At 53.7% G+C, this 57,671-nt stretch carries 39 protein-coding genes and 1 pseudogene (1 of these 40 only partly in view); 14 read left to right on the top strand and 26 right to left on the bottom strand.

The features are described 5' to 3' along the window. The 3 genes from LA756_RS21365 to LA756_RS21355 form a co-directional block, all read right to left on the bottom strand. On the bottom strand, positions 1–1,255 hold the 5' portion of the coding sequence (locus tag LA756_RS21365) for an HlyD family efflux transporter periplasmic adaptor subunit (protein ID WP_224436754.1). Its footprint begins 524 nt before the window's first position; only the first 1,255 of its 1,779 coding nucleotides appear in the window; its start codon is at positions 1,253–1,255; its stop codon lies beyond the left edge, outside the window. Between the two features lie 433 nt (positions 1,256–1,688). After that, positions 1,689–4,469 carry a TolC family protein gene (locus LA756_RS21360; RefSeq protein ID WP_224436753.1) on the bottom strand — a complete coding sequence of 927 codons (2,781 nt, stop codon included), beginning with the start codon at positions 4,467–4,469 and terminating at the stop codon, positions 1,689–1,691. A gap of 14 nt (positions 4,470–4,483) precedes the next feature. Beyond that, positions 4,484–4,993: a MarR family transcriptional regulator gene (locus LA756_RS21355; protein ID WP_224436752.1), complete on the bottom strand. Its 510-nt coding sequence runs from the start codon at positions 4,991–4,993 to the stop codon at positions 4,484–4,486. Positions 4,994–5,460: 467 nt separating this feature from the next. Here LA756_RS21355 and LA756_RS21350 point away from each other — a divergent pair, with 467 nt between their 5' ends. The 3 genes from LA756_RS21350 to LA756_RS21340 all read left to right on the top strand — a co-directional run bounded on the left by LA756_RS21350 (position 5,461) and on the right by LA756_RS21340 (position 9,042). Then, a complete protein-coding gene (locus tag LA756_RS21350; protein ID WP_224436751.1) occupies positions 5,461–6,951 on the top strand; it encodes a hypothetical protein in 1,491 nt (496 codons plus the stop codon). Positions 6,952–7,236: 285 nt separating this feature from the next. Continuing rightward, positions 7,237–8,070, top strand: coding sequence for a rhomboid family intramembrane serine protease (locus LA756_RS21345; protein ID WP_224436750.1), 834 nt, complete (start codon positions 7,237–7,239; stop codon positions 8,068–8,070). A 30-nt stretch (positions 8,071–8,100) separates the two neighbouring features. Then, positions 8,101–9,042, top strand: coding sequence for a formylglycine-generating enzyme family protein (locus LA756_RS21340; RefSeq protein WP_224436749.1), 942 nt, complete (start codon positions 8,101–8,103; stop codon positions 9,040–9,042). Here LA756_RS21340 and LA756_RS21335 read toward each other — a convergent pair. Beyond that, positions 9,039–9,812: an aldo/keto reductase gene (locus LA756_RS21335; protein ID WP_224436748.1), complete on the bottom strand. Its 774-nt coding sequence runs from the start codon at positions 9,810–9,812 to the stop codon at positions 9,039–9,041. The genes LA756_RS21340 and LA756_RS21335 overlap by 4 nt on opposite strands. A gap of 10 nt (positions 9,813–9,822) precedes the next feature. Continuing rightward, positions 9,823–11,046, bottom strand: a complete 1,224-nt coding sequence (locus LA756_RS21330) for an FAD-dependent oxidoreductase (protein ID WP_224436747.1) — start codon at positions 11,044–11,046, stop codon at positions 9,823–9,825. A gap of 346 nt (positions 11,047–11,392) precedes the next feature. On the opposite strand from LA756_RS21330, the gene LA756_RS21325 reads away from it, so the two are divergent. Then, positions 11,393–15,628, top strand: a complete 4,236-nt coding sequence (locus LA756_RS21325; RefSeq protein WP_224436746.1) for a c-type cytochrome — start codon at positions 11,393–11,395, stop codon at positions 15,626–15,628. A gap of 11 nt (positions 15,629–15,639) precedes the next feature. On the opposite strand, the gene speA is transcribed toward LA756_RS21325, so the two are convergent. After that, a complete protein-coding gene (gene speA / locus LA756_RS21320) occupies positions 15,640–17,544 on the bottom strand; it encodes a biosynthetic arginine decarboxylase (RefSeq protein ID WP_224436745.1) in 1,905 nt (634 codons plus the stop codon). 147 nt (positions 17,545–17,691) lie between these two features. Between speA and LA756_RS21315 the strand changes: the two genes are divergently transcribed. Continuing rightward, positions 17,692–18,579 carry a hypothetical protein gene (locus LA756_RS21315; RefSeq protein WP_224436744.1) on the top strand — a complete coding sequence of 296 codons (888 nt, stop codon included), beginning with the start codon at positions 17,692–17,694 and terminating at the stop codon, positions 18,577–18,579. On the opposite strand, the gene LA756_RS21310 is transcribed toward LA756_RS21315, so the two are convergent. Then, positions 18,580–19,035, bottom strand: coding sequence for a hypothetical protein (locus LA756_RS21310; protein WP_224436743.1), 456 nt, complete (start codon positions 19,033–19,035; stop codon positions 18,580–18,582). Between the two features lie 199 nt (positions 19,036–19,234). Beyond that, on the bottom strand, positions 19,235–19,669 hold the full coding sequence (locus tag LA756_RS21305) for a secondary thiamine-phosphate synthase enzyme YjbQ (RefSeq protein WP_224436742.1): 435 nt from the start codon (positions 19,667–19,669) through the stop codon (positions 19,235–19,237). Between the two features lie 251 nt (positions 19,670–19,920). On the opposite strand from LA756_RS21305, the gene LA756_RS21300 reads away from it, so the two are divergent. Continuing rightward, complete coding sequence (locus LA756_RS21300) at positions 19,921–20,694, top strand: recombinase family protein (protein ID WP_224436741.1); 774 nt, start codon at positions 19,921–19,923, stop codon at positions 20,692–20,694. Positions 20,695–20,826: 132 nt separating this feature from the next. Here the strand turns inward: LA756_RS21300 and LA756_RS21295 are convergent, their stop codons facing one another. From LA756_RS21295 to LA756_RS21260, 8 genes are all read right to left on the bottom strand, one after another. Then, positions 20,827–22,566, bottom strand: coding sequence for an RNA-directed DNA polymerase (locus LA756_RS21295; protein ID WP_224436740.1), 1,740 nt, complete (start codon positions 22,564–22,566; stop codon positions 20,827–20,829). Continuing rightward, on the bottom strand, positions 22,556–23,464 hold the full coding sequence (locus tag LA756_RS21290; protein ID WP_224436739.1) for a hypothetical protein: 909 nt from the start codon (positions 23,462–23,464) through the stop codon (positions 22,556–22,558). The genes LA756_RS21295 and LA756_RS21290 overlap by 11 nt, the downstream gene beginning before the upstream one ends. 35 nt (positions 23,465–23,499) lie before the next feature. Beyond that, positions 23,500–24,990, bottom strand: a complete 1,491-nt coding sequence (locus LA756_RS21285; RefSeq protein ID WP_224436738.1) for a class I SAM-dependent DNA methyltransferase — start codon at positions 24,988–24,990, stop codon at positions 23,500–23,502. 58 nt (positions 24,991–25,048) lie between these two features. After that, complete coding sequence (locus LA756_RS21280) at positions 25,049–25,732, bottom strand: hypothetical protein (protein ID WP_224436737.1); 684 nt, start codon at positions 25,730–25,732, stop codon at positions 25,049–25,051. Between the two features lie 8 nt (positions 25,733–25,740). Next, on the bottom strand, positions 25,741–26,166 hold the full coding sequence (locus LA756_RS21275; RefSeq protein ID WP_224436736.1) for a hypothetical protein: 426 nt from the start codon (positions 26,164–26,166) through the stop codon (positions 25,741–25,743). Between the two features lie 488 nt (positions 26,167–26,654). Continuing rightward, positions 26,655–28,406 (bottom strand): restriction endonuclease subunit S, encoded by a 1,752-nt coding sequence (locus tag LA756_RS21270; protein ID WP_224436735.1) that lies wholly within the window; start codon positions 28,404–28,406, stop codon positions 26,655–26,657. Between the two features lie 434 nt (positions 28,407–28,840). Next, positions 28,841–31,603, bottom strand: coding sequence for a type I restriction-modification enzyme R subunit C-terminal domain-containing protein (locus LA756_RS21265; protein ID WP_224436734.1), 2,763 nt, complete (start codon positions 31,601–31,603; stop codon positions 28,841–28,843). 4 nt (positions 31,604–31,607) lie between these two features. Then, positions 31,608–32,489 (bottom strand): GIY-YIG nuclease family protein, encoded by an 882-nt coding sequence (locus LA756_RS21260; protein WP_224436733.1) that lies wholly within the window; start codon positions 32,487–32,489, stop codon positions 31,608–31,610. A gap of 1,162 nt (positions 32,490–33,651) precedes the next feature. Here LA756_RS21260 and LA756_RS21255 point away from each other — a divergent pair. The 3 genes and pseudogenes from LA756_RS21255 (at position 33,652) to LA756_RS21245 (ending at position 35,946) form a co-directional block, all read left to right on the top strand. Continuing rightward, positions 33,652–34,245, top strand: coding sequence for a recombinase family protein (locus LA756_RS21255; RefSeq protein ID WP_224436732.1), 594 nt, complete (start codon positions 33,652–33,654; stop codon positions 34,243–34,245). A gap of 36 nt (positions 34,246–34,281) precedes the next feature. Next, positions 34,282–34,650: pseudogene (locus LA756_RS27360) on the top strand (recombinase family protein); the annotation flags it as partial. A gap of 99 nt (positions 34,651–34,749) precedes the next feature. After that, positions 34,750–35,946: a recombinase zinc beta ribbon domain-containing protein gene (locus LA756_RS21245; RefSeq protein ID WP_224440478.1), complete on the top strand. Its 1,197-nt coding sequence runs from the start codon at positions 34,750–34,752 to the stop codon at positions 35,944–35,946. Between the two features lie 220 nt (positions 35,947–36,166). Here the strand turns inward: LA756_RS21245 and LA756_RS21240 are convergent, their stop codons facing one another. From LA756_RS21240 to LA756_RS21230, 3 genes are all read right to left on the bottom strand, one after another. After that, positions 36,167–36,961, bottom strand: coding sequence for an endonuclease/exonuclease/phosphatase family protein (locus tag LA756_RS21240; protein WP_224436731.1), 795 nt, complete (start codon positions 36,959–36,961; stop codon positions 36,167–36,169). A 30-nt stretch (positions 36,962–36,991) separates the two neighbouring features. Further along, positions 36,992–39,016, bottom strand: a complete 2,025-nt coding sequence (locus tag LA756_RS21235; RefSeq protein WP_224436730.1) for an FAD-dependent oxidoreductase — start codon at positions 39,014–39,016, stop codon at positions 36,992–36,994. A gap of 300 nt (positions 39,017–39,316) precedes the next feature. Further along, positions 39,317–40,234: a glycosyltransferase family 2 protein gene (locus tag LA756_RS21230; protein ID WP_224436729.1), complete on the bottom strand. Its 918-nt coding sequence runs from the start codon at positions 40,232–40,234 to the stop codon at positions 39,317–39,319. 186 nt (positions 40,235–40,420) lie between these two features. Between LA756_RS21230 and LA756_RS21225 the strand changes: the two genes are divergently transcribed. Continuing rightward, positions 40,421–40,681 (top strand): GlsB/YeaQ/YmgE family stress response membrane protein, encoded by a 261-nt coding sequence (locus LA756_RS21225; RefSeq protein WP_224436728.1) that lies wholly within the window; start codon positions 40,421–40,423, stop codon positions 40,679–40,681. Between the two features lie 70 nt (positions 40,682–40,751). Here the strand turns inward: LA756_RS21225 and LA756_RS21220 are convergent, their stop codons facing one another. The 3 genes from LA756_RS21220 to LA756_RS21210 all read right to left on the bottom strand — a co-directional run bounded on the left by LA756_RS21220 (position 40,752) and on the right by LA756_RS21210 (position 42,148). Further along, positions 40,752–41,216, bottom strand: coding sequence for an ArsI/CadI family heavy metal resistance metalloenzyme (locus tag LA756_RS21220; RefSeq protein WP_224436727.1), 465 nt, complete (start codon positions 41,214–41,216; stop codon positions 40,752–40,754). Beyond that, on the bottom strand, positions 41,200–41,628 hold the full coding sequence (locus LA756_RS21215; RefSeq protein WP_224436726.1) for an arsenate reductase ArsC: 429 nt from the start codon (positions 41,626–41,628) through the stop codon (positions 41,200–41,202). Before LA756_RS21215 ends, LA756_RS21220 begins: the two co-directional genes overlap by 17 nt. A gap of 163 nt (positions 41,629–41,791) precedes the next feature. Beyond that, complete coding sequence (locus tag LA756_RS21210) at positions 41,792–42,148, bottom strand: helix-turn-helix transcriptional regulator (RefSeq protein ID WP_224436725.1); 357 nt, start codon at positions 42,146–42,148, stop codon at positions 41,792–41,794. Positions 42,149–42,494: 346 nt separating this feature from the next. Here LA756_RS21210 and LA756_RS21205 point away from each other — a divergent pair, with 346 nt between their 5' ends. The 4 genes from LA756_RS21205 (at position 42,495) to LA756_RS21190 (ending at position 46,043) form a co-directional block, all read left to right on the top strand. After that, positions 42,495–43,403, top strand: coding sequence for a FliM/FliN family flagellar motor C-terminal domain-containing protein (locus tag LA756_RS21205; RefSeq protein WP_224436724.1), 909 nt, complete (start codon positions 42,495–42,497; stop codon positions 43,401–43,403). A gap of 193 nt (positions 43,404–43,596) precedes the next feature. After that, entirely contained in the window at positions 43,597–45,141 is a 1,545-nt protein-coding gene (locus LA756_RS21200) for a hypothetical protein (protein WP_224436723.1), read from the top strand. Positions 45,142–45,262: 121 nt separating this feature from the next. Beyond that, positions 45,263–45,589, top strand: a complete 327-nt coding sequence (gene cutA, locus LA756_RS21195; protein WP_224436722.1) for a divalent-cation tolerance protein CutA — start codon at positions 45,263–45,265, stop codon at positions 45,587–45,589. Beyond that, positions 45,576–46,043, top strand: coding sequence for a hypothetical protein (locus LA756_RS21190; RefSeq protein ID WP_224436721.1), 468 nt, complete (start codon positions 45,576–45,578; stop codon positions 46,041–46,043). The genes cutA and LA756_RS21190 overlap by 14 nt, the downstream gene beginning before the upstream one ends. A gap of 13 nt (positions 46,044–46,056) precedes the next feature. Here the strand turns inward: LA756_RS21190 and LA756_RS21185 are convergent, their stop codons facing one another. The 4 genes from LA756_RS21185 to LA756_RS21170 all read right to left on the bottom strand — a co-directional run bounded on the left by LA756_RS21185 (position 46,057) and on the right by LA756_RS21170 (position 57,666). Further along, complete coding sequence (locus tag LA756_RS21185; RefSeq protein ID WP_224436720.1) at positions 46,057–49,566, bottom strand: hypothetical protein; 3,510 nt, start codon at positions 49,564–49,566, stop codon at positions 46,057–46,059. Positions 49,567–49,680: 114 nt separating this feature from the next. Continuing rightward, entirely contained in the window at positions 49,681–53,559 is a 3,879-nt protein-coding gene (locus LA756_RS21180) for a mechanosensitive ion channel domain-containing protein (RefSeq protein WP_224436719.1), read from the bottom strand. 242 nt (positions 53,560–53,801) lie between these two features. Continuing rightward, positions 53,802–55,676 carry a redoxin domain-containing protein gene (locus LA756_RS21175; RefSeq protein ID WP_224436718.1) on the bottom strand — a complete coding sequence of 625 codons (1,875 nt, stop codon included), beginning with the start codon at positions 55,674–55,676 and terminating at the stop codon, positions 53,802–53,804. Positions 55,677–56,226: 550 nt separating this feature from the next. Further along, entirely contained in the window at positions 56,227–57,666 is a 1,440-nt protein-coding gene (locus tag LA756_RS21170; protein WP_224436717.1) for a sulfatase-like hydrolase/transferase, read from the bottom strand. Between the last annotated feature and the right edge of the window lie 5 nt (positions 57,667–57,671).

Raw genomic sequence — 57,671 nt, 5'->3', positions numbered from 1 at the left:
GAACAGGTACCATCAATACGTTGTCTTGCTTTTCAACATGAATGGCCACGTTTGCCGTCAAACCTGGCTTGATCTGCCGTGGCGTTCCGTCGATGGTCACCACTGCAGCGTAACGCTTGACCTGAGCTCCGAAACGACTGATCGGTTCCGGGTATTCGTTCACCTTAGTGACCGTACCGGCAAGCGACACGCCATCGAAAGCATCAAGCGTGATGGTCGCCTTCATGCCGGCGTCGACCAGTGCGACACGCGATTCGTTGATCAGAACGTGAACCTGCATCGCGCTGTAGTCCGGCAGTCGAATAATCGTTTGGCGTTCACGAACCGAAGAACCTGGCTCGACAATGAACTCCGATGCTTCACGGTTACCACGTTCGTTGGCGTAAACAACTTGGCCTGACGCTGGAGCAGTGATCGTGCAGTTCTTGATTTGTTCAAGGAAAAAGTCGAGTCGTTTCTGCTCGATCGAGTTTCGTTCTTTGGCCGATTCGAGATCCGCCTTGGCGACACCGATCGCGCTTTCCAGCTCTTTGATCTTCTTTTCCTTGGTCTGCTCGATGAGAACTTGCAACTTCAGCTTGGCATTATCGCGTTCGAGTTCGGCCTTACGAACGGCAAACTTATCACCTTCCAACTGCAGCGAAGTCACGAAGCCTTTCGCAGCGAGACGCGAACTGTAAGCGTAGTATTCTTCAGCACGGCGGAGCGTTTCCTCGGCGAAGGTGATTTCCGCTTCCAGCTCTTGCTTCTCTTGGACAAACAGCCCATCGACGTATTCCTTCATCGCAATCTGAGCGGCTTCCAACTCGTTCTGGGCTTTGGACAAACCAGCCACCGAGCCACTAAGATCGAGACGCTGCAGCTTGGCTTCTTCTTCAAGTGCCGCAGAATCGAGACGAACCAGCACGTCGCCTGGCTCGACCATTTTGCCTTCTTCGATCACCCACAAGATTTCAAAGCTGTTGAGATCACGATAGCCTCGAACGACCGACATCACGTCGACGTTTCGGGCGCTCTCGACTTCACCCTTCTCAACGACATCGTGGACAAAGTTTCCCAGCGAAGCCTGATGGAACATTTCGTCTTCGATGACAGGGGCTTTTTTGCCGCTGGAATAGAAGTAGTATCCTGCGGCCCCAGCAATCACGAGACATACAACGGCCGCCTTCGCAAAATAGCCACGCCGGGCGCGACGATTGCGAGAAGTGGCGAAACCTCGAGATAAACAAAGCGAACTAGACGTATTGCTAGCCATGGACATTTCTCAACGAAGGTAGGATGCATGGACCTAACCATGGATTTCCATGCACAAAATCAATAGAAGGATGGGAGTGCGCCAGGTGGGCACATTTCATTCTATCAAACAACGGACAAATGATCACCTCTAAAATTCGGCAATTCTGCACGAACCCCCACCCCTAAACCATTGTCTAGAAGTGAGTTACCGAAATTCAAAGCGACGGATCACCGCCTCGTGGTTATTGATCGACTCCCGAAGTACTTCACCGAGATATAACCCCGCGAAGTGACAAAAGATTCTCTCACCTTCGAAAAGATTGTTAAAACGGCTATCAGTTTATTAACTAACGTGAGCAATAGCCATCATTTAGGTACAACGGTCGGCTCTCATTAAACCAGGAGGCATACGCCAAATAGGTAACCAGGGTAGCCGCCGCTTTCGGAGCGAACTACTTCGGTGGCTCTAAATTTGGCATCAAAGGTTGGGCTTCTGCTGGTTGAAGCCCTTCCGCCGGAGGTGGCAACTCGACTGGGGGTGCTCCCTCCATTTCGAGTGGCCCAAGCTCTTGGGGCGTGTTGATATCTTCCGGAACGCCTGAGTCGAGATCCGACATTTCCGACAGCTCGGGAATCTCATGATCAAGCTGCATTTCCTGTAGCTTATCTTCCCAGTAAGAACCTTCGATCGGGCCTGGATCGACCCAGATGCCCCGCTCATCCAGCTGAACGGTCCCCATATCGATGTCGAGACCACGTCGTAAGACTTCGTAATTCACGCCGACCGAAAGGAAGTCGTTCTGGGCGGAAAGCAAACTATCCAACGCATTCAACAAGTCACGAGCTGTACTCGAGTCGAACTGCTGATTGTTTTGATTCGGCTTCGCTGGTTCCTGCAGGCGAAGCTGTGTTCGTTCGACCTGAGCGATAGCCACTTGCACCGCAGCACGACGCAGTTCGAAGTTGATTCGGTTCAGATCAAGCGTTCGGATCGTGTCGCGAAGCCCCTGGCTGATAAAGTCACGGAATTGATAGTAATCGCGACGCGTCCGCTGATATTGAATCTGAGCTCGTCGATAGTTATTCCGCTCAACCAATCGCGTCAGAGGAGCATCCCATTCGAGACCTGCTCGTAGGCGGCCATTGTCGCTGTTGAACTTTACAGGGTTGTCACCGATGTTGCCTAGTTCGCCGGTGAAGACGATGTCGAGATCACTCATCAAGTCGTTAGCGACGACCTGAATATTTCGCCAGGAATCGACATACGCGGCTTGAGCATTCATCCAATCAAGCCGGTAAACCCGGGCAACATCCAAGGCCGTTTCCGAGGAGATATCAACAGGGACCAACGTAACCGTTTCGGCTCGAGCTCGGGCCTGAACGAGCGACAATCCAAGCACATCGGAAATGAGTGTTGTGATTTCGTCTGGCACCGGATCGAATACCGCAAGACGTGCTTCTTCATATAACTGTTTCGACGGAAGCGAAGGGCCATTTTGAATCAGCTGTCCGACGTTTTGATTGATTTGATCGAGAATCGTGTTGTGCTGAGCAAACCGAACCTTCAAGTCGGACAAAACGTCGCGCAACTGGGGCGGCAATTCCTCCAAACGCTTGGTACTCAACACGCCGCCTGAGACGGTTTCGTCCTGAACGTTTTCGCTATAGCCGGCCAACTTGTCGGTAATCTCTCCCAGGTCCTCGATTCGACTCGGCAACGCAGCCTCCAATCGATCAACATCTTGCTCGACCAAGGGAAAGAAGTCTTCCTCAACCAATTGCAGGATGACCTTCAACTGCTGAGTAAGCGTTTGCACAGCCTTCAAACGAGCTTCGACTTGTTCGTCCCAAACCAAAACCGGCTCAGGCTGATTCGGATCGAGCTGCTCAGGGTCAGGCAAGACTTCGATAATCGAGTTACCTACGGTGATTTGAATATCGTTCAGCTTATTAGTTACCGGGGTAAACGCCGGATCGATCAAGTTGAACTGGTCAAAGAATGGATCACGTTCCAGCTGAATGTTTAACTCCGGCGGAAGCCCCATGTCGATTTTGAATTGATCGAGCGAGTTCGCCAGCGTTGTTTTGTTCGAGAGCAACGAACTTTGCGTTTGGAACAGCGACTGACGTGTCAGCTCGACTTGGAACGAGTCGATTCGCCCCGCTTCAAACAATGCTTCCAGCTGAGCCAGGCTGCTGCGTAGCGAGGCGATGTTGCTTTCCTGGTTACGAATCGTTTGTTGACGCTGCAGCAATCCATAGTAGCCGCCGGCTCCGAACGAACCAGTCGGTCCGGTCGATGGAACGCCACCACTAAACGGAGGCCCGGATGTTAAACCACGACCGGCAACGATATCGAGATAGAACGCCTGATTGAATCGCTCCATGTCACGCACCGAAGCCAAGAGATCACGTTCCTGTTGGGTTAGATTTTCGAGAACCACCTTGCGTCCGCCCCCACGCAAAAGTGGTTGAACAAGCGAAAAGTCGATCAGGCTATTCACCGAATCGGTATTCGGCCCTGAGAACTCCCACATCATGCTGTTCGCAAAACCAACGACCAATTGGCCACCCGTCGCAAACAGTTTTTCCATCTGAATGCTGCGTGTATTGGCTTCCAGAAGACTTGACGAGTCACCGCCGCCGCGGACAGGACCGTCGGCCGTATAGAAGACTTCATAACCACCGAAGAACTGAGCATCAAACCGGAAACGCTCGAAGCTCACATCCAATGCGGAAAGGTACAGATCTTCCAATTCCCGTTGATAGGTAGGCGAATTGACCCTGGCGATCTCGACAGCGCGATCGACATTCAAGACCAAGTCTCCTTCTTCACTGAGCGGCAAATAAGCCATCCAGTTGGGGTTGGCGACTTCGTCAGTCACGCCATCTTTTTCCCAGCCCCAGTAGGCATCTTTGTGATCGACCACGTGCATGTACTGATTCGAGGCCGGATCGTCCAGTGGCATCGGCGGACAATCAGGATTGAACGGATCGAACATCCGAGATTCAGGACTTGGCTCGATCGTGATCCGATCGAGATGCCACCGTGGGTCTTGGTTTTTCTCGGTGACCAGCATGTAGGCTTCGTCATCTGCTTGAATGCGATAGAAGCCCGGGGAGTGGCAGCCCACAACAAACAACGCACTCATTAAAAGCATCAAGGCGATCCAGCACGAAGGCTGAGCCGTGCGGCGGAGTGCGGTACGATTTCGATTGGTTTTGATTCGCATGCTGGCCCTATTCCCTATGCGGCGTGGGATTTAACAGGGGAAACCGACGATACGACAGGCCGGGCATTTGTTGTGTTGCCCAACAGCGCGACCAGTTGCCGAAAACCATCCAGCAGCGTTCGCGGATCGACGGGTAACTGATCGAACTGCCATGCTTCGTGAAATTTGGGCAGGATCTCGTTTAGCCGACGGTTTCCAGCATTCGTTAGCGTCCAATATTGACGCCTTCGATCGTTAGAATCGCGACTTGATTCGATCCAGCCATCTTGCCGAAGCTGTTCGACCAGATTGCTCAGCTGAGCAGGGGAGAGCCCCACCGTCTTGGCCAACTTGGCTTGCGGCAACGGCCGCTCCAAATTCTGCTGACACAAGACGAGAATGAAAAAGGCGTTCTCGGACAAAGAAAACGGCGAGACCACTTCCGCGATCGCGGTCCGCATTGTCTTCTCGCATGAAGCCATCTCGATGGCCATACGTATCAGCTCTACCGCAAATTGCGGCTGGGTACGCTCCGAGCTTGCCATGGAATCTCTTCCCTGAAACAGCGGCTACGCCCTACCCCCTATCATCGTTACATCGGATAGAAGCAGAGCGTCGAAAATCATTCGGTAGCGAACCATTCCGGGGGAGAACGTTCCGCTATCGATATCGTTTCGGCCTAGAATCGTTCAGACTTGAACGAATTTAACGGTTATCCGACCTGCCAAACCCTGGAATAGTGACCTAAGCTTTTCCGTTACTTGAGGTTATCGCTGGAACCCCTCTGGCGAAGATCATTGACGACCCAAACTTCCCAATTTATGATCTCATGGTGATTTCTCCGGAATGCCATGGCATTTTCCGTGAAAAGTCCTGGGTCTGAACTACAATACACGGATGGATTTGCGCGAACTGCCTGTGGTTAGCAGGGGATGGTTCGCCGGGAAACTCGATCCAGCATGTCCCTTTTCTGTTACTGTCACGACCGTCACCTCCCAGAACCAAAGCCCACATGACCGTCTTTTACATTGTCATTGCCGTGCTCGTTCTGCTGTTCGGGATCTTCTCGTACCTGAACGCGGCCAACTGGAACGTTCTGCATGTGTTGGGTTTGTTCCTGACGTTTGGAGCTGCCTTCGCCTATTTGGTGCTGGCTTCCGCCGTGCTCAAGACCGAATCGTCTTGGAAGAAGTTGGCCGAACAACGCCAGAAAGAGCTCAATCAAGCCGTATCCCAAGTCGAAATGTTGGAATCGGGTCGTACCGTCAATCCACAAACTGGACGGCTGGAGTCGGCTGAAAATCCGACCGATAGCCTCGTCGGTGCCAAAGCGGAACTCAAACGCGTGATGTACGACCGTGGTCGTTTGTGGCGTAACGTGACCCGCGGTGCCATCAACAACAATCAAGTCGGCCTGACGTTACCACCGATTCAAGCTCCAGCAGCTAACGACGGCAGCGGTGCAGCAGCTCCGGCGCCTGCTCCTGCTCAGCGTTCGCTCGCCCCCGACGATATCGTCTATGCGTTCGGACAGATGCCCTATCCTGACGATCCAACGATCACCGTACCCGATTACTTCATCGGAGAATTCGTGGTCCGTACCATCCAAGGAAATAATCTGACGGTTGAATCGACCACAAAGCTGGATGGCGTTCAAAAGACAGCTTTGGAACTTCCCAGCCAATGGATGCTGTACGACAAAATGCCAGTCGACGATTACGAAGTCTTCGACGAAATGGAAGAAGAAAAGCTGGCAACACTGATCAAACGTGCCTGCACTCGGATGAGCCTTCCTCAGGCACTGCAGAACGAACTGGTCACCAGCCTTCAGCGCAGCGGCCAACCCGCTGGACCTGACGATCCTGAAATTGCCGTCATGAGCAAAGTCACTTTCCAGCAAGACTACGAAGTTCCGGTAGATGCTCAGGCCGCGACCGTTGGCGTGACCCAAGAATTCGAGCCCGCTTCTGGCTTGGCTGCTGCGGAATACCTGAAACAGGGCGAGCCCACGAAGTTTAGCAAAGGGGATCAAGTCGTTCTTTCGGTCTCCCGCGATCCTGGCAAATCGCTTGTCGACCAAGGCATCGTCACCGTGGACGAGAAAGTCTACGTACGTCCGCTGAACGACTTTGCCTTCCAGTTCCATGCCTTTAAGGCGCAAGTGGAAGACATGCGAGACATGGCCTACACGCTTAACCAAGACATCAAGATGCTGCAGGAATCGGAAGCGATCACGAAAGACGTCGTCGCCTACCGAACCCAGGAAAAGACCAATCTGCAAGCCGACAAGCAGAAAGTGGTTTACGAGCAAGAACAGATTGCCGAGTACAAGCAGAAACTGCTTAACTTCCTGACGGAGACCCTCAAGGAAAACAGTCGCTTGTACCGTACGAACCAGACGCTTGTGGACGAACTTCAGCGAATTAGCGATGCGATCATGCGAAAGCTAGGCCAGGAAGAACTGGACAAAGCAGATCCTAATTCGCTGACTTTGGTCTACTAAATTAGCCACCTTGCCACGCCAAATCCGCCTGAGAGTCCATCAGGCGGGCAGTTTTGGACGAATAGTCGATTCTCCCCAGGCGTGCTAAGCTATCACTCTGCATGGTTTTGCAGCTTCCTGCAAAATCGCTCCCAGAGAAGCCGCACTGCACTTTTCTCAGCGGCGCACCTAAGATAGTTTGAATGAACGCGCAGGGAAGTCTGGGCGTGCGCTATCACAGAATTCTGTTTTGGTTGGGCAATGGGTCTCTACGATCGGGAATATTACCGCGAAGAAAATGGGCAGATGTCGTTCTCCCTCGGAGGACAATCGGCCACGATGCTACTGCTCTACATCAATGTGGGCATATTCCTCGTCGATTGGGCCCTGAAGCTGAATCTGATCAATTTCTTCGGTACGCACCTCGATACGATCTATAAACCGTACCTCTGGTACCAATACCTGACTTACGGCTTTCTCCACTCGACCGATACCATCTGGCACATCTTATCCAACATGTTCATTCTGTGGATGTTCGGACGGTTCGTCGAAATGCGATACGGCAAAGCGGAGTTCCTGAAGATCTATCTCGTCAGCGTCGTCCTGTGCGGGATCATCTGGAACGCGGCGACGCTTCTCGCGTTCGGCGGCGATATCCCACGCGGTCCTGACGGCCAGGCGATGGCCATGGTCGGTGCCTCTGGAGCGATCTCCACGATCTTTGCCTTGTTCGTGTGCCTCTATCCCAAGATGACGGTTTACCTCGGCTTTCTGATTCCAGTGCCGGCCTGGGTTGTCGGCGTGTTCATGCTTGTCTCGAATATTTTCGGCCAAGACGAAAGCGTCGCCTATTCCGCTCACTTGGCAGGGATTGGCTTTGGGCTTGCCTATTACTTCAGCGGCATCCAGATGAGTCAGTTCATCCCCAGCAAGCTGGCTTTGCCAAAATGGTCGATGCGATCACGACCGAAACTTCGGATTCATACCGAAGAAGAGGACTTCGATCCCTACAACGACTCCGACGAAGAAGCGGAACGCATTCTCGAAAAGGTCAATCAGTCCGGGATGGATTCATTAACCGAAGCCGAGCGACGGAAGCTCGAGGCCTACAGCCGGCGCATGCGGCAGAAACTTAGCTAACGCAACTTTGCCAGGCCCTAAGGAACACGGATGATCGCTGGGCAAGCTAACTCGATACGAATTCTTGTCGTGGGGTTGCTCTGCCTGGCCTCAGGAATCGGGATCTATTTCGCGTTCGGCCGAAGCGATTCATTGCCTCCCTCGCTTTCCATCGATGCAACTGAGCAAGACCTGCCGGAGTCGATCTTAGTACCCGGCGGTCTCTACGTGATCGGCAACGATACCGGACCACGCGACTCTCGCCCCTCTCGACAAATCAAGCTCTCTCCTTTCGCTATCGATCGCACGGAAGTCACCAACGCGATGTTCGCCGCGTTTGTCGAAGCGACAGGGTATCGGACCGATGCCGAACGACGTGGCGAAAGCCTCTGCTTCGACAACAAATCCCTAAGCTTCGTAACCCAGAAAGATGCCCATTGGCGTCAGCCTGGCGGACCAGGCTCGTCGATCCTTGGCAAGGAAGACTACCCCGTCGTTCATGTTTCCTGGTACGACGCGAACGCTTATGCGAGTTGGGCTGGCAAAAGTCTTCCTACCGAATTTCAATGGGAAGCGGCAGCCCGAGGTAAATCCTTAGGCAATTCGTATCCCTGGAATTCCGAGGCCAACGTAGAACCGCACGAACGAGCCAATCTCTGGCAAGGCGAGTTCCCCATTCACGACCAAGCAAGAGATGGCTACCACGGTTTGGCAGCGGTTGGTTCGTTTCCCGCAAGCACTCACGGCATTTATGATCTGGCCGGCAACGTCGCCGAGTGGACTTCCAGCCATTATGCTGCCGACAGCTACGACGGGATCGCGAAAGAAAACCCGACTGGTCCTTCCCGCGGTGAAATGCGTGTCGTCCGCGGCGGAAGCTGGCTAAGCTCCGACCAAACAGGAACGAGCGAAGCACACGTCTGGTATCGCGGTAAGCTGACGCCGGATACAAGCAATAACTTTACTGGCTTCCGCTGTGTTTCGCCGCCTTAGGCGACGTTAGACGCAAGCGTTGCCTGAGCGATCTTCAGATTGGAAGCCATGTGCCGCAAGTTTAGTCCCCCCACGACTAAGCTCGTCACTCCAGCATGCTTCAGCACAAACGGGATCGCTTCAGTGGGGGGCAGATGTCCTGAAGCGAGTCCTTTTTTCACAAATACACCGATGCCTCGTTGGGACGCTTCTTGAATGACTTTCGCGTGCGCGTCATCTTCGGCATTAAATTCGACCATCAGCACGTCGGCCCAGTCGAGTGCCAGGGAAGCCCCTTCCGAAGTCTTCCCCGAGAGACCAATAGCACGAATGTCTCCTTGCTGCTGAAGCGACCTCAGCGTCTCGACAACCGGCGTCTCTGTCAGCACGCGAACGTCATCATGAGGCGTATGAATCAGGACGATATCAAGGACGTCTCGACCAAGCAATCGAAGGCTGTTAGCCACACTATTGCGAACGGATGCTTCGTCGAAGAAATAGCGTGATTCGCCATCCTCGAACAGCTCACCGACCTTCGTGGAAAGAACCAACGGAACGTCGCGTCCACGAAGCCATTGGCCAATTCGTTCTTCGCTGATGCCGTAGGCTGGGGCCGTATCGAAATGGTGGATCCCCAGGTCGATCAATCCGTCAAGGAGGCTAGCGACTTCCTTGTCATTCGGCAAATCGTAAGGCTTTGGGTATTTGATCTTGGCGTTACGTCCAATCTTGAACGCCCCAAAACCGATCGGTCCCACCTGAAAGCCTGTATTGCCTAGCGGTCTGGTCAAAGAACTCATCCTACGCGGCCGTCGATTTCTGCAGCGTCAGCGACGTCCACGAATGTTCGCGATCCCAGGGGGTCCTCGCAACTTCTGGCTTAGGCCAATCGGCCAGCAACTTAAGCCCGGTCGCTTTTCTCAACGGGGCACTTCGAATCGTCTTCGTCAAGCTTTGTACCAATTGCGGAACAAGCACTAACTTGGTTGGCCAGGCCGTAAGAATGTTGCCATCTTTCTCGATTCGGAACGAATCTGGTCGCCCACCCGTCATCGTTGTTCCTTCCGCACGATCGACTCGATAGGTCGACCACCAGGCTTCATCCAGACAAATGCCGGGCATAGTCTCTAACAGTTCGGTACGAGCCTTACGAATCAGCTCGGCTCGTTCCATCTCGACACCTTCTTCCGCCAACTGCCCACCAACCTGCCAAACGACTTCGCCTGTTTGAGTTTTCGCGGAAGTGACCGAGACACGCGTGGCAGCGCCGTCGACGCAGTGCCCATGAAATTCCGGCAATCCACCTCGCAATATCACCATATGTAAGGGACGCGTCTGCTGCTTCCGAGTATCAAGCCCAGCTGCTTCACGAAGCGATGCGTTCCCTTTTCCCGCGGCAAAGACGGTAAAGTCCGAGCTCACTTCGATCGTTTGCCCTTCCGGCGATGTCATCACGACCGAGCGAACTTGACCGTTTGCGTCGAGACGTAGCTCGGTACCATTCTCAGAAGCCACTCGAACGATGTTGTCTCGATTGTTCGCCGCTAGGTTTTCTAGAAATGATCCGCACGAAATGACTTGTTCCGCCACGCTGAAAATCGCTCCGGGGCAACCACGGAGCAGGGCAGGGGCGTTGTGTGGACTGACGGCCTGAGGTGTGACTTGCAATCCGAGGCGGGCGCCCCACATCCCCAGCTTCGAGGAAGCCGAGTTGGTACCCCAAAGGTAGAACGACTGTGAACGAATATCGGTTTCTGACAGATCAGGCTGCGATTTGCCCTCCAAGCATTTTCGCCAAACGGCTGGCATTTCACGAGCTTCACGAGCGGACGCGGTCAGGAGGCCCTGCAGAGAATATTTGAGTCCGCTATGCAGAATGCCTTGGGCAGCAATGGTTTGCCCCGAACCTAATTGGTTGGATTCGACCAACAGAGCCGATCGGCCTTCGCGTCGCAGTTGATCCAGCAGCCAGAGTCCACTTGCTCCTCCGCCGATAATCAATGCATTAACGTGAATTCTTTCCATGCTCTCTCTCCCCCGTGGCAAACCGATTCCGTGGCAAAGGAAGTGTAGGCCGTTTCGCCAATTTGGGGCAATATCAATGCCTGCCCAAAACGCCACGACTTGGGCCCGATCTGATTAGCATGCAAACGCTCAAGTTATTACCTATACTTAGGTTAACGCTCGCATCGCCACGAACGTAGGTCGACAGCGAGTGACACCACCAAGCAAGTCTGTGTCAGAGAGCTCCTCATTTCGATTGATTTAACGATGATTCCACGTTATATCTAGGGGCTATCTAGCACTTTTGCTCGTTCCATAACCTTACGTTCACTTCCCACCGAGCCTTTCCCTCATCAGGACCCAGCGCATGCGCCACGCCATCTTGGCACTGACGATCGCCCTTTCGTGCCTTTTCGGATCCGCCAGCTCGCTGCTAGCTCAGTTTGAAGAAGACTTCGGCCATGGGTTGATCACCAAAATCCAAGGGATCGACGGATCGAATTGTGTCCGGATCGATCCGACGATTTCTTTTAATTGGAACAAGCAATCGCCTGACCTTCGCATTAGCGACGGCAAGTTTCGTGCTCGTTGGGATGGGTTGCTGCTCAGCCGAACCTCAGGCGAATACACGCTCTATGCTCACGTCTGCGGTAGAGTCAGCATCATGCTGGAAGGTGAAGTCGTGCTCGAAGCCGATACGCAAACGCCCCAATGGGTGACCGGCAAGCCGTTGGACATGAAGTTCGCCTGGCACCCTTTCCAGGTTGAGTTCGCCAAGACGCAGCCGGATGCCGAGCTTCGCCTGTTTTGGTCGGGACCAGACTTTCCGCTGGAACCGATTCCGGCCGATTATTTTTATCACGACATCGATCAAACTATCGAGCAGACATTCAACGACGGACAAACATTAATTGCTGGGCATCGATGTACGGCCTGCCACGATATTCAGCAACAGCCAGAGGCCGACAAGGCTCCTTCGCTGGCATATCTCGATGGCAATCTTTCCGAGCCCTGGCTGAAAGAATGGCTGCAAAGTAGTGAAGAGGATTCTGAAGACACGCTCCGCCGAATGCCTCATTTTGATCTCTCGGACGACGACGTCGAAGCCGTGGTTGAATACTTGATGTCCGAATCGAAGCCGCGAGCGAAAGAAACCAAGCTCCCTGCGAAAGGCTCGACCAACAGCGGCAAAAACCTGGTTCTTACGCTCGGGTGCACCGCGTGCCACAAAATTGGAGAGCTAGGTAATGCCGATGTCATGGGCGGCCCTGATCTGACCAACATCGCTGCCAAACGACCGAAGGAGTTCTTCCAGCAATGGCTGAAAGACCCGGCCAAACTGAACCCCGACCATCGCATGCCCGTTTATCAGCTAAACGATAAAGAACGTGACGATATCTCTGCCTATCTGGCATCGCTGACGGAAGACAAAACGATCGCGAAAACGCCGGTACGCAAGTTCAACACACTGCTGGTCAACAAGGGCCGCGAGATCGTGGCTGCGAATCGTTGCAATACATGCCATACGCTTCCTGGAGGCGCCGTGAAGTCCGCTCCGACGAAGCGTTCTGAACTTGGCCCTGGCAACCTCTGGCAGGACGCGTGCATGGCAGAGCCCAATGCCGCAAAGGGGCAGCCTGGCTATCAGTTTTCGGAGGACGAGAAGGAAGCCATTAAGACCTATATCCGAGGAGTCGCTCGGGCCAAGCATGAGCAAGCCACTACCAACGATGCCTCCTGGATTCTCGCCAAAAACAACTGCACCGCTTGTCATCCTCGCGGTACGGGGAGCGGCTTGAACGAAACGGCCAAAGAAGTCACTGACGCCCATGGCAATCTTGCGTCACTATTGCCTGCGATGGTCCCTCCGTCGCTTAATAGCGTCGGCGACAAGTTGCATGAGGAAGCATTGCTAGCCGCCATTCGTCGTAGCGAAGGAAATCATCGTCCTTGGCTGAAAGTACGAATGCCCAAGTTCGATCTGACAACCGAAGAGCAAAACGCCCTGGTCGATTACTTTGTCGCTCAGGATCGCATTCCCGAAAATGCACCTGCCACGCTTAAGATCCCCGAGTTAGACGAACTGGCTGCCACGGTGGCCGGCTCACGACTAGTGACCACTGACGGGTTCGGCTGCACCAGCTGTCATCAAGTTGGCAACATGGTCCCGCCGAAGGCTCCCTTGAACGCAAAGGGCCCCGATCTGTCGATGCTGGGCAAGCGGATTCGCGAACCTTGGTTTTATCGCTGGGTTCACGATCCGGCTCGTATTGTTCCGCGGATGGAAATGCCAAGCGTCAAGCTACCCGTCCAAGGCGTTCTCGACAATCAAGTCGATACCCAACTGGCGGCCGTCTGGCATGTGCTGAACACGCCCGAATTCACACCTCCGAAGCCAGATCCCCTACGGATCGTCCGATTCACGGGGGAACGGAAAGATGGCGTTCGTCCGGTCGTTCTCACCGACGTCATCAAGTTCGGCAAAGATGACGTCATGATCAAGCCACTGCTTGTTGGTCTGCCCAATCGTAACAATGTGCTGTACGACCTCGAGACCGGCAAGCTGGTCCAGTGGTGGGTTGGAGATGTCGCACGTCAACGCAGCGAAGGCAAAACGTGGCACTGGGAAATCGGCGCGAAGGGGCTCCTTGACGATCCACGTACCACTCCTGAAATCCGACTTAACTTCGAAGGCGATATGCCGATCGCCAATGTTGTGAAGGACGGTCAGTTCGTTACACGTTTCAAAGAACTTCGCTATGACGGCGGCCAACTTGTCTGGACGCATACGCTTCACTTCAAGCGAGGCTCCGAGGAATATGCCGTTGATGTCATCGAAACATGGGAACCTCTTTGGACCGAAGAAGGAAAGCCGGTCAATGGCTTCCGCCGTAGCATGCAATTCCAGAACGTTCCGGAAGGGGGCAGCATCGTTCTGCAGCTACCTCAGGAAACGCTTGCGGGAAGCCTGGCACGCGACCTCAATTCTTCCGCTGACGATCCAATCCAGCGATACTCGGCCGGAAACATCACCTTCGACATCGAAAAACAGGCCAATATTACCTACGGCGATGACGCCACCGTTTGGCTCCGTCCGGGGAAAAACCGTAACATCGACATGACGGTTCGCTTGGACCTGCCAGGCGAAACGTTCCCCGAACAACCACCGATCCCTGTTCGCAAGTCAAACGCAATCGCGCTCGATGTCATTCCTGGATGGAACGCCACACGCCTGCCGATCACGACCGAAATGATGCCGATCGCCATGGATTGGCAACCAGATGGTTCGCTCATGGCTGCTTCTCTGAAGGGTCGTATGTGGAAATTGACCGACACCGATGGGGACGGCCTGGAAGATACGTACCAACAATTCGGCGATGAATATGCTGCTCCATATGGCGTGAAGGCTTACGACAAGTATGTCGACATCGTCAACAAATACGCACTGCTGCGGTTGTGGGACGAAGATAGAGATGGGGTCGTCGAAAAGGTGACCAATATTTCCAACGGCTGGGGACATACCGACGACTATCACGATTGGGTCGTTGGGCTACCGCAAGATGCCGAGGGCAACTACTACGTTGCTGTTCCTTGTCAGCAGGACGATCGTTCCCCCGAGGCAGCCGCATTGCGAGGCACGGTGCTTAAACTGACGCCTGACACGCTCGATCCGGCACAGCAAACGTATCGTATCGAAGAGCTCACCGCCGGCCACCGCTTCCCGATGGGCATTGCCCGAAACCACAAGGGCGAACTGTTCGTTACCGACAACCAGGGCAACTTCAATCCGTTCAATGAATTGAATCATGTTGTCCCTGGCCACCGATATGGTTTCATCAACAAACTCGACCGCAAAAAGGGATTCAATCCGCCAGAAACGCCGCCATCGATTGCCATTCCGCATCCTTGGACGCGAAGTGTGAATGGTATCTGCTTCCTTGAAACGCCGAAGCAAGAACGCGAGCGGCTCGGGTACGACCTGTTCGGCCCGTGGGAAGGAGACCTGATCGGCTGCGAATACGATACGCGTCGACTGGTTCGCATGAGCCTGGAAAAAGTGGGCGACACAATCCAGGGTGCCGCGTACCCTCTGACAGTCGATCCGCCACAAGATGTCGAAAAGGGTCTTCTCGGCCCGATCAGCTGTGCGGTGGCTCCTGACGGGGATGTCTATGTTGGCAACATACGCGACGCCGGATGGGGTGGCGGCAACAATGTTGGAACGTTTACGCGACTTCGACCGAAGTCGGTTCACTTGCCGCTTGGGATCGATGAAGTCACTTCAACTCCGACAGGATTCAAAGTTCGCTTCACCGATCAAATCGACGCTACCCATGGGCTGCTGCCGACAAATTACACTGTCGCATCCTATACCCGCGTCTCTACCCCGGCCTACGGCGGCGACGACAAGCAGCGAAGATTGGAATCGATCGCCAAGATCGAGCTTTCCCCGGATCGCTTAGAAGCGGTGATCACCTTGGAAGCACCGCTGCGAGAAGGTTTCGTTTACGAGATTTTCCTCGATGACGAGATCGCCGGAGAAGGGGCTACCCTCTGGCCGAAGGAAGCCCACTACACCTTGCGAAAGCTGAAGGCACCATAAGCCTTCAGCCATTACTCGAGGTAGGTATAACCTCGCAGGCCTGATTCGTAGAACTTCATGATCGTCCCGGCGTCACTCTGCTCGATGGCGCCTCGCTTGATCGATTGCTCTACGCTGCGTTGCATCTGCCGAGTCAGTTCTTCTTCGTTGAACTGCATGTAGTGCAACACTTCCTGAACCGTATCCCCCTTAATGATATGGGTGAAGGAAGGCTCGCCTTGATCGTCGATCTCGACATGAACAGCATTCGTGTCGCCGAACAAGTTGTGAAGATCGCCGAGCACTTCCTGATAGGCCCCCACCAGGAACGCCCCCATGTAATATGGGTTGCCGTCGTAGCGATGCAGCTGCAGCGTTCGTTTCACATGTCGACGATCAATGAACTGATCGATCTTACCGTCACTGTCGCAGGTAATATCCCCAATCACCGCGTGTCGTTGCGGTTCTTCATTCAGCCGGTGAATCGGCATGATGGGGAACAACTGGTTGATCGCCCAGTTGTCCGGCAACGACTGAAACAGCGAGAAGTTGCAGAAGTAGGTATCGCACAGCATGCGATCCAGACCTTCAAACTCTTCCGGCACGTGATCGAGTTCACTGATCAGGCCGCGAATCTTGAAGCACAAGTTCCAGTACAACGTTTCCGCTTCGCTACGCTGCTCTAACGTCAAATTGCCGTTGCCGAACATCGACAAAGCCATATCCAACGCCATCTGAGCATCGTGGAAACTCTCGAGCACCGTACGGGGACTGACCGAAGCGTACGCTTCCTTCAAGTCCCGTAGTGGTGTCGGCGTTTCGTCGTCGAACTCATGCTTCAGCTCGCCAAGTCCTTGCTCGGCGACACCCAACGTGCCAAAGACCAACACGCTGTGAAAAGCGACCACAGCGCGACCACTTTCCGAAAGCAAATGAGGATGTGGAACTTCTGCTTCGTTACAGATCGACTGCACGTGCGAAACGACGTCGCGAGCGTATTCGTCCAGCGTATAGTTCATGCTGGAATGGAAGTCGGTCTGCGATCCGTCGTAGTCGACCCCTAAGCCGCCCCCGACGTCTAGGTACTTCAACCCGGCACCACGTTTGACCAAGTCGACGTAAATACGTGCCGCTTCGATCAGCGCCGCTTTCACGTATCGAATGTTGCTCACCTGGCTGCCCTGGTGATAGTGCAACAACTGGAAGCAATCTTCCATGCCGCGCGACTTCAGTTCGTCCAGTGCGCGAAGCACTTCGGTCACCGTCAAACCAAACTTGCTGTGATACCCGCCACTAGCCGACCATCGCCCCTTGCCACGAGAAGCCAGCTTCACGCGGAAACCGATCTTGGGACGCACACCGATCTCTTCGGCCGTCCGCAAGATTAGGCCTAGCTCGCTGTACTTTTCGACCACCGGAATGATCGTTCGGCCCAGCTTCTGGCCATACATGGCGATCTCGATGTACTCGGCATCTTTGAAGCCATTACAGATAATCGGAGTATTTTCGTCGGTCATCGCGATCACGGCCAGCAGTTCTGGCTTACTGCCAGCTTCTAGACCGAAACCATACGGACGACCATAGTCGAGCACTTCTTCCACAACGTGCCGCTGCTGGTTCACCTTGATCGGGTAAATGCACGAATACTTGTTTTGATATTCGTAGTCGGCAATCGCCGTTGTGAACGCGCTGTTGATCTCTTGCAGACGGTTTTGCAAGATCTCGCTGAAACGTAGCAAGATCGGCAGGTCAATGCCGCGAGCTTCCAGCCGATCGACGACCGTCTTCAAGTCGATGGTCTTCTCGCCTGACTTCGAGGGGTGAACAAGGAGATGCCCCTCCTCACTAATGCTGAAATAGTTTTTTCCCCAGCGGTCTACTTCGTACAAATCGGTCGAATCGGCGGCGGTCCACCGGTTGCCATTATCTTTCAGCATGCGTTCCACTCTCCTGAGGCGTGCAGAACCAATTTGGGGTGTGAGCCGACCGCATCAAAGAAACACTTCTTCCTGTCGGTTGCAATCGATCTCGACGAAAGAGATGATTCTAGAACATGAACCACCCCGAACGGAAGGAACCTTAGGATGAATCTCGAGCTTCGCTGGCAAGAAAATACCTGGACAAGTTGCTTGCATGCGGCTCAAATTTTGGCCGGAAATCGCCCTGCAGGTGTCTCAGATCAACTTGCCGACACGCTCGCGCCTGCTGTGAAGCGTTTGTTAAGCGAAATTCATTCGGCCGTGATTCCCCCGAAACTGTTTTGGCGACACGCTTTGCCGCTATCGGCTCAGCTCGATAGCAAAGCCGAATTGGCGAGCGTCGTTTTGCGGAAAATACTTGGTCTGGAGGCCAGCGAATCACCACTAGCCGCCAACATCGCAGGCGCGTTATCCGATGTGGCGCTCGCCTATCAAACGGCGATGCCCAAAGCGAATGAAGAACTGTCCCTCCGCCGTCGGCCACTTCGTGAAGCCTGGGAGGCTCGGGGCCCTGGATTGCTATACTTTTTAGGACGTGTCCTGCCGGAACAGTTTTTACCCGAATCGGCCGACGTCATTCTGGTCCTGCCGATCAGCGGAGGCCGAGGCACCGCCCATCTGACCTACAATAGCGTGCGGCTGGAAGGAATGCTCTACGACCCAAATCCGCAGCTCCCCGAGGTCGCGAGATTAGGTTGGCTCGTTTCTCAGCTCAATCTCGATCTTCCCAAGTTCAGCGAGCAAATCGATTCCGATCGCATCGGGTTGATTGCTCGTTTGGCTACCCTGCCAGGCATTTTATATGCGGCCGAAGAAGTCGAGCTTGTCCGCCCAGGCACCGTTACCTTGGCCGATACCCTCCAGCTTTGGCAAGTCACCCACGCCGGTCACGAAGCCCTCGCCGACATCGTCCAACAATGGTGGCAAACCCAAGAGACCCGCCAGGCCCCATGGCCGGTGGCATTGTTGGCGTTGGACCGAATGGTGGGATAACTAGTCCAGCCCCGGCACCACGCTCCGAAAAAGATGCAGTAAGTCGGTTTTGCGAAAAACCATCTTGCTCATTTTGATCAAGCAGAGCGAGTCTTCTTCGTAATCGTTTTCGTAGCCGAAGTCGCTCCAAACGTAAAAATCGCCCTGCTCTTCGACCTTGACCGAAATGCAGCCGCAGCCCAAGTCGGCACACTGTGGACAGACAAGCAGTTCGCGCCGTCCGCTGATCAGTTCCGGCTCGCGCCGTAGCAAGAGCCGTTCGACATGATGTAGAGCGAACTCATCGGTCGTCCATCCCAAGGGAGAAATGCTATCAACAGGGTTCTTCCAGGCCCTCTCAACATGTTCACGCAGCGGCCGGCCATCGACCAGCAACTCGCCTAACATCATGCCGCCACGATCCAGCGGCTGCGAGAACTCAAACGATATGCTTTGCGGACGAAGGCGATTGTTCATTGGTAAATAGCCAAAGCTGGCCCTGGCTTACAGCGGACAGATTCATTCGGCCATCGGCCGGAAACCAGGTTAAACCTGCTTCACTGCGATTGGCGAAGAGGCTGGTAGTGATGTGCATGGCGTTCCCCAGAGAGATTGCACAACACACTGAACTTTCTCGTTGAAGGTGTCACTCGACGCCCTGGGAGGGCTACCAATGCTACTCCCCAATAATCTTAGCAAGAATTCGCTTTCTCCGACGGCCATCGAATTCGTAGTAGAAGATGTGCTCCCAGGGGCCAAGATGAAGCTTGCCCTTGGTAATCGCAACCACCACTTCTCGGCCCATGATCTGCCGCTTGTGGTGAGCATCGGCGTTATCTTCACCAGTTCGATTGTGGAGATATCCGCCGGAATCAGGATCAGTGCCGGGATCGAACGGCACAAGTTCCTCCAGCCAACGATCGTAGTCAGCATGGAGGCCAGACTCGTTGTCGTTGATGAATACGCTCGCCGTGATGTGCATTGCGTTCACAAGTATCAGGCCTTCTTGAATTCCACTTTCCGCGACGAGTTCCTCGATTTCGCGATGGATCGAAATGATGGCTCTCCGCTTGGGAACGTCCATCCACAACTCTTTCGTGACCGACTTCATCAGTTTCTCACTACCTTGTTGGCTCTGTTGACCCTACTAAACCCTCCTGTCGCAGCTTCTCACGCGAGTTCTCCCATCAACCGGGAGAAACCGCGTGAACGGAAGGATTGCTGAGACAAGACCCCGCCTCTCCCCCAACGTACGGCAAATCCGACCGTATTTCCACGCAGGATCAAGCTTCACTGGAAAGGCGACACTTTCCGACCGCACATCCCTGCACGCACTTAATCGTTTTTCATGGACAAGAGATCGTGACTATTAGAAAAAATGACCGCAAGAAAGTGAGCAGCCGAAGATGGATAGAAAACAGTCATCCAGGATACCGTTTACGGCACTGGAAGAATGCCCCTGGGAAGCCATCTGACTATCTGACGCACCTGGACGATATCCCGCCGAGTCGCCCTATCGTTCTGATCTGCCGTGTATCTGGTAGGTATCAAGACTGGCGAAACAATCTGGCACCTCAGGTTTGGGACGCGAAACGACGAATAGCCAAGCGTGGCCACAAAATCATCAGGGTCATAGAGGAAGTCGGTTCCGGTTGGATTCTCACGCATGAAGGTCGTCCCAAACTGAAGAAAGCGGTGAAAATCGCGAAGCGTCACAATGCCGTGATCGTGTTTTATGATACAGACCGTGCACTCAGAAACATCGACTACTGCCACGACAATGACGCCATGCCGACTATTTGCGAGTTTGAAAAGTTTCTGAAGCTTGCCAAGGGTGTCCAGATTGCGACAATTCTTCATCCTGATCTGCCGCGAAAAGGCAAGGGCGGAATCAGGAGTCATGAGATCAAGAGGGCACAGAAATATAAGAACAAGAAAGGGGGACGACCACCCAAGACTAAACAATTGACTAAATCGCAACGTCGACAACAGTTGCTTGAACAAGCTCTCGACCTTCACAGTAGTTGGGTATCGTATCGCGATATCTCTGCGGAACTCGGCGTCCCTGTTATGACGCTTCACGGTTGGGTTCGGAAGTACTGGAATGCCTACGCTCAAAAGCTGTACGGAACCTAGCTGGGGGAAACTCCTACAGGTATCGTCATCTGGCCCGGTAAAAACAGTCGCTTTTGCATCGCAACTTAGCCACTAGAACAATGAGAAACTATTAGTACAGGGGGAAGCGTACACTGGTTGCATTCCTCCTACCTAGCTAAGCCCACCATATGCTCCGCCCATCAACAATCCTTCCAGTCCTAGTGCTTCTCCGTCTGAGAATCTTGTGCGAGAGAGAGTGGAAAGCTGCTCTTGTGTCGCACCCCGCATCAAAACCTCCATTTCGTCTAGATATGAAAGTTTCTCGATCTGACCACTAAAGTCTACTGATCTTTCGCATATTTCTAGGAGCATGCGTCCCCCTTCAAAAGCCAGGAAACCACTAAAGTTCCTTGTACTCGTCCCAAAATGCAAAGACAAGGAAGCCAATGCCTCAGCCATTGCCCCATCATTCCGATCGACTTCCAAACTGCTTCGCATTGTTGGGTATTTACCCTGATACAATTCACAGAACGTCGAAACAATTCGGCCTGGATAACTAAGCAGAGGGGCGACATCATCATTGCTAAGCGAACGAAAGAGGATTTCATATTCTCCGAACTCCTCACCAATCGGAACAAGTTGTGAGAGTTCTTGGTAAAGAGAATTCGGAATCAGGTACAGCAGTCGGTTCAAGCGATAGCGTATCTTTTGAACGAACCACCTTCTTCGCATTCCACTCCCTGGAATTGGAGCCTTGACCAAGCCTCTAAGCTCTTCAAGGAGCAATTCCCGTAGTTGCTCGGCTCGCCCGACAAAGTCTCGCTCTTTTGATAGATAGAGTCCCAGCGTGCTCCAAAAGCGACCTTGCTTGATTGCACCGAATACGTATCTATGAAATTGTCTGTACCGGGACTGCGATACCAATCGCTCAAACGGAATTGAGAAGCCGTGTTCAGTAAATAACTGAGACATCGCCTCTTGGCTTTCGGGCCGTAACGCCAAATAAACCGACAAGTCATGCACTAGTGACTCAAATGTGTCTTGCTTCCCCTTAGTTGTCATATCGGGGCATTCTTCAACCCAAATATCTGCCCCAACGACATCAGTCTTTCCGACATGCATATCTAGTCCGCTCTTGAGAAGACACTCTCGAACGGAATCCTGGACTTGCCCCACTTCCCCCTTGGGGCAGACGATAACAATGTCGTCTACGTACCTTAAGTAACTCTTTCCATACAATTCCGATAAGCGACCATCTACCTCATCCAAAGCGATGTTGGCGAGTACGTGGCCAATGTCAGGGCCGATGGGAACACCAGCCCCGCTTGAACCCTTAAGGCTATTGCAAAAATTTGAAATCGCATTTGCCAAAGGCTGAGAGCTAGTGCTCGAAAGCCGTTTATCGAGTTTTGGTTGTAGAAGTGACCAGTCTATTGTCGGGTAGAATTTCTGGATGTCACTTATCCATGCAACGTGCCCTGGATTTGACCTCAGCAGTTCACGGATCGTTGCATTCCTGGAGACATAACCGTGTTGATAAAACCGAAAGTTGTAGCCACTTCGCTCAGTTCTAGGCCATAGGTAGCTGTAGACGTTTTCGGGAAATGAAAACGAAGGCTCCTTCGACATGAGTGCCAACAGCTTTGCCTCAGACAGCAAGGTAATTGGGCTACCAATTGTGTACTTACGAAAACTGGGAATTCCCCGTTTATCAATCTCTTTTAGTATTGGGAAATCATAGTATCGCCAGTCTACGCGGGTGAGAAGCTTTCGATCTGATACTGAGCAAGCCCAATTAAGAAGGTTCTCACCAGAGTCCGAACCAATTAGCCTTCGAAGACCGGCATAGGTCGGCTTGTGCGCTCGCCTCGCGGCGTTAAGTGCTCGGGTTGCTTGGATCTCAGGTTTCAAGCGACACCTCTAGTTTTTGATGCTTCATCACTATTATGCTCCCTGATGGCGTCAGTTCGCGAAATGGATGCTGCCAACGAAACTTTCCCTCGAGCCCTGGAGAAAAACCAAAGAGACGCGTGAAACGTTGAAATAGAGTTTCCGCCTTCTTTAGGTATTTTCTGGCATCATTCATACTAGGCTCAACCCACAAGACCATCCCCTTACGACTATAGAGACGAGACGCAATGTGTTGAAATGAACGGTCGAATTCTTCAAAACGATGAACCGCATCCCCAGAAAAAGCGGAGATCAAAACGACATATTCTTCAAACCCTTCCGTCGCAGAGAACCAACTATCAACGAGTTGAGCCGTGGTAGGTTCTTCGCTCGCGTCCCAGTGATGAGTTTCAAATGAGAGGCGTATCGCATGCAAATTTAGCCATTCACTACAATTGGACAACATTTCGGAATACAGGTTCCTCGCAGACTCCGAAAAGTCTCCAGCAGTTACCGAGATTTCCAGTGGAAGACTATTAACACACTTCGTTTCTCGCAGTATCGCGAGCGTCGAAAGCAAACCAAGAATCCCTGCGCCTGTTCCACATGGAACTTCAAGCACGGCAATTTTCCCATCCGCCAATCGAGTCAATAGATCCGTTGAGACAGGAACAAGTTGTCCATTTGGGTCAACCATTAGGAATGCTGTGCGAGCGACGGACGCCGCAAAACGCCATGCAAAATGATCTTGGGTAGATTTTTCATCTTCCCCTCCGATGAGTTTCGACGGCGATTCGCTACATGCGTCCTCATATCGCCCAATATCTTGAAGTATCTTTTGATAGACACTGATCAATGGAGTTGGCAGGCGAAGTACATCATCAGACCAGAGTTCGAGAGGTGCGGAGTTTTTACTCATTGGGCTTTCAAAACTGTGCTAGATTTTACTCTTGTTTACTCATGCACTCGATCCGCAATCGCCTGGAACTGCTCTAGTGCCATCTGAAGATCATCGGCGATTTCCTGAGCCAGGATATCCGGTTCAGGTAGATCGTCTGAGTCCTCGATCGTCTTGTCGCGAAGCCAGAAGATGTCGAGGTTAACCTTGTCGCGTTTGATCAGTTCGTCGTAGTCGTAGGATCTCCATCGTCCTTCTGGGTTCTTTTCAGTGTCCCAGGTTGGCTTGCGTAGATGGCGTTTGCCTGGTCGGTAACATTTCACGAACTCGTCTAGATCTGTCCGTTTGAGCGGATTCGTTTTGAGCGTGAAATGCATGTTCGTGCGGAGATCGTAGACCCAAAGTTTCTGCGTCCAGGCTTTCTCTTGAGCCGGTTTCGCGTCGAAAAAGAGAACGTTCGCTTTCACACCTTGAGCGTAGAAGATCCCGGTTGGAAGCCTCAAGAGCGTGTGAACGTCGCACTGTCGCAAGAGGTTGCGTCGAATCGTCTCACCGGCTCCACCCTCAAAGAGCACGTTATCTGGTACGACGATCGCACAACGGCCATGGATCTTCAGCGACGATTTAACATGCTGCACAAAGTTCAGTTGCTTATTCTTCGTCGCGGTCCAGAAATCCTGACGCTCATAAACGTTGTCTTCTTTCTCCAGATCGCCCGCTTCATTGACAATTGAGATACTGCTCTTTTTGCCAAACGGTGGATTGGTGATGACGACGCTGTAACGATCGCTTGGGGCACTTGCCAGAGCATCAACGCCAGATCGGATCGGAGGCGGATCGGCATCCACGCCGTGCAGGTAGAGATTCATGATGCACAGCCGAGCTGTATTGGGAACCAATTCCCAGCCGCTCACGAATGCCTTGCGGAGATGCTTTTTCTGATCCTTGTCGAGATCCTTCCCGTACTTCTTCGCCACATAATCATGAGCGGCCAGCAGAAAGCCGCCTGTGCCGGATGCGGGGTCGCAAACGGTATCCTCGGGAACTAGCTCCATGCAATCGACGATCGCTTTGATCAGTTGCCGAGGGGTGAAGTATTGCCCAGCCCCCTTGGGAGACTCCTCAGCACTCTTGGCAAGCATTCCCTCATAGATATCTCCCTTCACATCGGCTTCCATGCTGGACCACGCGACAGGCTCGATGAGATCCACTATCAGCCGTTTCAGGGTTGCGGGGTTCTGGATATCCGCCCGGGCCTTCTTGAAGATCTCTCCCAGCATCCCCTTTTCAGCACCCAAATGCTCCAAGGTGTGCCGGTACTGTTCCTCAAGCTCGTCCCCCTCTTTCTTCAGCAACTGCTCCCAGTTGTATTTAGCGGGTACGATCGGCTTCCGGTTGTAGGGCGGCTTTGTCTGCTCGTGAGCCATTTTCAGGAAGAGCAGAAAGGTGATCTGCTCCGTGTAAGCCATGTAGGAGAGGCCATCGTCGCGGAGGACGTGGGCGAAGTTCCAAGCCTTGGAAACGATTTGTGGGGCAAGATTAGTCAATCTTCGGTTGCTCTCAAAAAGGGGTTCAATTCCCAGCACATCTTCGATACCAACGTGCTCACTGACGTCTTCTTGCTTCCGGTGATCTTCGGACCTGATTCTCGACAAACGATATTACGTCCTCAGTTGGACCGTAAACGAAAAGCGTGACGCCCCAAGTTGCAACGGACACGGGGTCTAGCGGATGTTCTGGCGACCGCCCTAAGACTTCAATGTAAAGCTGTGCAAGAAACCTAAAAATGGTTTCCGCGTGCACAAGATCCAGCAAGCGATTCCGAGTTCGGATGCCATTCCGCAAGAACCATGTGTGGGCAAGCCCAGCATCTGCGTCAATCTTCGAGTAGTCAATTCCTGGCACGAACCGCAAGAGTTCCCTTACATCCTGAACCGTCAATCCATCGGATTGAATTTCGATGTCCTGGCGTGCATTCACAAGCTTTATAGGATCAAGTTGTCCTTCGAAACCGGACTTACTGACTTTCACTGACTTGATTCGATCGAGCATCCTGCCCAATTCAGGTCGAAACCTAAACAACATGATCAATGCGACAATCCCAAGAACATGCTCCCAACGAACCGCTTTGACTAGTGAAATCAGATCGTACTTTGTCCAAACGGCGAAACCGATCCAGTTTAGTAGTGTGAGAAAGATGAAGGCTGCAATGATCAGCCATAGCCCACGTACTGCCCATAAACAATCTGTCTTGAGGATGCCCAGAATTCTTACAAAATACTCGTTCATTCGCAGTCTCATTCTTCTGGAATATCTCTGAAATCTGAAATCTCATGAAACTCCCTAGCGGCCTCTAGAATTAACTCTTCATCTCTCAGACCTGGACGATTGGGAGAAAATGTAACTGCGTAAGGCCGGATCTTATCGAGAGGGATGTCACAAGGAACTCGCCACTCACGCTCGTGAAGAAAATCGTGTTTTCTCTTGAGGGTTGAGTTCGGCACAAGCAGTTTGTTCAAGTAGGGCCAGATAGTTTCCGGCAACTCTTCTCCTCTCACTTTCATGAGGTTGATCACGGATTGTGGAAGATAGATCGCCGGAGCCCCTTTCAGCCGAATGATGTCCTTCTTTCTAAACACGAAACCATACTCTCCGTGGGCGTCTTTGAGTTCCTTCCAGTTGGGCAATGTGGATTCAGAGAGGCAAACGGCTTTCGATTTCAAAGGACACTTTTTCCCATAAAGGCCAGTGGACGAAGCTCGAATCACTCGGCTTTTATAGATCGAGATAAACTCTCTCGCGGTACAAAAGTGAACAAGCCCTTCCCAGTAGTCTGTTCGACCATCTCGCTCAAGTGGCACGGAATCTACCCTGTCTGCCGATCAGTCGTACGTGTCGTATTCTGAAGACCACGAACCAACGATTCGAATCGAATAGAAATCGGCATCCCATTCAGGTCGCCCCGCACAATTATTGCATCGTTCATCGAGCAGTAGCGAAATATGTTCTAAGTCAAAATATTCAATCTCGGCCTCACAGATGTGGCACTCAAGTTGAACCCCTTCTACTGACAACTCCGAGCCACACTTGGGACAATCAAACTCACCTTTCTCTATCCATGCTTCGAATTCCGAGGGTGTAAAATCTTTTGAAAATGGCTTTGGGCATTCTTCATTAGGGCATCCGGCATGAATGTTTCGATCGGGAGACTTCACTTGGATCTCCGTTCTGATTCAGTTGCCTTTGATGTGCCTGGTCTCAATCCAACCGGAATAAACTTGTGCCGTCGCATCCAAGCCAACCGCTTCTGAATCACATCTGGCGTAAACTTCTTTTTCTTCTCATGCCAGGCATAAATCTCTTCAATGATCGCATCGTCGTCGGCTGATCGATCATCAAGAAGAAGATCATTCCAGGCCGCATAAGCGGTGGCGAAAAGCTCGGCTTCGTCGGTGTTCATTTCGGCGATGTGATCGAGGAGTTGGTCTAGCTCTGGCTTCTTTTCGCCAAGGAATTCGACAGCCTTTTGGCACATTTCGTCGATCTTTTCGCCGGGGTGGTAGGTGACGCCGTATCGTTTTCGTTCTTTGGTGGTGAACCAGTCTTCTTTGATGGCGACTTTTTCCAGAGGATAGATCGCAGCGTCGAACGGGCCGGCTTCGTATCGCTCGAAGGAGAAGCCCATTTCGATTCCCAAATGGCATTGGGCCAAGTGCATCGTCTTGAGGAGTTGGATACGCCCAAACGATTGGCTGCTCGTGAGCCGCTGGACCGTATAGGAAACGACGGCGGCTCGATTCTCGAAGACCTGTTTCGGTATCTTAATTCGCTTTTTGGGTTTGGCTTTCGCCTTGTGGGCTTTCTTGGTCTGCTCTGCTTCGCATTTGTTCGTGATACGAGCCAACAATTCTTTCGCCGATTCATCGTTTGAATCTTGGGGAACGAGATTTCCCTCGAATGCGACCTTAAGAATGCTCTGACGCAATCTCGCAGAACGGATTTCCGAACAATGGACCGCATGTTGGGCAGCGTCGATTTGTGTTAGAGCTTCTTCCACGTCTCTAACAATTTCGACCTGCTCGCCAACTGGAGGCAGCGGCACAGCGATCTGTCGGACTAAGCCAAGGTTCAGATTCGGCTGCATTCCCCCAGCGGCTTTTCTTCGTAATTCAAGATACCGACTCCAGAGGAACTGTTTCAAATACGCACGGATACACTCGGATGACTCGTGGAATACCAATGCTCCCAACGCTTGATTGATAGTCGCTGCAATCTTCAGTTCTGAAACCATCCCTCTAGTCTTGCCCTCTCCATACAAGGCAATGAGAAGCGTGCCGATGGGATAAAGTCGTAACGAGGTTTCTTCAAGGGCACGTTCAGTAACCATCTCCGTTCCATTGACAATCAGTGGATCATTGACGGCCGTACTCATTACCCAGGGGATTGACCCGTTCTCATAGTAGTCGAGACGACCTCGACTTGGCGTTGTCCCTGTCGCTACATCGCACAGCTGATCAACGCTTGACCAACACCACCCATCTGGAAGCTCTGGCAATTCTTCCATCAAAGGCGGCTCGGGCTCCTTATACTTCTTCTCCCAATCTTTCGGCGGCTTCTTTCCCGCCGCTTCAAACTTGGCGAGTTGCTCTTCTTCCCACTTGTGGCGACGCTCGGCGAGGATGCGTTCGAGGAGTTGGGAGGCGGGTTCCACTTTGGGATGCTTGGCTCGCCAGTCCGCGGTGAGGGAGCCATTCACAGCGGCCTTGAGAACGCTGGCTCGGTATCGCTTCAGGTTGGCCTTGGCTCGCTCAAGTGCCGCCACCCCGGCATCGAGTTCCGAGAAAAGTTCGTCGATCTTTTCAACAATTCGCTTTTGCTCTAATAGTGGCGCGACCGGAACTTCGAGCCGTTTGAATCGTCCGTGTGTCAGATTCAGGCCGCTGTCGCTAATTCCAGTTTTCATACGATCAATCGCGTCCCTGGCGATTCTCGAACGTAGAAATGCCTCCATATACTTTGGATCTACGACTTGCGGTCGGGTTCTAAAACGATACATCTTTCCCGAAATCATGAGCCGCGGACGAGTCTCTCGAACGTAACATGCGACTCCACACCGATTTCTAGGCCCTGCGCACGTAAGAAGTATGTCGCCATTCTTAACCTCTAAATTAGGCCTCGGCTTAAGTTGGTTAGGCAACTCTTTATTATGTTCACCTAAAAACTCGCCATCTTGAATAGCGGTTGTTTTTAAAACCCCCCAAATCTCATCGGATGGAGACGCGTGTGTTTTACAGCGTGGGCTCCATCCATGATGAATAATGCGGCCATCTTCAAGCTCATCAAGCAACAAATCGATTGAGCAAATCTTCCAGCTATTTGGAATTTCCATATTCTCCATCATGCCGCCAACCTCTCATTCAGTTCTTCGAGAATGGCAGTCAGCTGATCCCCAAACAATTCGTAGGCTTTCCCCAAGCCGCCAATCTGATTGAACGGCACATCATCCAAATCGTCTTGCTCGATTTCCAGGCTCGTGGCGATATGGTCTCTGATCGCATCCAGCCACTTCTGTTGATCGGGCGTAAAGGTCACCCCCTTCGACTGCTGCATGGTAAGCCAGTCTTGGTATCGCTGCTGAACCGTTTCCCCAATGGGCGTCAGCAACTGATCGGGATCGAGAGCATGACGCACCAAGGCGATCAAGTCGACTAATTGTTTGCCTCCGTGGCCTTTCACCTTCTCTGGTTCAATCGCCTCGAAGGCACTCCATAGACGTTCTGAGTGGAGCGAATAGGGAGGCCTCTGAATCGCCTGGGCGAGTTGCTTGACCTGGCTGTAACGGAGCCCAGCCCGGTGCGGTTTCGAGTAGAGAATCTGAAGTGCCTCGATCTCGCTCTTGTTGTCTTCGATGAACTGACGGAAGTTGGAAATCAACGACTGAGCCTTTTCGCGAGCTGCTTGATCAAACCCAGCCCGAATGAGGGAATCAGTCGTTTGCTCGTCGATGACCTGTTCCAGCGATCGCTTCGAGTTGAGAACCGCGTCCCGTAGCTTGGGATTGTGAAATGGCTTTAAAGCGGTTCGCATCCGCTCTTGTTCCACTTCCTTGTACTGCTCTTCCGTGGCCTCCTGGTCGCCAGGAAGTTCAAATTTTGAAGCAGCTTCCGTCGTGACTTCGTCGGGATCGACGCTGCCAAGCAGATCGCTACTCAGTTCGTCCAGCGACTTTCCGCCAGATGCTTCTTCAATGGCCTCTGTCTGCTCTGGTTCCAATTGCTGGGCCAAGCGAGCAAGCCGGGCGGCCAACGCAGTCACCAAATCAGGGTCGGCAGCTCCGGTAGCGACGAGTGCCATCAGCTTTTCGGTGGAAACAGAAGGCTTGCGATCGAGCGGCTTGGTAGCGGTCTTCTCGCTTTCGCAAACGCCCACGGCATCCACAATCACGAAGTGTGTCTTGTGTTTAGCATCGGGCGTAACGCTGAGAAGCGTATCGGAATCAACCACGCGACAGCCACGGCCCTTCATCTGCTCGAAGTAGGAAAGGGAGCGAATGTTCCGCATGAAGAGGAGGCATTCCAGCGGCTTCACATCGGTCCCGGTGGCAATCATATCGACCGTTACCGCGATTCGCGGGTTATACATGGTGCGAAACTCGGCCAGCAGATCGTCGGGCTTCTTCCCGGTGCTCTTGGAGGTGATCTTCTGGCAGAAATCGTTGCCTTTACCGAACTCCTCACGGACGATCCGTACGATATCTTCCGCGTGCTGGTCAGTCTTCGCGAAGATGAGCGTCTTGGGGACTTCGCTACGGCCAGGAAAGATCTCAGGCAGCTTGTCGCGAAACGTCTTGATCACCAGGCGAATCTGATCGTCGCAAACCACGTCGCGATCAAGTTGGTTCGCGGTGTAGGTCAGATCGTCGTCGAGTTCCTTGTACTGCTTTTTCTTCGTGCGTCGGTCTCGATGCGGCACGAAGATGCCTGGCTGCTTGATCAATTCTGCCCCGTCCTTGGTGACTTGCGTTTCAATCCGGTAGACGTCGTACCCCACGTTGACCCCATCCGTGACCGCCTTTTCGTGGGTGTACTCTTGGACCAGGTTCTTTTTGAAGAAACCAATCGTTTGAGCCGTGGGGGTCGCAGTCAATCCGATGAGGAACGCGTCGAAGTAATCGAGCACCTGTCGCCAGATGTTGTAGATCGATCGGTGGCATTCATCGACTACGATGAAGTCGAACGTACCGATCGGAATCTGGGCATTGTAGACGACGGGAAGCGGCTCGCGAATGACGGAGGACTCGGTTTCAAAGAGGGAAGATTCTTCGTTCTCTTCCTGGAACTCTTCTTCCCCCTTGAGCATGGAATAGAGCCGCTGAATCGTGGTAATGCAAACTTTCGAGGCGGGATCGATCGTATTCCGCTTCAGGTGCTGGACCGTGAATTCCTCGGTGAACTTGTAGGCGTTGTAAGGGCTGTCGAATTGCTGGAATTCGTTGAGGGTCTGCTTCCCCAAGTTGTTACGATCCACCAGGAACAGAATGCGTTTCGCCTTGGCGAATTTGATCAGCCGGTAGCAGAAGTTGACCGCTGTAAAAGTTTTACCGCTTCCGGTCGCCATTTGAATAAGCGAACGAGGCCGATTCTCGGCAAGGGATTTCTCCAGGTTGAGGATCGATTCAATCTGGACCTTCCAGAGACGATCGGAGTTAAGCTCCGGCATTTCGCGAAGGAGCCCGCGTGTCTGCTGCTCAAGGCTTACCAGATGCAAAAGCTCTCCAGGCTGATGAAAGCTGAAGACTTCACGGCTGCGGGCGTCTGGTTCCAGGTAGTTGCTGAACTGGGTTTCAACGCCGGTGGATTCGTAGGCAAAGGGAAGCGGAAGCCGATAATTGGGAAGATTGTTCGGTAGCCCTTGCAGATACTTGCCGGACTGGGTTTCCACGCCCGCGAGCGTGTGCCCATCGGGCTTGGCCTCGATAACGCCGATCGCTTTGCCATCGACGTAGAGCATGTAATCAGCAAAGCCAGTGGAGAGTGGGAACTCGCGAATAGCAACGCCCAGACCTGCCGAGATGTTGACCTCGGAGTAATCTTGAACGATCCAGCCACTGGCTTGCAGCTTCTGGTCGATCTTGGTGCGGGCTAATGCTTCTGGAGTCACTGGGTTAATCCTCGTCGTCGATTGACGCACTTTCTTGGGTCTGCAACTCCTTCAGCGTTCTCCCGTCCTTGCTCTTCCACTCCGTTCTTCCGTTGGCTGTTCGTCCCAGAATCACGCCAGCCGCCGTGGAGGGAGAACTGAAAACATGGTCTTGGGCGAACCGATACCGGTCTCCAGTATCGTTCAAGACCCCCTGTTCGAGCAAATCGCCCCTAAGGTTTGACATGTACTGGTGAATCGTGGCGGTTTCGGCCTTCACCGCCTCAGAGCCTTCCCGAACGACAAAGCCCTTAGTATCTTCGTAACCCTTCGCCGTGACACCTTTGGCCTCAAGCAATAGAGATTCCTGGGAATTGGAACGCGGCTCTGTTCGCTCGAACACGCTGAGCCCGACCAAAGGAAAGATACTGAGCATGTCGAGCAGAAAACTATCGACATCGGCCACATCCGCCTCCGAAAGGGTCGGCGGGGAAGGCATGTTGAGGTTGTCGAGTTTTGTTTGCTTTGCAGCCTTGGCGAGTTCCAGGAGGCGAACTTCCATTCGCTGGACGTGAGCTTTGTTGAGGCTGTTGTCCTTGGTAACGAAGAAAACGGCCCAGTCCCAAAAATCTTTCTTGCTATAGTGCGAGTTCAATCGAGCACCGACGGGATCGCCTTCGCCGATGTAGATCGTGGGCAACGCTCCGTCGCTGGAATTGCCTACAAGAACATAGACCCCGGTTCGCTCAAACTCGGCACGGGTCACGGCTTGCTTGTAGTTGGTGCGGTTGAAGACGACGCCGATGCCGCTCCAGTTGGATTTCTCGACGAGACGCAGCCCATCGGGATCACCATCTGGCACAAAGATACGGATAGAAAACGGTCGCTGGGGAACTTCAAGATTCATGCAGCCTCTTGCCGCCACGGGGGTACTGAGGGGACACTGGAAGGGTAAGGGCAGGATACCGTCGGCGGAGGGGAATGACAACCATTTGGAAAGATCATGGCGACCATTGAAGAAGAAATTCAGTTTCTTGAGAAACATCTGATTTGGCTTGGCGAAATGTGCCACAAGTTTGAAGATATTGACAGCCTGTTTTTTGTCGAAAACTCCAAGCCGAAAGGGCTCTCCGATGACGAAGCCAGGTGTGCTCGAATCGCGGAGAGACTAGGGTTCGACGCAAGATTATTCCGTCCTGAACCCGGAGGACCGGACGTTCGCAAGATGCTGCCAACTTGCCGAAGTCAAATTCGAGCGGTTCGAGAAATGCTCGTGAAATTGGAATCTGAACACAAGAGCACTCAGATCTTGGAACTTTGGCAATTCAGAGTCCTCATGGTTCTTTACGACGCCGGAGCCGAACCACTATTCGTAGATGCAATCGAAAAGCGGTTACGTGCACGCAAAATCCCGATCAGTGACCGTACAATTCGAAGCCGCCTTGAGGACCTACGAAAGCTGGGATTCGTATTTCACCCGAGAGGCCAAAGAAGTGGTCAGGCGATTACTCAAGCAGGAATCGAATATGTACGTTCCCATAGCGAAGAATAGTTACCGCTAATCTACCGGTAGTTTACCGCCAAGCTCTTACGCCCAAACCGTACACTTCGTCTGAACAAGCTTCCTCCGTTTTAGGAAGCTTATTTCTCACATGGTTTGATATTGGAGCCATAAATCATGCCACTATTTTCAGACGAAGTACTCGCAAGTTTTCGCCCCGATCCAAGACTCGAACGACAGGATTTATCCAAACGCTGCAGAACGCGGCGTACACGTCGTAAACGTCACCAGCCAATTCAAGGCTTCTTCCCTCTCGAACTAATTGCTGGAAAACGGCCAGAGCGGCCCCGCCCATCTGACGGGTCACGGGCGAAACAAAACCGCAAACGCTAAACGGTGTAAAGTTTCGTCTCCTCTGGAATCGCAAGCCGGATAGCCCGCTTTTTCCAGGCTCTTGGGATTTGAAATATCTGTAAACCGTGGAGTGTACTTCAACATTGACGTCGAATCCCCTCCTGGCGGAGAATGGTGCACATGCGTTCACTTATTCCGACCCGGAGATTCATCAATGCCAAAGCACATTGCGATTTACGTTCGAGTTTCCAGCAAGACACAGGATACGAAATCCCAGGAGCCTGAACTCACCGCTTGGGCTGCTCACCAGGATCAGCCCGTGAAGTGGTATCGAGATCAGGCGAGCGGTAAATCGATGGACCGCAAAGACTGGAAGAAACTGGAAAGCCAAATACGACGAGGTCAGATTTCCCAGATTGTTATCTGGAGACTTGATCGTTTGGGGCGTACAGCTTCCGGTCTGACCGCTTTATTCGATGAACTGTGCCAACGGAAAGTGAATCTTGTAAGCATCAAGGACGGATTCGATCTCCTCACACCTTCAGGACGGCTGATGGCAAACATCCTCGCCGGTGTCGCTCAGTACGAACGAGAGGTGAGAGGCGAACGCCAAGCGGCTGGCATCGCGAGAGCGAAAGCCGATGGCAAGGCGTGGGGAGGATCAGATGCGGGAGTGCGGAAAAAAGTATCCCCGACTCAGGAGAAGATGATTCGTTCTATGAAAAAGCAAGGCGAGCCCATTACTGCGATCGCGAAGGCAGTCAATCTTTCGCGACCGACGATCTACAGCGTGCTGAAAAGTACGTGATTCAATTTGTTTACCAATAATCAAGGAACCTAAAGAATGTCAGTTAAAAAATTTCGATTCGCTGCGCTGATCCGAGTATCGACCGAGAAGCAAGAAAAGCATGGTGAATCGTTGCGAACCCAACGTCTGCAAATCACCAACGCGGTCAAAGATCTAGGTGGCAAAATAGTCGGCTGGTACGGCGGTCAGGAGCACGCAACAAGCGGCACCTGGGAAAGAAAAGAACTTGATCGTTTAGAAAGAGATGCGGCAAAGAATCCCCGCCTATTTGACGCCGTGATTGTATTCGATGCATCTCGCTGGTCGCGAGACAATGCCCGTTCAAAGCAAGGCCTGGAGATCTTCCGACAAGCTGGCATTCGATTCTTCACGCTAACTCAAGAACATAATCTGTTTGACCCGAATGCGATTCTGTTCCTCGGTTTGGCGGCTGAGATCGGCGAGTATCAAGCTCGCCAGCAAAAGCTCAAATCGGTCCTGAGTTGCATCGAACGAGCCAAGAGGTTGAATGCACCAACGGCTGGACGAATCCCGTTTGGAAGAATCTGGAACAAGAAGACCTCAACCTGGTCAGTAGACGAAGCCAAGAAGCGAATAGTCGAAGAAGTCGCATCTCGTTATCTCTCAGGTGAAAGCCTGAAAGATCTAGCAGAAGAACATAAGATCAACCATTCGTTCCTCCACAAGACGCTCACGAAGAACTGCGGTTGCTCCCACACAATTCGGTGGAATATTCCCGATCTCAACATAGATACGAGCGTCGTCCTTACGATTCCGAGACTGCTTCCAGAAAAGACGATCAAAGCGATTCAGACGAAAGCTAAGGCAAACCGCACCTATCAACATGGTTGCCCGAAGAACCCCTATCTTTTGACTGGTTACATTTTCTGCACATGTTGTGGATACGCATTAAGTGGGCAAGCAAACCGTAACGGGCTACTTTACTATCGACACTATCCGCCCTCGAAAGGGGTGAAGGTCGATTGCCCAGCCGACCCTTCACCATACCCGAGGGCCGAAGAAATAGAGTCCAGCGTCATCAAGGAACTATTTCTCACCTTTGGCAATCCTGCTGCAGTAGAGAGGGCATTGAACAAGATGATGCCGGACCAAGAGAAAGCACAAAAGCAACGTGATCAAATCGCTAAGTTGAAGAACGAACTCGAACAAATTCGTTTAGGCAGAGCCAAGGTTATGGACATGGCAGTATTGGGAATCCCTGATCATGAAATCAAGTCGAAGATTGAAGAATTAAATGGGCAGGAAGCTCTGATTGCCCGGAAGATTTCAGAGCTATCATCGCACTTGGATGGCCTTCCATCCAAGGAACAGATTCTGGATGTTGCCCAAGAGATTGGAAAACGCTTCCGAAAGAAAGTAAGTGCAAAACGATGGATGATGATGATGGACGCCGAAGATTTCGACCACATGGAGTGGGCTGACAAGAGAGCACTGATTGAAGCAGTTTTTGCGAGCGACCAGCCAGATGGACGACCGATGGGAATCTATTTGTCAGCTCTGCCTGGTCAGAAGCGGCATCGCTCCAAGAGATGGATATTTGAACTCTTTGGAATGATCCCCAATTTCCGAGGAATGCCGGAATATTCGGATGGTGCTAATCCTCTTGAAGGATTTGTGTGTGTGACGCGATCTGCTTCGCATTCACCAAAACCATTCCTTCCTGAACGCCACTTTCGGTGACGCAGTTTTCGATGTCGCTATGGATGTCGACGATCATGCGGCGTTTGGGGACGTCCATCCAAAGTTCTCGGGTATATGACTTCATCGCTCGGTCTTTTCTACATGAAAGGCTTGTTGAAACTTCTCGAGCGATTGTAGTCGATAGACGCAGCGCATGAAAAAAGGCTCGCAGCGGGGCGAGCCTTTTGGGGTGGTTTGATTGGGTCGTCTTGAAGCTGACTTACTCGCCGGCCGGGTGCCACTGCAGGACGGCCAGAATGGGACGGTGGTCGGATGCGACCGCTTCGTCGAGAACTCGGAACTCGACTACCTTCCAACCACTAGCCGGGCGAAGCAGGATATAGTCGATCTGGCGTACCGGCTTGTCGCTGGGGAACGTCGGTTCGACCTCCTTGTTCGCACGTGTCCAATGTTCCTGCAGAAGTCGCAGCGTTTCGCTATCTGGCAGAGCATTCAAATCGCCCGCCATCAGGGCAGGGCGGTCTCCCCAATCTTGCGTCAGTTTTTTGATCATCTCGCACGAGGCAACGCGTTCTTTGTTGTCGCGTCGGTAATCAAAGTGGGTCGCGAGAAACTTCAGCGGCTGGTTGAGCCCAGGCACGGCAATGTCGGCTTCCATCAGGCCCCGCTGTTCGCCAGGCGTCAGCGCCGGCAGCTTATGGTTGGTTACCGAAATCGAATCGTACTTGGTCAGCAACGCATTGCCGTACCGACCACCTTGGTAGTCGATGTTATCACCGAAGACACATTTCATCTTCAGCAGTTTCGCCAAGACGGCCGTCTGATCGACTTTTTCCGTTCGCTCAGTATTTTGATCGACTTCCTGCAGCGCGATGATGTCGGGGTTGGCCTGCTCCAGTATTTGAGCAATCCGTGGCAGATCGAGCTTGTCGTCGAGACCTTCGCCGTGGTGAATGTTATAGCTCACCACGCGAATCTCGATCGGTTCATGGGCCTCAGCCGCTGCCACCCCAAAAAGTGACAGCAGCAAACAAGTCAGAGTCGACTTCAACATCTTCAATTTCACGCTTGTTGCAGGAGTAATCTATTTGACAGGAACCAAAACGACAGCATCCGCAACTACGTATCCGTCGACGCCTTCGTTGGAAAGCGTCACGACGGCGTCGCCACTCAAGTCGAATTTACCCACGGAAACGAACACCTTGTCGATGCTTGGGGCCTTCTTCTGATTGATCGTTCCGGAAAAGACTTCCTTCCCTTGCGAAGTGATCTTCACTGGAACGTTCGTGGCTCGGTTGGGATTGTCGGAGTAAGCAACTCGGACGTCGTACTTACCCGCTTTCAGCTTCGATGCTTTAAACGCGATCGACTTGGCACCTTGGCCCTTGTTTTCGTCGTGCACGTAGCCGGTGCCGACGTAGCCAGCGATCGAGCTGCTTTCCGGCCAGGCACCTTGCTTTTCGGCTTGGGTATCATCGATAACAACGCCGTCCAGCTTCTTCGGGTCGATCACCTGGCGAGGCTGGGAAGGCTTACGTGCCATTTCCAGAACCTGACCATCTTTCAGCAAACGCTCTTTCAATTCTTCGTACTGAACGTCTTGCACGGCGATGTCCTGATCGATCGCCATAGCGGCAGCCGTTGCGGCCGATTGGCCCAGGATCATGAACACAGGCTCCATACGAATCGAGCCATAAGCAATGTGCGAAGACGAAACGCAAACCGGCACAAGCAAGTTAGTGCATTCATCTTTCTTGGGCGTCACGCTGTCGTAGCTGATCGGGTAAGCACCGCCGGGGCTGATCTGAATGTCCCCTTCGTTACGAACGTGCCCATCCGCGGTAACGTAACGCTGCACGTTGTGCGAGTCCATGTTGTACGAACCCAAACCAATGCTCTTCGGTGTTGGCTTCAGGGCTCGCAGCATCGGTTCGCACATCACCACAGGTCCGACCATTCGGCGAGCTTCACGTACGTAGATCTGATGTGGCCAGTTGCCGTTGTCGACGAACTCGTCCTTCGCCAAACCCCAGCGGTTCATTCGTTCCTGAATGTCCTTCGGGATCGATGGATCGTTCGCGATGAAGTAGAGCCAGCCCTTTTGATAGACTTCGTGCTCTTTGATGATTTCTTTTCGGCGCTCGTACGATGCTTCCGGGTAGTCGTAATTCATTCCGATGTTGTCGGTCGAGAACGCACCGTGGTTGTTCGTATCGGTCTTGAAGTTCGGGGCCGGATCGAATTTGTTAAAAACCCCTTTCCAACCACCTTTCAGGTAACGTGCAAGCAGCGCGTACTGCTTGGGATCGTAACCTTCCGGCTTAGGGAATTTGACTTGATTGTCTTTCGCCGTGGTCAAACACATACGGAAGCAGTAGGCCTGAATTTTGTCGTCGCCGCTTCCATCTGGGCCAGGTTTTTCAGCCGAGATACGTGGCAAAAGACCGCTGCTTGGATCTCCTTCCACAACGTACGGATCGGTTGGGTACTCGAACTGATGGCTGCGAGCCCGGGCAGTTTGCACGCCATTGATCGTTTCGCCATAGACATCGTTCGACTCACGACCGACGTGATAGGAAATACCAGCGGCGGCCATCAAGTCGCCTTCGTAGGTAGTGTCCATAAAGATCTTGCCGGCGTACGTGTTGCCATCAAGCGTGGTGATGCTGACGATCTTACCGTCCACTTTCTTGACGCCGTTTTCACGATCGAGCCATTGATCGCGAACGACAGGAATCTTGTATTCTTCGACCAGGTCTTCAAATACCTGTTCGGCAACGTGCGGCTCGAAGACCCACATCGCGTTGTCGTTGGGACGATAGCGGCTGTACTGCGAAGGCTTCTGTTGTCGCCAAGCCGAGTCTTGGTCGTAGTGATCCTTGATGCGTTCATAGAACTCAAGCGAAATTCCGCCGATGGCTCCTTTGTTTCCACTGTCGGTCCAACCAAGACCGCCGCTGGAAAGACCACCGAGATGCTTATCAGGCGAAACCACCACCACCGACTTGCCCATCTTCTTGGCTTGAACAGCTGCGGAAATCGCCGCGGATGTACCGCCATAAATGACGACATCGTATTGCTGCGGGGCGGCTTGCAGGGAGGTTGCCATCAACGAGAGCGCGAAAACGCACGAGAGCAGGCATCGAATCACAGGGAGAACTCCGAAAAGGTAGGAACATGTGAGGTTCATCTATCCTAGCCCAATCGCAACGGGGATCAATCCGCCGTGAGGCCTGCTCTGCGCAGGGTTCTACACCGAAAACCAACCGCTCAGGCCGTTTGCCCGAATTGCCTGATTAATCGCAATAACCAATACGGTGAAAATCGGCCACATATCAGTTTGCTCCGATGAATGGCTGTCTGTTCTCGGACCGATTCGCCACGGCAAAAAACCGGCTGCCGACCGATGTCACGCTTCCACCGGCGATTTCGATCGACGCCCTAAACCGAGAAACAATTCGCCAAATAGACGCACTTTCTGCCAGGCATCGGAGAAGCGAAAGCGAAGTATGTCTAGGAGCGTGCAGTAGGTCAGATTCAACTTTAAGATCGTGCGTCGTCTTGCCAATCGAGCCGCACGATGCCAGCCGCGCTCCTCGTATCGCTTGGCAAGCTCGTCGTAGAGCTGCGTCTCTTCACGGAATCGAAGATTGCTTACCGTATACTCGGCAGTCGCGTTGTTAGCATGTCGCCGATAGGCGTAACACGTTTTTTCTAGCCCAACGACTTTCTGTCCTGCTTCGAGAACGCGCAACACGAAGTCCAAGTCTTGCACGAATCGCCAGCGTGGATCGAAGCGTATCCCGTTGAGGTTTTCAACTTGAAATGCCACCGTTGGGCAAAAGATGTAGTTACCACGCAGCAAGCTGGCAACCGCTTCTTCCCCTGCCAGCGTCACGTCTCCCTTTTGCGAGTAAAGGAATCGCTTGACGTAGTCTGGAAAGGAGAATAGCTCCCGCCCCTTGTCGTCGATGATCTTCGCCCGACAGAAAAGGAGCGACGCTTCGGGGTACTTGGCCGCAGCGTCTTGCATCGCTTCGGCGTAGTCAGGCAACAGTTCGTCGTCGGCATGCAAGATCGAAAGCATTGGGCTGTCATCTTCAAACGAACGATTCCAATTGCCGACCATTCCCAGGTTCTGAGGATTTCGGGAATAGCGAACGTCGGGGTACTGCTCACAGAAATCGTTTGCCCCACCCGCAAACGTCTCGCTGGCATCGTCCAGCACCGTCAGCTGTACGTCGGACGAAGTTTGCCGCTGAACGCTTTCAATGGCACGTTCCAGTTTCTCTCGATCCCGATAGAAAGGGATATAAATTTGCAGCACAGCCTTGCCGTGGGGCCGGGGTGAAGGATCAGTCGCTTGAGTGTCTCTATTGAAATCGTCCGGCCGCGATTGCTCAATCCGAGGGAACGTTAAGTTTCGATGAGAACGAGCCTCTGTTTTTGGCACACGATCTGCTCTTCATGGTGTCACCAACAACAACATTTCACCTAAGGAGCAAAGATTCCCATGGGTATTCTCGCATGGATCATTTTCGGCCTGATTGCTGGGGCACTCGCTAAACTTCTGTTCCCCGGAGACGACCCAGGTGGCTGCATCGTGACCATTATCATTGGTATCGTCGGTGCCATGCTGGGTGGTTTTATTGCGACCGGAATGGGATACGGTACGGTCACCGGATTTAACTTGTACAGCTTTATGGTTGCCATCCTTGGTTCGATGCTCGTCCTGGCGATCTACCGTTTCCTGGTCAAAGGGAAAGCGGAATAGATATCAAAAAAGCCGCCGCACAAGTCGAACTTGCGCGGTGGCTTCTTATTTGGGCATCGTCACTTCGGGACTACATTTCCAGCTGCGTCAAACTTGGGCTGCAGCAGCCCGACTGTTGATATAGTTCGTCTTTGGCATCGGCATCCAACACGACGAAGATCTCCCACTTGTGCCCATCTGGGTCGGCGACCCAGACTTTATCTTGCACGGCGTAGCAGCACGTCGTTGCTTCTTCATGCATGACTTTGGCCCCCGCCGCTTTGAAGCGATCGGCAGCGGCATGCACTTCAGCAACCGACTTGACTTGAATACCGAAGTGGGCCGAGCCTTGTTCGACTTGGAACTCTTCGTCGATCTGATTCAACGAAAGATTAACCGATGGATCGACGGGTTCGAACTTCGCGTAGCGTGGACGTGTCTTGCTTGGCTTGGTCCCCAGCAGCATTTCGTAAAACGCCTGCGAGGCTTCCAAGTCGGTCACGTTCAATGCGACATGAAGGCGAAAGTTACCGGGAAATTCAGCTGCCGATTGCATTGCTTACTCCTAAATGTTCTGCGATTCGATCCTTGATTTCGTCACGGATTCGGCGGAACGTCACCATCTTCTCGTCGTCCGAACCAGTCGCATCGGCCGGGTCTTCAAACGGCCAGTGCAGTGTTTCTTTGGCTTCCGGATAAATGGGGCAATCTTCCTTGGCGTTATCGCACACTGTGATCACCAAGTCGAATGGCTGGTGCTGAAAGTCAGCGGCCTGCTTGCTTTCGTACCCTGCGATATCCAAACCGATTTCTTTCATCGCTCGGATTGCCAAGGGATGAACATAGCCTGAGGGGCGTGAACCTGCCGAGTAGGCATCCCACTCTCCTTTGCCCAATTCGTTCCAAAGGCCTTCGGCCATTTGCGAGCGGCACGAGTTGCCGGTGCAAAGGATCAGTACTCGTTTCATCAAACTAACTCCACGACATGATGGTTCAGGGGCGTGCGACTTCTGGTCAGCACTTCGATTGCGAATCACTCGACATACGACCAAGCCGGAAAGCTGGCTTTGGCTGCCCTGTCGATTCCAGTCACCATCTCAAGTCGGTTGGTTCTTCACGGAAAGAACGGCCCTAAACGGAGCACGTTCCGTCGCATGCGGAAGTTCGCTTCTCGACGTCCAATTGCACGACCGTTTCCAGGCACTGGAAAAAACCATCCAAGCAGCCACACGTCAGGGTGTAGAAGTTGGAAGTTCCTTCTCGGCGAGCTTCGATCAGCCCGGCATCCTTCAGCACCGCCAAGTGCTTCGAGACCGTCGACTGGTCGCAACCCACGTTCTGGGTTAGCTCCTGGACGCACATATCGCGCTGCCCTAGCAGATCCAACATGAACAGCCGGCTAGGGTGAGCCATTGCTTTGGCTACCTTGGCACGAGCCTCATACTGCTGAGGGGTTTTGGTAACGAGTTTGACTTGAGATCGATTCATGGCTTTATGGCAATATAGCCATATAGTTTTAGGTAGGCAACGGTGTTCGTCGAATCTTCACAATCAGGTGGGCTAGTTCGGCAAGCGATGGGGATGGCCCCAAAAACGCACGAACGTGGCAGGAATGCTTCGATTCCGGTCAGACAGAGTCGGTTTCATAATTTCTGCCAGCAGAACCTCGGCGAGCAGGAATAATCCATTACGCTCGGACACACCACTAAGTTCGCTGATAGCTGCCAGCATGAAAATAAGCCGAATATGTCAAGTTTAACGGCTTTGCCGTCGATATCTAGAAAGAAAGGTATTCGATCGTCTCTCCCTGCGCGCCAACTGAACTCGACCGACCATGCCAGCATTCAACAGCGAAGTCCTGAACGACGTCAAAGCGGCCTGTGAAGCCACGGCCGTGGAAGCTGCCGACGCGTTTTCGCGTGCCTTCGACCAGAAAATCTTACTTTCCCTCGGCGACGGCAGTTCCTTTGAAGCAGACGCCGATCTCGCTGATTGGCAGTCAGCTGGTCTCGCGATTGTGCTCAATGTCGAATCCGAAGCCGCGTTGGTGCTTATCTCGGAAGAGAGCGGACTACTCCCCGATTGGTACACCGAACCCGATCCGACCGGCGAAAGCAAGCTGGCTACGCTCGGCCAGGAACTCGGCATGACCCTTCTGCCGGAAGAGTTCATGGCGATGGAGTTCCAAGTGCAAGCGGTCGAAAGTCTCGCCAACGCTTGCCGCAACGGTGCTCCCGGCGATGCCCCTGCCAAGCTCCGGCTTCAACTGGAAGTCGGCGGCAAATCGCGTGAGGCATTGATGGTTTGGCCGCTGACATCGCCTGGCGATGTGTTTGCCGCCGATGCCGCGGAACCAGAGCCGTCCGCTGCCGAACCTGCCGCTCCGGCATCTTCCACGCCGCAAGCGACTTCATCGGCCGGCACTTCGCCAACATCTTCGCGCATTAACAACTTCAACGAGCTTCCCAGCTTCAGCCGCAGTCTTCTGCATATTGAAGTTCCGATTCGCGTGATCCTGGCCGCGAAGAAGATGAAAGTCAACGACATCGTCAACATGGGTGTCGGAACGATCATTCAGTTCGACAAATCATGCGAAGACACGCTCGACGTGGAAATCGGTCGCCAGAAGATCGCCGAAGGGGAAGCGGTCAAGATTGGTGACAAGTTCGGTGTCCGCGTTACCAGCATGACAATGCCGGAAGAACGGTACATTGCACTCAAAGCTCGCAAGCGTGTTCGCTAGACGCGAGATATCAGCGCTAGCATTTAGCAGGCTTACTAATTCTTGAGGAAATTCTCCGCGAAGCCGGTGTGGCTGAGCGCGATAAAGCTAACGTTACACGTTCGGCGCAACCGATTCACATGAGAGTGAGTCGATGCGTCGTTAACGCGGAATGATGCTCGGCAATCGAGAATTTTGTCCGCGGGGATTACGTATGTTAGTCGTACTCAGCGATCTCCATCTAACCGATGACACCAGTTGCGAGACCCTGGAATCAGGGGCGTTTCGTATTTTCAGCGAACGCCTGCAAGATCTAGCGGTGCGTGCTTCTTGGCGCAGCGACGGACAATACCGACCCATTCCGCAAATCGACCTCGTCTTGCTCGGCGACGTGTTCGATATCATGCGATCCTCTCGCTGGCTGATCGACGGCCCCAAGCCATGGCATGCGCCCGACAGCGAAGAATTCGCCCAGCGTGTCGGCTCGATCGTTTCGAGCATCCTCGCACGCAACTTGGAAACGGCTGCCATCTTCAAAGGACTCGCCTCGCGGCAAACGATTCGCGTTCCAGGAATGACCTCGGACGGCAAGCCAGCATTCGACGATGACTTGCAGCCGGTTCCTGTTCGCATTCATTACATGGTCGGCAACGCCGATTGGCCGCTTCATGTCCCTGGCGAAGCGATGAGCAAAGTGCGCGGCACGATCATCGAAGCCTTAGGCTTGAACAATGCCCCAGGTCTTCCTTTCGCACACGAACCTGTCGAAGACTCGCAGTTGCATGCCGCGCTTCGTCAGCATCGAATGTTCGCGCGGCACGGCGACGTGTTCGATAACCTCAGCTACGCCGGCCATCGAGATCGTGCCAGCCTGGCCGATATTTTCCTGATTGAAGGCCTGATGCGTTTTCGTTTCGAGATCCAACATGGTCTCGGCGAACAACTGCCTGCGTCTTGTCAGATTGGTTTGCAGGAACTGGACCATGTTCGCCCGATGGTGATGGCCCCCGTCTGCTTGAATCAGATGATGAAGATCTCGTGCCCTGTCACGTCGCTCCAGTTTGAAATCAAAAACTGCTGGGACCGCGTGATCGGGCAAATGATGCCGCTGGTCTATCAAATCGATCGCGAGCAATCACTCGGGATTCGCGATTTGGAAGAACTTGGTTCCCTTTTGAAGTTCCGCTATCAAGATGACGAATCTTGGGGACAGCGAATGATCCAATGGCTTCGCAAGCAAGGGCAAGTCAATTCGCTTTCCAAGAAGGCAATGGATGAATGCGAATTCCGCAATCGTCGCGCTAAGCACATTGTCTTCGGGCACACGCACTGTGACGAAACGGTCCCACTGGATGCCAGCTTTGCCGATGGATACATGCTCAGCCAGTTGTATTTCAACAGCGGCACATGGCGACGCGTCTACACGCCGACCAAGGGCAGCTCGAAATGGCGCGAGTTCCTGCCGTCCGAAAAGATGACCTACCTAACGTTCTATCGCGACGACGAACGCCAAGGCGCACCGTACGAAGTCTGGAGTGGCATTTTGGGCACTGCCCCGTCACCCATTCGCCGAATTCGTGTCGATGGTGCGCAAAACGTCGTCAATCCGAAGTCGAAACCTATCTTTACGCCACCTCTCCGCACGCCCGGAAAATCTACTCTGGGTGGTCATTCGATACCCGCGCCCCCTCCATCTGTGCACGAACCACTTGGGGGTCCGACGCGTAAATCGAACGAATCCGCAAATCCTCAACGATAACCTAACGTCCTTTGCGGAAACCCACACGCGTAAGCACGTCCGCGTAAGCCACGATTCAAGTAGACTATCGCTGGGGCAAAGACGTCGAATTTCAATTCCCTTTGGAAAGGCATCTCTTGGCATGACGCAGGCGATCGTAGTGCAAACAACGACTAGCAGTTCTGCCGACGCCAAAAAACTTGCTCAGATCATCGTCGATCAGGCCCAAGGTGCGTGTGTGCAGATCACCGGGCCCATCACGTCGGTCTACAAGTGGCAAGATGCCGTCCAGATGGAAGAAGAGTATCTGGTCTCGATCAAAACAACGAGCCAGGCATTTCCCACACTCGCTGAACTGATTCGTACCAACCATGCGTACGACGTTCCAGAGATCATCGCTTTACCTATCGTCGATGGGTCTCGCGAGTATCTCACGTGGGTTACGAATCAGGTACATGATCATTCATAACAAGTCGATGTATTGGTTTCACGTCTCGGTACATGCACGTCCCCGCTCGCTGCAGTTGGGTCCGCTCGTTCCTATTCGAGGACTGCGGCTGCAGACGTTGGCGATCTCTCCAGTGGTTCTCGGCGAGCCCATGGGCTGCTCGTTCGAAACGGCTCAGGCCAAGCTGAACAATCTTCCGCGCATGCTGTTCGAGCCGGATGGATCTTTCGTTTGGGTGAACGATGCCGACGGCGAATCGCCATGGCAAGTCGATGGCGTTCTGTATGATCGCAACGGCCGACTGCACTCAGCCGAGATCAAAGGCAGCTGCTCAGAAGAAGCGCTCGACACCCTGCTGTGTGCGATGGGTTGGCCTGGGACCGACGTGATCTTTCAGCTTTCTAACGAAGCCGTCTTCGTCGACGAAGGCGAGTTCCGCCGAATGGCCGCGTGTCGGCAGAACGACGACGTTTGACGCAGTCGCTGCGCTAGTTTCGTGGGCCAAACAATTCTTGTAGCCCGCGATTGATCCCTTGCTCGAGCGCACCTCGCGCGGCGTTATTGATCATGCCGCGTGTCAATTGCTCGATGACCTGGCTGTCGATCTTCGGCTGCTGCATGCTTCCGGAGATCGGAATATTGAGTGCCGTACCACGCATCGGTGCCAACCAAGGGGCTTTCTCGATCCAGTTATCTTGAATGGGAATCGCTGCCATCAGCTGCATCTGTTGATTGGCATCGACCCAACCGGAAGTCACCACACGAACGTCGCCAGACTGGACGATCAAGTTCTGGTGATAGACGCGGCCTTTCACCATCCGGTAAGTGACTTGCTGCGGCGGAAGCGTCAACAAAGAAGCAGAGCCTTGATCGACTGCCGAGGCAGGCTTCCCTTTCACGATCGCCTCGACATTGCGAGCCAGCATGACATACCCTTGAGCCAAAGGACCGGAGCGAACTTCCGCTCCATGGATATGCAACGTACCGTTCGATTCTCCTTGAATCGGATCGATTACCGGGAACAAGCCAGACTGAACGTCGAGCGAGAACTTCCCTTCCACACGCGTCGCATCCGCCACGATCGGAGCCACATATCGCAGCCACGATTGGCACATCTGCGGCGTGATGGCGACGTTGTCGATGACACGACCCTGCGGAATCTGCCACTGCATTGGCTTCGCATTGAGTAGCAACTGCGAGTTGAGCGACAGTTGCCCGCCACTAAGTTCTGGGCTGTTGGCCGTCAGCTGGATGATGCCTTGCCGTAGTTGAGCACTCAGCGTGGTCTCGCCAGCTGGAATGCCATACAACGAAGCTTGCTGCCAGGACACGTCCCCGGCCGCTTCCCATGCCGGTGAGATATTCAATTCCGGTCCATTGGGATTGCCTCCGCCCCATAGCGGTCCGGTCCATTGAAAGCGCGACTTGCGTTGGCCTTGAATAGAAACCTGAGGCCCCATGATCGAAGCGACCAAGGGCGAAAGCTTGCTCCAGTCGTAGTCGGCTTGCCCTTGGACAGAAACGTTTCCTGCCGTCGACAACTGGCTCACTCCACCACTGGCAGCCAGCTTCAAGGCGGAACCTTGCAGGGTGCATTCATGAATCGCCAAGGTATCTTCCGCACGGTTCAAACTTAGCTGCTGCGAGTAGGCCAGGTTCGCTTCACGCCAAGCCAATGCCGGCTGCCCCGAAGAGGCTGGCTGCATTCGCGGCTGCGTGCCTGGTTGGCCATTGGTTTGCGGTACGACTAATTCCCAGTTGGCAATCTGGCCACCATTTTGCAGCACCACACCGTTGGCGTCGCTGGATAGATTCATCGTCCCTGCCAATTCGCCGGCAACGCGGTTTTGTCCTAACCATTCCGGTGGCAACACCCAGTGAATTCCCCGACTCAGATCGACTCGATACGCAAGTTGCCCTGCCGCCGTTCCTCCGTTGGCAAGCGGAACGACAACATCATTTGCCCGCGCGGAAACGGTTGTCCCGACAACCGTAAACTGCTTGCTCGAGAACTGATTGCCGGCCCAGTCGACCAAGGCTCCTCCTTCGACGCGGAGCTTCTTTTCGTAGATGTTCGTTGCGGGTCCGGTGATCGTGAAATCGTTGATGTCGGCGTTGATGCCTTCGATCAGCCACTGATTGGCTCCCATCGCCAGCTTCGCCAAGATCGAACCATTTCCCCCCAAGCGAAACTCCGGCAAGCCCACAATACCGCTGACTTGTCCCCAGATCGGATCGATCGGCCCTTGCAGTTGCAGCTTGAGTGGCCAGACGACGTTTTCGCCGAGCAGGATGTTCGACGACGTTTGGGCCGTAAGCGATGTCGCTTCGGTTTTCAGCGAAGCGTGCGCCGACTCGATCTGCTGCAAGCTTCCGCCACTGAGCATCACGGTCGATTGCAGCTGGGAATGCACGCTCGGCTCCGACAGCAACAGCTGCGATCCCTTGGCCCACTTCACTTCGGTCCCGTGAGCCATCGCGGCAACGGCAATCCGACCATTACCCAGGTTCTGCGTCTGCAACGAACCTTCCACCGTTCCAGCGAATTGGTTGCCACCGAGATCGATAAACCGCGAAAGATCGGACGCCAGACGATTGCCGTCGATCGTAAAGCGCACATCGGTTTGCGGGCCATTCGTTTTACCTTCTGCCGTAAGAAACGACGAGCGACACGCAATCGAATCGAGATTGAATTGATCGCCCGGCATCGAAACGGACGCGGAAAGTTCGAGAGGTTGTTGCCATTCGGCATGGCGTCCAGCGACAATCGCCACGATGTTCGAAACCGTGGCCGAGCCGCGCACCGACGGCGTACCTGTTTCCAGCACATTGACCAGGTTGATCGTCACGCGGCCTTCTTGCAGTTGCACATCGTCACGAATCTGCAGCAACTCCGGAAACGCACTCGCCAAACGAGCGACGTCCAACGTGCCACGAAGTTCCCATGGCTGCGTGCCGAGCATCTGTTCTGGCGAACTGTTGGGGGAAGCACTGGCCGTTAGCTGCATTGGAATTTGACCGTTGGCCAAAACCTGGCCCCAGTCGGTCGTCAGCGTGAACTGCTTCGCGAGAACCGTATTGCCAGCCAACGCGATTTCGCCGGTTGCTCGTAGCGTGCCGTTGTTCCAGCCTGATCCACGCTGCGACTGAAGCATTCGCACGTTGACATGGCTCGCTTCCAAGTTGCACAACATCGCCGGACCGGCGGGGGACGAAACCAGGTCGATCTGCCCGTTAAGATCTCCCTGAGCCATCAGCGGTGTCCCGATACGCGAGCCAATCAGTTCCACAACGCCCAGCGGAATGTTCTTGGCTGCCAACGAGAACTTGGCTTCTTCGCTTGATGTCGGCAACGCGCCTTTGCCCTGCAAGATCCCCACTTGCTGACGATCGCGCAGATTGGCTGAAAATGTACAGGGCGCCGCGGCGGTAGGTTCTCGAAAGTCGACGTCGGCCGAAACATCTTCCAACGTCCATGCCCGCGAGCTATTGCCGTCGACCAGGTGAATGGTCCCTTGCCGAATGACCATGCGATAACGCTTCGGCGTCGCAGGATTGCCATCGCTATCGACGATGTCTGACGTTTCCGAAGGGGGCAAAACCTGTTCCAGATTGGTCGTCCCTTCTGAGGTGACCACATGCACGACCGGTTGATTGATTTCGATCGTGCCGAGATTCGATGCGTTGCCGATCAAACCAATCAGCGACTTACTGATACGTAGCGAAGGTACTTCCGCGATCGGCGCACCTTCCAAATCGACCACGTTGACGTCGCGTAGGACAACCGGAGAAAACCACCCCAGCGATGCCGAACCGACGCTCACTTTGGCGTTCATGCCGACGGTGGCCTGATTCACGCCCCAGGTCAGCAGCGGCGTCTTCGCAGCAATCGAGGGAAGCATGACGACGAACAGTACCAAAGCGACAAGCACCGCCAAGGGGCGCCACTTCGTCCAGTTAGAAGACGACTTTTCTGATTCGGTTCGTTCTTTGTTCATCGCTCAGACCTTTATCCGTACGCAGTGCGCGCAAAATGCCGGAGCGATTTGTATCGAATCCGCCCATTTCAAGCCAGAGCGACTTGCGTGCTAGCGGTTTGCCATACGCGAGGCCTAAGCGGCGTCGCGTTTGGCTTCGGCAGCAGGGGCAGCGGGAGCATTCTCTTTGGCTTCCGGAACACCCAATGCCGCGGCAACCCCTGGTGCGGTACGAATATGCAGATCTCGCTGTGGGAAGGCAATCTCGATCTTCGCGTCGCGGAAGGCTTTGTCGATCTGGGTGTGCAGATCGGTAATCACAGCCAACCGGTTTTCCAGGTTCGGCAGGAAACCACGCAGAACCAAATTCAGCGTGCTGTCGCCAAAGCCCTCGAACGTCGCGCTCGGACCAGGATCTTTCAGCAAGTACTGATTCTTCTCGGCGATCTCGAGCAAGATCTTCCGGGCCGCTTCGGTATCGGTACCGTAGGCGACGCCGACGTTGATCACCACGCGGTTCACCGTGTCGGACAATGTCCAGTTGAGCAGGCGTCCCGTGATGAATTCTTTATTCGGCACGACATACTCTTTGCGATCCCAGTTGGTAATCGACGTCGCACGAATACGAATCTTCGACACCACCCCAGTCACGTCGTGAATCGTCACGATGTCGCCAACGCGGATCGGACGCTCGAACAAGATAATGATCCCCGCCACAAAGTTGGCGAACATTTCCTGAAGGCCGAATGCCAAACCGAACGTCAACGCCGTGGCAAGCCATTGAATCTGCGACCACTGCAAGCCGACACTGGAGAACGCCCAGATGATCCCGCCCATCACGATCGCGTAACTCGTCAGCGATGTAATTGCGTAGCGAATCGACGGTTCCAGCGGCAAACGCTGTAAGATCGTCATTTCCATCAAACCAGGAATGTCGCGAGCGAAGACCAACGTCAGAACCAAGATCAAGCCCGCAAACGCAATCGTCAGTGGAGTGATCTTTCGCGTGGCGACTTTCTCGTTCGAGTCGGCATTCACTTCTGCTTCGCCACCTTCCGCCGCGGCGCCAGTAGGCATTCCGGTTGGCGAAGGCATTTCCGACTTGGCGACTTCCTGAGTCGTTTCAATTTCGTAGCTGAAGCGATCCAACATGCTCAAAGCAGGCAGCACGGTGCTCCAGATCAACCATAGGCCGACCAACGAAATGGTGAACATCCCTGTCGCGAGCAAGCGCTGCGTTTGAGCACTATGAGCCGACAGTTCTTCTTTGGCTTGTTCGGCCAGGATCGAGTTCGACAACGAAGCGGCGGCCGAATCTCCTGACTGGGCAGCCGCCGCAGCGGCACGTTCGCGGGCCTGAGCGATACTCAAGCGACGCCGCGCGAGCATCACCCATCGCATCAACGTGGCTCGCAACATCATCAATGCCATCACACAACAAAGCGTCGCGAACAATCGCCACGACAACACTTGCGCGGTGTAGTAGTAACCCCAGAACGCGAGGCCGGCCAAGATCAGCGGTGCCGAGACAGCTCCCCAGTACCAGACGTACTTCAAGCGATCGACCCAGCCCCCTTGGTTGTAAGCCAGGTATTCCTGAAACACGCCTGTCGGATGCAAGATACGTCCCAGGAAGGCGGCCAGCACGAAGGCTTGCACAATGAAACAAGCACGCTCAATGGCGTCGTGTCCGTGCGTCGGATCGCTCGCATAGAACGTCGACGTGATAAAGCTGAGTGGTAGCAAAACCGGAATCAACCAGGTCAAGCTCTTCCCGAGCAATCGCAGCGACGACTCCGGCCACTTGAAATGGGCTTCGCCGAGCCCTTTGCCGCGACAAACGTTTCGTAGCAGTTCCAGTGGGAACCACAGCACGGCGGTCCAGAACAAACCGTTACCCACCGCGATGGCAAACGTTTGATCGGTCGAAGCAGACATCAGTCGCCACGCCACGAAAGCCATGAACGCCGGATTCACGGCAGCCAAAAGGGTTGAATACAAAATGGCATGCATCGTTGGCCAGAAGCCAAAGAAGCCTGCTTTCTGAGCCGTTTCGCCCAGCTCTTTCAGTGTATTGCGCAGACGGCCTCGCTTGATGACCAGCGAGACGAACAACGACACGACAACCACCCAGATCAACAAGTTTCGCTTCACGTCCGACCAAACGACGCGGGAGACTTCAATCCAGTTGGCCGGCAGCAGGAATGCTCGATCTGATTCATCGACTTGAAGTTCGGTGGCCAGGATGTTACCGCTGCGAATCCACAGCACACGCTTGTCGATGTAAGTTTGATAGGCCGCGATCTCGTTGACCGTTTCCTGTTCCTTCGTCTTCAATTCGATCAACGTGTTGAGGTACTTCGCGTTGTTCTTGATCAACGAATCGAGGAAGTCTCGCTTGCGATCAAACAGTTCGCGCGTGGTCGCTTCCAGCTGTTCTCTCTTTTCTGCGTCCTGTTCGTTCGCTTCGGCGAGAACTTGCTGAACGAGCACTTCGGGGTTGGCTAGTTCCTGGCGTTCTTCGTCATACTCGAAGTACTTGAAGTGGGCTTCGCCGATCAGCTCTTCCCGATCGGGCACACCGCTTCGCCAAGGAGATTTCTCGAACAGGGCCGTTCGTTCTTTACGAAGCAGCACACCAATCGAACTAGTCAGGCCGAGCTTCTCGACTTTCTCTTTGGTATCGCGGAAATCTTTTTGCAGATCCTTGAGGTTCTCGTCCGCTTGCTTCAGATCCTTTTCAGCATCTTCCAGCTTCTTGGTGATGGCCTGAGATGTTTCGGCGAGTTGCTGGTTTCGTTCGGCGTACGACTTCAAAACCGGCTGCACCATAATCAGCTGCTGCCGCGCCTGGCGAACAGCTTCCTGAGCGGCATCGGCACGCTTCTTTTTGATTTGCTCGGCGATCGACTTCATCGTTTGTTCGGCGAACGCAAGCCGCTGCGTGGCCAGGTCGCGTTCAAAGCGGATCAAGTCGACCGCTTCTTCCGCATCGAACTTCGCCATTTCCGCTTCGGCGGCAACGTACTGACGATAAAGGGCAATCCGCTTAGCCATCGTTTCGGTCTTGATGGCTTGGGCAACCAAGGGGTGCTCGTCAGGCGAAATCGATTCGGCCGTTTGCTTCAGTTTGCCGAACTGATTCGGCAGATCGACCATCCATTCGCGAACTTGTTTGCGGCGTTCGACGCGGCGTTTCGGTTCCCCTTCGGCGGCAAAGCGTTCTTTTTGGATCGCCGTGTTGTCGAGCTCCTGCTTGGCCTGGCGCTGCTCGAGTTCCGGCAAGGGAAGTTCGGCGAACGTATCAGGCTTCATCTTTTGGAGGTCGTCCAGGCTCTTCTTGATTTCATTCAAGCGAGGCTGAATGACTTCCGGCTTCGCTTCCTGGGCGTACGTAGCTGCTTTGGCAGCCGATTCGTGGGCTTCCTTCAACTTGGCTGCCGCCGTGGCATACAGCTGGGCAATCCGCTTTTTGTTGTCTTCGCTCAGATCGGCGACTTGCTCTGCTTCCTTGCGCAGTGCCTCGATTTGCTCCAGCGTCAAATCTTCTTCCGGCAACGCCAGCCCACTCGGAGCTGCCCCAGCGGCGGCTTGGTTTGGCTGAGCAGCTGGTTGCTGCGGACCTGCGAAAGAGCTTCCTTGCGGCACCGAATTGGGACCGAAGCTTGGCTGAAACTGCGAGCCGTCCTGCGGCGGCATCGGTTGCTGCTGCTGCGGTGCTTGTCCTTGGCCGGCCGGAGGAATCGGCTGGGCTTGTGTGAACTGCGATTGTGGCTGCGAATATTGCGACGGCTGCTGGGCGGTTTGATATTGCGGCGACTGATACTGCTGCGGCGGTCCGCCAGTTTGCATCGGAACCGGCCCACGATACGGATTGGCAGGCGCTTCGTTGCCATCGACGGTGATCGGAATGGGCCCCGAGTTAAAGCCTGGCTGCTGCGCAAGAAGAGAGTTCGAGGTCGCCATTACGGCCCAAGCGACCAGGATGGCACTCATCCGTGAGTATTGCCACATAATTAAGATTCCATTCCGCCCCAAGACTCGGCCACCGAGCGGCATGCCTGGGGGCTTAAAATTCTATCGTACCTGCCGCGATCGCCTTCACTCCGTCGAAGTCGACAGCATGCGGGGCGTGTACGATAGACATTGCCGCAGAGGCGGTCAATTGAGATCAATTCGCTTTCCTATCGAAGCACGGCAGACCACAAGCCGGCCGTGCTAGCGTCCCCGGCGAATCGTAACGGCGAGATGCCTCCCTACTTGCCACCCTTAAGGCGATGAGCAGCACGACGCATCACCTCTTGGGTAAACGCATCCCCCGCCACCAGGCCGGTGTTCGCTTTTTCGTTGGCAACGACCAAAAAGAAACAGTAGAGCATTTCGTCGGTCGTTTCTTCGCCGAACGTCACCAGCTGCGGCGGTGAACTCGGGTTCGAGGGATTCGCTGCGGAGTTGTCGTAGGTCGCTTCCACAACAATCTTCGTTCCTGCTGGCAACGTGTACGGCTCGGCCACCATGTACTCGTCTTGCCAGTTGAAATCCCACTGCGGAATGTCGATCAGCACCTTCGTGCTACCATCGGGCAAGTGAGCCGTCGCGGTCATTTGCTGCCCGAGCAAGTGCAAGTGCGGAATACAGCTGAGCAGCGTCACGTCAGCCGGCAGCTTGTACGAAGCCGTTTCCTTGTAGTTCGCTTCCCCTGGCGGGATGTGCAAATCGAACGACGACGTCCAAATGGCAAACGCTTCCTGCTTCGGCTTGTCGACAAAGTAGATCCCGACCTTCGAGCGGTCCTTCGCAGCTTTACCACTGGGGTGATAATGAATCTGCATCACCAAGTCGGCCCCTTTGTGCATCCGTCTGCCCATACCATCCGGCAGGAAGCGAGGCATCTTCCCAGGCGACCATCCTCCGATCGATCCCGCTGGCACGAAACCAGGCCCGCCAAAGGTCGAATAGCCTGGACCGGCGGCTCGCTCATCCTTTTCCCGAGCCTTACCGCTGTTGTCGATGTAAAGAATCGAGTGATGCACGACGCTAGCATCGCCTGGCTTGAATTCGACCGCGGCGACTAGCTTGTCTTGGGGAATCTCGTACGGGATCACGAAGTTGCGGAAGATATCTGGCCCGCCAGCTGGCACGTCGAAATCTTCTTCCATTTCCAGCACCAAGTCAGGTTCGCCCAACTTCCAGTCCGACGCAAACGTCGGCAGCGGTGGCAAATCGGCAGGGTCCCCTTCGGCACGTTCGGTCTTCGCCCAGGCTTTCAGCGTGTCGATCTCGCGATCGGTCAACGTTCGCTGACCCTCGAATTCGCCATGCACCTGGGACGCTTTCCAAGGGGGCATCAGCTTCTCGTCGACGACTCGGGCAATTTGCCGAGCTCGCTTGGCCGCATCCATATAACTGGTCAACGTGAACGGCCCCACTTCTCCTTCGCGATGGCATACCACGCAGTTGGCATTCAAAATCGGGGCAATGTCTCGGTTGAATGTCAGCTCAGCTTCGCTCGGAGCTTTCATCGGCGGAAGCTCGTAGTAACAACCGACCGGTTCCGTTGTCGCAATAGGAACTGGAAGACCAGCACGAACTTTCTCGACTGCCAGCTTCAACGTATCTTCGGTCGGTTCCGGCTTGCGCGAACCCAACTGCAGAAAGCGATCGTCGATGCGACCGCGATAGGCAATCTCGCCGTGAGGATCGATAACAAACACTTCCGGAACGGTCGTCGGTTGCAGAGCTTTGCCGAGCGCCGCATCACGATCCAACAATATCGGGAAGTCGAGCGAGAACTCTTCGGCAAATGTCGAGACCTCCTTCGGCGACTGCGTCACGTCCGCCCAAACTCCGAGCAGTTGGATATCCTTCTCGTTCTTGCCCCACGTGGTGTACAGATCGTTCAGCACCGGAAAGTAAGTCCGCGAGACAGGACATTCGCCGGTCATGAAGACGAACACCCGAACCGCCTTTCGCGAACTTGTCGCAATCTGGTGGACGGTTCCTTGGTGATCTTGCCGCGTGATGTTCACCAGCGCAGGGGACTGCTTCGCGGCGTCCGATTCCGCCGCGGCAACATGTCCAACGGCCATCAGCAAAACGCCGACCGACAGGAAAGTGGCAATCAATTTCACGAGCAGCTTCTCCGTATTAGTTCGTGCCAGTCCGATGAGTGTCGCAGGGAAGGGGCGGTCTTGGCAATCCGATTTTTCGCAAGGCGCCCTATCCAAGGCAAACCTCGATCCACCCCTTATTACCTTGCCGGAGGCGGTCCAGTTTCTTTGATCCCCTAAGAATGCCCCGAAAAATGACTCAACCGAACTAAGAAATCTCAGGGCAAACCGGCAAAAAAGCTGCCAAATTTCTCCACACGCCCCGGGGACCAGCTTCATGCAATGGCTTCTTGTCGGCTCCGCCGATACCGGTTCAAAAAACCGGTACCACCCGTGTACACGAATCAAACTGTTGCACCTGGATGACGTACGACTTGATCCGCAGCCCCAAAGGGGCGACCGATAATAGCCAGCGGCGGAAGCCCCTGATACCGTCTACCCCCGAGACATCTTAAGCCCCAACGGGGCGGCCGAAGATTCATCGCCCCTAGCAATCGACCTTCATGCCGCAACACCGCTCCACGCTGCGAGCAACCGTGGGGCCTACCAGGCAACGACACGCGGCGTTCAGCTACTTCACAAGACTCGCGTCCAATGGCAGCGGATCACCCACGTGGGTCTGCCATTGTTCGAGCGTGGCGAACAACTGCTGCTTTTTCTCGGCGTATGCAGAGTCGCCGGCCAGGTCTTTCATTTCTTGAGGGTCGTTCTTCAGATCGAACAGCTTGACCTTCTTCGCTTTTGGATAAACCATCAGCTTGAAACCATCGTCGGTAATCGATCGCTGCACGTTCAGATAGCAGTTGTAGATCGCATCGTACGACTGATCTTTTTCACCTCGGATCAGTGGCAGCAAACTAACGAACTCGACATGTTCTGGCTTGTCGATGCCGGCCAATTCCAGTGTCGTCGGCATGATGTCTTGCAGGTAAACGGCCGCGTCGTTTTCGCCAGGCTTGATCGAAGGACCGGAAACCAACAGTGGAACACGAATGCTGTGGTCGTACGAATTTTGTTTCCCCATCAAGCCATGATGGCCACACGCGAGCCCATGATCGGAGGTGAAGAAGACGTATGTGTTGTCTGCTTTGCCACTCTGCTGAAGTGCTTCCAAAATGCGACCGATCTGCTGATCCATGTGCGTGATGATCGCGTAATATTCCTGGCGATTGACTTGCACCGAATACTTTGTGCGGGGGAAGGGCGCCAAGTGTTCGTCACGCAAGCTCGGGGCACAGCCGATCTCTTTGCAATCGGGATACTGCGGCAGAAAGTCTTCCGGCACTTCAATTTCATCGGCCGGATACATGTCGACAAATTCTTTCGGTGACTGACGCGGATCGTGCGGGGCATTGAAGGCGATATACATAAAGAACGGATCGTCTTCCTTGGCTGCTTGTTGCAGGAAGCCCACCGCTTCGTCACCAACCACTTCGCTCCAATGCTTGCCACCTTCCCAGAAGCCGCCGAACTTTTTGTCCCACGGTTGCCATTGCTTATCTTCCGGACTCTTCGGTCGATCGTAGCCTTGTGGCGTTTGCTTCGGCATGCCACCCCGGACGTGCCCGGTGACGTCAAACGCTTTCGCCGCATTGGCAGGCACATGCCACTTGCCGGTCATGTAGGTTTTGTAGCCTGCCTTCTTCAAATGCTCCGCCCAGAAACGACCATCGGCACGCTCCTTTTCTGCTGTCTTGTAGACATCGTTGGCATGCCACACGAAACGTCCGGTGTTGAGCATCGTACGACTTGCCACACAAACGGCCCCACTCCACGAGCCTTGGTTGTAGGCATGATTGAACGAAAGCGATCGCTGCGCGAGCTCGTCCAAGTGCGGCGTCTGTACTTGCGTCATGCCACGGTAGCCGGTCGTTTCGTAACTTTGGTCGTCCGAAAAGAGGAACAAGATATTCGGCTTTGAATTTTCGTCCGCAACGACAACGTCCGCCGAAGCGACCACCGAAACGAACGTGACCAAACAGAATGGCAACCAGGCAAAGATGCGAATCACGGGGC

Origin of the sequence: Bremerella sp. TYQ1, from assembly GCF_020150455.1 — a bacterium.
In the GTDB taxonomy this organism is placed as follows: Bacteria; Planctomycetota; Planctomycetia; order Pirellulales; family Pirellulaceae; genus Bremerella; species Bremerella volcania_A.
This window is presented reverse-complemented; position numbering and strand designations above follow the sequence as displayed.

Coding starts and splice junctions, on each gene's coding strand:
- LA756_RS21360 (WP_224436753.1), bottom strand. CDS start 4,469: ATGCGAATCAAAACCAATCGAAATCGTACCGCACTCCGCCGCACGGCT.
- LA756_RS21355 (WP_224436752.1), bottom strand. CDS start 4,993: ATGGCAAGCTCGGAGCGTACCCAGCCGCAATTTGCGGTAGAGCTGATA.
- LA756_RS21350 (WP_224436751.1), top strand. CDS start 5,461: ATGACCGTCTTTTACATTGTCATTGCCGTGCTCGTTCTGCTGTTCGGG.
- LA756_RS21345 (WP_224436750.1), top strand. CDS start 7,237: ATGTCGTTCTCCCTCGGAGGACAATCGGCCACGATGCTACTGCTCTAC.
- LA756_RS21340 (WP_224436749.1), top strand. CDS start 8,101: ATGATCGCTGGGCAAGCTAACTCGATACGAATTCTTGTCGTGGGGTTG.
- LA756_RS21330 (WP_224436747.1), bottom strand. CDS start 11,046: ATGGAAAGAATTCACGTTAATGCATTGATTATCGGCGGAGGAGCAAGT.
- LA756_RS21325 (WP_224436746.1), top strand. CDS start 11,393: ATGCGCCACGCCATCTTGGCACTGACGATCGCCCTTTCGTGCCTTTTC.
- speA (WP_224436745.1), bottom strand. CDS start 17,544: ATGCTGAAAGATAATGGCAACCGGTGGACCGCCGCCGATTCGACCGAT.
- LA756_RS21315 (WP_224436744.1), top strand. CDS start 17,692: ATGAATCTCGAGCTTCGCTGGCAAGAAAATACCTGGACAAGTTGCTTG.
- LA756_RS21310 (WP_224436743.1), bottom strand. CDS start 19,035: ATGAACAATCGCCTTCGTCCGCAAAGCATATCGTTTGAGTTCTCGCAG.
- LA756_RS21305 (WP_224436742.1), bottom strand. CDS start 19,669: ATGAAGTCGGTCACGAAAGAGTTGTGGATGGACGTTCCCAAGCGGAGA.
- LA756_RS21290 (WP_224436739.1), bottom strand. CDS start 23,464: ATGAGTAAAAACTCCGCACCTCTCGAACTCTGGTCTGATGATGTACTT.
- LA756_RS21280 (WP_224436737.1), bottom strand. CDS start 25,732: ATGAACGAGTATTTTGTAAGAATTCTGGGCATCCTCAAGACAGATTGT.
- LA756_RS21270 (WP_224436735.1), bottom strand. CDS start 28,406: ATGAAAACTGGAATTAGCGACAGCGGCCTGAATCTGACACACGGACGA.
- LA756_RS21260 (WP_224436733.1), bottom strand. CDS start 32,489: ATGAATCTTGAAGTTCCCCAGCGACCGTTTTCTATCCGTATCTTTGTG.
- LA756_RS21255 (WP_224436732.1), top strand. CDS start 33,652: ATGCCAAAGCACATTGCGATTTACGTTCGAGTTTCCAGCAAGACACAG.
- LA756_RS21240 (WP_224436731.1), bottom strand. CDS start 36,961: ATGTTGAAGTCGACTCTGACTTGTTTGCTGCTGTCACTTTTTGGGGTG.
- LA756_RS21235 (WP_224436730.1), bottom strand. CDS start 39,016: ATGGCAACCTCCCTGCAAGCCGCCCCGCAGCAATACGATGTCGTCATT.
- LA756_RS21225 (WP_224436728.1), top strand. CDS start 40,421: ATGGGTATTCTCGCATGGATCATTTTCGGCCTGATTGCTGGGGCACTC.
- LA756_RS21220 (WP_224436727.1), bottom strand. CDS start 41,216: ATGCAATCGGCAGCTGAATTTCCCGGTAACTTTCGCCTTCATGTCGCA.
- LA756_RS21215 (WP_224436726.1), bottom strand. CDS start 41,628: ATGAAACGAGTACTGATCCTTTGCACCGGCAACTCGTGCCGCTCGCAA.
- LA756_RS21210 (WP_224436725.1), bottom strand. CDS start 42,148: ATGAATCGATCTCAAGTCAAACTCGTTACCAAAACCCCTCAGCAGTAT.
- LA756_RS21205 (WP_224436724.1), top strand. CDS start 42,495: ATGCCAGCATTCAACAGCGAAGTCCTGAACGACGTCAAAGCGGCCTGT.
- LA756_RS21200 (WP_224436723.1), top strand. CDS start 43,597: ATGTTAGTCGTACTCAGCGATCTCCATCTAACCGATGACACCAGTTGC.
- cutA (WP_224436722.1), top strand. CDS start 45,263: ATGACGCAGGCGATCGTAGTGCAAACAACGACTAGCAGTTCTGCCGAC.
- LA756_RS21190 (WP_224436721.1), top strand. CDS start 45,576: ATGATCATTCATAACAAGTCGATGTATTGGTTTCACGTCTCGGTACAT.
- LA756_RS21185 (WP_224436720.1), bottom strand. CDS start 49,566: ATGAACAAAGAACGAACCGAATCAGAAAAGTCGTCTTCTAACTGGACG.
- LA756_RS21180 (WP_224436719.1), bottom strand. CDS start 53,559: ATGTGGCAATACTCACGGATGAGTGCCATCCTGGTCGCTTGGGCCGTA.